Source organism: Staphylococcus cohnii species complex 1663 (assembly GCF_041008415.1).
GTDB classification, from domain to species: domain Bacteria; phylum Bacillota; class Bacilli; order Staphylococcales; family Staphylococcaceae; genus Staphylococcus; species Staphylococcus ureilyticus.
The window spans coordinates 1-57671 of record NZ_JBFDVL010000006.1; the positions used below are offsets into that span (position 1 = coordinate 1).

At 33.7% G+C, this 57671-nt stretch carries 53 protein-coding genes (1 of these 53 running past the window's edge); 34 read left to right on the forward strand and 19 right to left on the reverse strand.

The window, feature by feature from the left end; translation table 11 throughout:
• The coding region (locus tag AB1J10_RS08515; RefSeq protein WP_369003097.1) for an Ig-like domain-containing protein at positions 1–1657 on the forward strand (1657 nt) is incomplete at its 5' end.
• A 361-nt stretch (positions 1658–2018) separates the two neighbouring features.
• Complete coding sequence (locus AB1J10_RS08520) at positions 2019–2357, forward strand: hypothetical protein (protein ID WP_070658093.1); 339 nt, start codon at positions 2019–2021, stop codon at positions 2355–2357.
• A 143-nt stretch (positions 2358–2500) separates the two neighbouring features.
• Here the strand turns inward: AB1J10_RS08520 and AB1J10_RS08525 are convergent, their stop codons facing one another.
• Entirely contained in the window at positions 2501–3442 is a 942-nt protein-coding gene (locus tag AB1J10_RS08525) for a DsbA family protein (protein ID WP_308889627.1), read from the reverse strand.
• Between the two features lie 139 nt (positions 3443–3581).
• Between AB1J10_RS08525 and AB1J10_RS08530 the strand changes: the two genes are divergently transcribed.
• Positions 3582–4142 carry a TetR family transcriptional regulator gene (locus tag AB1J10_RS08530; protein ID WP_046206578.1) on the forward strand — a complete coding sequence of 187 codons (561 nt, stop codon included), beginning with the start codon at positions 3582–3584 and terminating at the stop codon, positions 4140–4142.
• 26 nt (positions 4143–4168) lie between these two features.
• Positions 4169–4510, forward strand: a complete 342-nt coding sequence (locus tag AB1J10_RS08535; RefSeq protein ID WP_046206579.1) for a DoxX family protein — start codon at positions 4169–4171, stop codon at positions 4508–4510.
• Positions 4511–4584: 74 nt separating this feature from the next.
• Here the strand turns inward: AB1J10_RS08535 and AB1J10_RS08540 are convergent, their stop codons facing one another.
• Together AB1J10_RS08540 and AB1J10_RS08545 are read right to left on the reverse strand one after the other, a co-directional pair.
• Positions 4585–5037 carry a hypothetical protein gene (locus AB1J10_RS08540; protein WP_064209134.1) on the reverse strand — a complete coding sequence of 151 codons (453 nt, stop codon included), beginning with the start codon at positions 5035–5037 and terminating at the stop codon, positions 4585–4587.
• 2 nt (positions 5038–5039) lie between these two features.
• Positions 5040–5846 (reverse strand): DUF3100 domain-containing protein, encoded by an 807-nt coding sequence (locus AB1J10_RS08545; RefSeq protein WP_064209135.1) that lies wholly within the window; start codon positions 5844–5846, stop codon positions 5040–5042.
• A 176-nt stretch (positions 5847–6022) separates the two neighbouring features.
• On the opposite strand from AB1J10_RS08545, the gene AB1J10_RS08550 reads away from it, so the two are divergent.
• Positions 6023–7192: a YbfB/YjiJ family MFS transporter gene (locus AB1J10_RS08550; protein ID WP_070037070.1), complete on the forward strand. Its 1170-nt coding sequence runs from the start codon at positions 6023–6025 to the stop codon at positions 7190–7192.
• A 289-nt stretch (positions 7193–7481) separates the two neighbouring features.
• Complete coding sequence (locus AB1J10_RS08555; RefSeq protein WP_308889621.1) at positions 7482–8459, forward strand: tRNA dihydrouridine synthase; 978 nt, start codon at positions 7482–7484, stop codon at positions 8457–8459.
• A gap of 56 nt (positions 8460–8515) precedes the next feature.
• Here AB1J10_RS08555 and AB1J10_RS08560 read toward each other — a convergent pair whose 3' ends face one another.
• Positions 8516–9706, reverse strand: coding sequence for an MFS transporter (locus AB1J10_RS08560; protein WP_308889619.1), 1191 nt, complete (start codon positions 9704–9706; stop codon positions 8516–8518).
• 289 nt (positions 9707–9995) lie between these two features.
• Between AB1J10_RS08560 and AB1J10_RS08565 the strand changes: the two genes are divergently transcribed.
• The 10 genes from AB1J10_RS08565 (at position 9996) to AB1J10_RS08610 (ending at position 20690) form a co-directional block, all read left to right on the forward strand.
• On the forward strand, positions 9996–10961 hold the full coding sequence (locus tag AB1J10_RS08565) for a DUF4352 domain-containing protein (RefSeq protein ID WP_052722077.1): 966 nt from the start codon (positions 9996–9998) through the stop codon (positions 10959–10961).
• A gap of 23 nt (positions 10962–10984) precedes the next feature.
• On the forward strand, positions 10985–11335 hold the full coding sequence (locus tag AB1J10_RS08570; RefSeq protein ID WP_046206585.1) for a DUF4064 domain-containing protein: 351 nt from the start codon (positions 10985–10987) through the stop codon (positions 11333–11335).
• A 368-nt stretch (positions 11336–11703) separates the two neighbouring features.
• Complete coding sequence (locus AB1J10_RS08575; RefSeq protein ID WP_308889616.1) at positions 11704–12792, forward strand: M23 family metallopeptidase; 1089 nt, start codon at positions 11704–11706, stop codon at positions 12790–12792.
• A 170-nt stretch (positions 12793–12962) separates the two neighbouring features.
• A complete protein-coding gene (locus AB1J10_RS08580; RefSeq protein WP_105873963.1) occupies positions 12963–13721 on the forward strand; it encodes a glycerophosphoryl diester phosphodiesterase in 759 nt (252 codons plus the stop codon).
• 273 nt (positions 13722–13994) lie between these two features.
• The gene (gene arr, locus AB1J10_RS08585) at positions 13995–14423 is read left to right on the forward strand and encodes an NAD(+)--rifampin ADP-ribosyltransferase (RefSeq protein WP_064209140.1); all 429 of its coding nucleotides are present in this window, start codon (positions 13995–13997) and stop codon (positions 14421–14423) included.
• A gap of 180 nt (positions 14424–14603) precedes the next feature.
• On the forward strand, positions 14604–15551 hold the full coding sequence (locus AB1J10_RS08590; protein WP_070037086.1) for a permease: 948 nt from the start codon (positions 14604–14606) through the stop codon (positions 15549–15551).
• An 18-nt stretch (positions 15552–15569) separates the two neighbouring features.
• Positions 15570–16739, forward strand: coding sequence for a MalY/PatB family protein (locus AB1J10_RS08595; protein WP_369003098.1), 1170 nt, complete (start codon positions 15570–15572; stop codon positions 16737–16739).
• 47 nt (positions 16740–16786) lie between these two features.
• Complete coding sequence (locus AB1J10_RS08600) at positions 16787–17245, forward strand: MarR family winged helix-turn-helix transcriptional regulator (RefSeq protein ID WP_210128293.1); 459 nt, start codon at positions 16787–16789, stop codon at positions 17243–17245.
• Positions 17246–17441: 196 nt separating this feature from the next.
• Positions 17442–19085, forward strand: coding sequence for an alpha-keto acid decarboxylase family protein (locus AB1J10_RS08605; RefSeq protein WP_064209144.1), 1644 nt, complete (start codon positions 17442–17444; stop codon positions 19083–19085).
• Between the two features lie 117 nt (positions 19086–19202).
• Positions 19203–20690, forward strand: a complete 1488-nt coding sequence (locus tag AB1J10_RS08610) for an aldehyde dehydrogenase family protein (RefSeq protein ID WP_046206593.1) — start codon at positions 19203–19205, stop codon at positions 20688–20690.
• A gap of 130 nt (positions 20691–20820) precedes the next feature.
• Here AB1J10_RS08610 and AB1J10_RS08615 read toward each other — a convergent pair whose 3' ends face one another.
• The gene (locus AB1J10_RS08615; protein WP_046206594.1) at positions 20821–22050 is read right to left on the reverse strand and encodes an NADH-dependent flavin oxidoreductase; all 1230 of its coding nucleotides are present in this window, start codon (positions 22048–22050) and stop codon (positions 20821–20823) included.
• Positions 22051–22358: 308 nt separating this feature from the next.
• On the opposite strand from AB1J10_RS08615, the gene AB1J10_RS08620 reads away from it, so the two are divergent.
• The 7 genes from AB1J10_RS08620 (at position 22359) to AB1J10_RS08650 (ending at position 29176) form a co-directional block, all read left to right on the forward strand.
• Positions 22359–23363, forward strand: coding sequence for an LLM class flavin-dependent oxidoreductase (locus AB1J10_RS08620; protein WP_064209145.1), 1005 nt, complete (start codon positions 22359–22361; stop codon positions 23361–23363).
• A 26-nt stretch (positions 23364–23389) separates the two neighbouring features.
• Positions 23390–23722 (forward strand): glycine cleavage system protein H, encoded by a 333-nt coding sequence (locus AB1J10_RS08625; RefSeq protein WP_046206596.1) that lies wholly within the window; start codon positions 23390–23392, stop codon positions 23720–23722.
• Positions 23723–23725: 3 nt separating this feature from the next.
• The gene (locus AB1J10_RS08630; protein ID WP_105873967.1) at positions 23726–24514 is read left to right on the forward strand and encodes a protein-ADP-ribose hydrolase; all 789 of its coding nucleotides are present in this window, start codon (positions 23726–23728) and stop codon (positions 24512–24514) included.
• On the forward strand, positions 24507–25391 hold the full coding sequence (locus AB1J10_RS08635; RefSeq protein WP_046206598.1) for an SIR2 family NAD-dependent protein deacylase: 885 nt from the start codon (positions 24507–24509) through the stop codon (positions 25389–25391). Before AB1J10_RS08630 ends, AB1J10_RS08635 begins: the two co-directional genes overlap by 8 nt.
• 9 nt (positions 25392–25400) lie before the next feature.
• On the forward strand, positions 25401–26423 hold the full coding sequence (locus AB1J10_RS08640; RefSeq protein ID WP_107520715.1) for a lipoate--protein ligase: 1023 nt from the start codon (positions 25401–25403) through the stop codon (positions 26421–26423).
• Between the two features lie 317 nt (positions 26424–26740).
• Positions 26741–27730 (forward strand): Gfo/Idh/MocA family protein, encoded by a 990-nt coding sequence (locus tag AB1J10_RS08645; protein WP_070037112.1) that lies wholly within the window; start codon positions 26741–26743, stop codon positions 27728–27730.
• A gap of 225 nt (positions 27731–27955) precedes the next feature.
• Positions 27956–29176: a putative glycoside hydrolase gene (locus AB1J10_RS08650; protein ID WP_046206601.1), complete on the forward strand. Its 1221-nt coding sequence runs from the start codon at positions 27956–27958 to the stop codon at positions 29174–29176.
• 103 nt (positions 29177–29279) lie between these two features.
• Here AB1J10_RS08650 and larC read toward each other — a convergent pair whose 3' ends face one another.
• Genes larC through AB1J10_RS08680 form a run of 6 tightly spaced genes read right to left on the reverse strand, consistent with a single transcriptional unit; the run spans position 29280 to position 35690 of the window.
• Entirely contained in the window at positions 29280–30455 is a 1176-nt protein-coding gene (gene larC, locus AB1J10_RS08655) for a nickel pincer cofactor biosynthesis protein LarC (RefSeq protein WP_369003099.1), read from the reverse strand.
• A gap of 17 nt (positions 30456–30472) precedes the next feature.
• Entirely contained in the window at positions 30473–31231 is a 759-nt protein-coding gene (gene larB, locus AB1J10_RS08660; RefSeq protein ID WP_046206603.1) for a nickel pincer cofactor biosynthesis protein LarB, read from the reverse strand.
• 32 nt (positions 31232–31263) lie between these two features.
• Positions 31264–32073 carry an ATP-dependent sacrificial sulfur transferase LarE gene (gene larE, locus AB1J10_RS08665; protein ID WP_192948046.1) on the reverse strand — a complete coding sequence of 270 codons (810 nt, stop codon included), beginning with the start codon at positions 32071–32073 and terminating at the stop codon, positions 31264–31266.
• A gap of 42 nt (positions 32074–32115) precedes the next feature.
• Positions 32116–33378 carry a nickel-dependent lactate racemase gene (gene larA, locus AB1J10_RS08670; protein WP_046206604.1) on the reverse strand — a complete coding sequence of 421 codons (1263 nt, stop codon included), beginning with the start codon at positions 33376–33378 and terminating at the stop codon, positions 32116–32118.
• Positions 33375–34538, reverse strand: a complete 1164-nt coding sequence (locus AB1J10_RS08675; protein ID WP_070658059.1) for a 2-keto-3-deoxygluconate permease — start codon at positions 34536–34538, stop codon at positions 33375–33377. The genes larA and AB1J10_RS08675 overlap by 4 nt, the downstream gene beginning before the upstream one ends.
• A 21-nt stretch (positions 34539–34559) precedes the next feature.
• Positions 34560–35690, reverse strand: coding sequence for a glycerate kinase (locus AB1J10_RS08680; protein ID WP_046206605.1), 1131 nt, complete (start codon positions 35688–35690; stop codon positions 34560–34562).
• A 139-nt stretch (positions 35691–35829) separates the two neighbouring features.
• On the opposite strand from AB1J10_RS08680, the gene AB1J10_RS08685 reads away from it, so the two are divergent.
• From AB1J10_RS08685 to AB1J10_RS08700, 4 genes are all read left to right on the forward strand, one after another.
• Positions 35830–36909 carry a CdaR family transcriptional regulator gene (locus AB1J10_RS08685; protein ID WP_070037117.1) on the forward strand — a complete coding sequence of 360 codons (1080 nt, stop codon included), beginning with the start codon at positions 35830–35832 and terminating at the stop codon, positions 36907–36909.
• A 396-nt stretch (positions 36910–37305) separates the two neighbouring features.
• Positions 37306–39942 carry a pyruvate, phosphate dikinase gene (ppdK, locus tag AB1J10_RS08690; RefSeq protein ID WP_070658053.1) on the forward strand — a complete coding sequence of 879 codons (2637 nt, stop codon included), beginning with the start codon at positions 37306–37308 and terminating at the stop codon, positions 39940–39942.
• A complete protein-coding gene (locus AB1J10_RS08695) occupies positions 39932–40747 on the forward strand; it encodes a pyruvate, water dikinase regulatory protein (RefSeq protein ID WP_064209154.1) in 816 nt (271 codons plus the stop codon). The genes ppdK and AB1J10_RS08695 overlap by 11 nt, the downstream gene beginning before the upstream one ends.
• A 122-nt stretch (positions 40748–40869) precedes the next feature.
• The gene (locus AB1J10_RS08700; protein WP_064209155.1) at positions 40870–41283 is read left to right on the forward strand and encodes a VOC family protein; all 414 of its coding nucleotides are present in this window, start codon (positions 40870–40872) and stop codon (positions 41281–41283) included.
• A gap of 287 nt (positions 41284–41570) precedes the next feature.
• Here AB1J10_RS08700 and AB1J10_RS08705 read toward each other — a convergent pair whose 3' ends face one another.
• From AB1J10_RS08705 to AB1J10_RS08720, 4 genes are all read right to left on the reverse strand, one after another.
• On the reverse strand, positions 41571–42080 hold the full coding sequence (locus tag AB1J10_RS08705) for a DUF3278 domain-containing protein (RefSeq protein ID WP_064209156.1): 510 nt from the start codon (positions 42078–42080) through the stop codon (positions 41571–41573).
• A 13-nt stretch (positions 42081–42093) separates the two neighbouring features.
• Positions 42094–42597, reverse strand: a complete 504-nt coding sequence (locus AB1J10_RS08710; protein WP_070658050.1) for a hypothetical protein — start codon at positions 42595–42597, stop codon at positions 42094–42096.
• Positions 42581–42790, reverse strand: a complete 210-nt coding sequence (locus AB1J10_RS08715) for a helix-turn-helix transcriptional regulator (RefSeq protein ID WP_046206612.1) — start codon at positions 42788–42790, stop codon at positions 42581–42583. Before AB1J10_RS08715 ends, AB1J10_RS08710 begins: the two co-directional genes overlap by 17 nt.
• A gap of 352 nt (positions 42791–43142) precedes the next feature.
• Positions 43143–43694 (reverse strand): helix-turn-helix domain-containing protein, encoded by a 552-nt coding sequence (locus AB1J10_RS08720; protein ID WP_070037126.1) that lies wholly within the window; start codon positions 43692–43694, stop codon positions 43143–43145.
• A gap of 85 nt (positions 43695–43779) precedes the next feature.
• Here AB1J10_RS08720 and AB1J10_RS08725 point away from each other — a divergent pair, with 85 nt between their 5' ends.
• From AB1J10_RS08725 to AB1J10_RS08750, 6 genes are all read left to right on the forward strand, one after another.
• Positions 43780–44964, forward strand: coding sequence for a CynX/NimT family MFS transporter (locus AB1J10_RS08725; RefSeq protein ID WP_070037129.1), 1185 nt, complete (start codon positions 43780–43782; stop codon positions 44962–44964).
• Positions 44965–45122: 158 nt separating this feature from the next.
• Positions 45123–46607, forward strand: coding sequence for a cardiolipin synthase (cls, locus tag AB1J10_RS08730; protein WP_070658045.1), 1485 nt, complete (start codon positions 45123–45125; stop codon positions 46605–46607).
• 240 nt (positions 46608–46847) lie between these two features.
• Positions 46848–48233, forward strand: a complete 1386-nt coding sequence (gabR, locus tag AB1J10_RS08735) for a MocR-like transcriptional regulator GabR (protein WP_105873979.1) — start codon at positions 46848–46850, stop codon at positions 48231–48233.
• A gap of 107 nt (positions 48234–48340) precedes the next feature.
• On the forward strand, positions 48341–49663 hold the full coding sequence (gene gabT, locus AB1J10_RS08740; RefSeq protein ID WP_107520713.1) for a 4-aminobutyrate--2-oxoglutarate transaminase: 1323 nt from the start codon (positions 48341–48343) through the stop codon (positions 49661–49663).
• 74 nt (positions 49664–49737) lie between these two features.
• Positions 49738–51117, forward strand: a complete 1380-nt coding sequence (locus AB1J10_RS08745) for an NAD-dependent succinate-semialdehyde dehydrogenase (protein WP_204985088.1) — start codon at positions 49738–49740, stop codon at positions 51115–51117.
• 143 nt (positions 51118–51260) lie between these two features.
• Positions 51261–52646 (forward strand): APC family permease, encoded by a 1386-nt coding sequence (locus AB1J10_RS08750; protein WP_064209163.1) that lies wholly within the window; start codon positions 51261–51263, stop codon positions 52644–52646.
• A gap of 105 nt (positions 52647–52751) precedes the next feature.
• Here the strand turns inward: AB1J10_RS08750 and AB1J10_RS08755 are convergent, their stop codons facing one another.
• From AB1J10_RS08755 to AB1J10_RS08770, 4 genes are all read right to left on the reverse strand, one after another.
• Positions 52752–53759: a PTS transporter subunit IIC gene (locus AB1J10_RS08755; protein WP_107520711.1), complete on the reverse strand. Its 1008-nt coding sequence runs from the start codon at positions 53757–53759 to the stop codon at positions 52752–52754.
• A gap of 384 nt (positions 53760–54143) precedes the next feature.
• Positions 54144–55034 (reverse strand): fructose bisphosphate aldolase, encoded by an 891-nt coding sequence (locus tag AB1J10_RS08760; RefSeq protein WP_046206621.1) that lies wholly within the window; start codon positions 55032–55034, stop codon positions 54144–54146.
• A gap of 136 nt (positions 55035–55170) precedes the next feature.
• Positions 55171–55887, reverse strand: coding sequence for a class I SAM-dependent methyltransferase (locus tag AB1J10_RS08765; RefSeq protein WP_107520710.1), 717 nt, complete (start codon positions 55885–55887; stop codon positions 55171–55173).
• A gap of 155 nt (positions 55888–56042) precedes the next feature.
• Positions 56043–56498, reverse strand: a complete 456-nt coding sequence (locus AB1J10_RS08770; protein WP_064209166.1) for a DUF805 domain-containing protein — start codon at positions 56496–56498, stop codon at positions 56043–56045.
• 426 nt (positions 56499–56924) lie between these two features.
• Between AB1J10_RS08770 and AB1J10_RS08775 the strand changes: the two genes are divergently transcribed.
• On the forward strand, positions 56925–57671 hold the start of the coding sequence (locus AB1J10_RS08775; RefSeq protein WP_103161376.1) for a BCCT family transporter. 876 nt of this gene lie beyond the right edge of the window; only the first 747 of its 1623 coding nucleotides appear in the window; the start codon lies at positions 56925–56927; its stop codon lies beyond the right edge, outside the window.

Genomic DNA, 57671 nt, shown 5'->3' on the forward strand with positions numbered 1-57671 from the left:
GACGGTGAACGGAGTGACAAGTGAAGATACAACAATTGGTGGTACAGCCGAACCAGGCTCAACGGTTACAGTGACATTCCCAGATGGTAAAACAGCAACAGGTACTGCAGACAGTGAAGGCAACTATACGATTGAAATTCCATCAGATGTAGATTTAGAAGGTGGAGAACCAATCAAAGTTGTAGCAACAGATAAAGATGGCAACAAATCAGAAGAAGCGACGACAACAGTTAAAGACACAACAGCGCCATCAGCACCAACGGTGAACGGAGTAACAAGCGAAGATACAACAATTGGTGGCACAGCCGAACCAGGCTCAACGGTTACAGTGACATTCCCAGACGGAACAACGGCAACAGGCACAGCCGATGATCAAGGTAACTATACAATCGAAATTCCAACAAATATTGACCTAAAAGGCGGAGAAAACATTGTCGTAACAGCGGCAGATAAAGATGGCAACACATCAAAAGAAGCGACAACAACAGTTAAAGACACAACGGCGCCATCAGCACCAACGGTGAAAGAAGTAACAAGTGAAGATACAACGATTGGTGGCACAGCAGAGCCAGGCTCAACGGTTACAGTGACGTTCCCAGATGGTAAAACAGCAACAGGCACAGCCGATGATCAAGGCAACTATACAGTTGAAATTCCATCAAATGTAGATTTAGAGGGTGGAGAGCTAATCAAAGTTTTAGCAACAGATAAAGATGGCAACAAATCAGAAGAAGCGACAACAACAGTTAAAGACACAACGGCACCAGAGACGCCAATAGTGAACGAAGTGACAAGTGGAGATACAACAATTGGTGGCACAGCAGAGCCAGGCTCAACGGTTACAGTGACATTCCCAGATGGCACAACGGCAACAGGCACAGCTGATGACCAAGGCAATTATACGATTGAAATTCCATCAGATGTAGATTTAGAAGGTGGAGAAAAATTACAAGTTACAGCTGAAGATGAAAATGGTAATATATCTAAACCAAATATTGTTATAGTAAGTACTTCGGGCGAAGATCCAGGTAATGGAGAAGATCCAGGTAATGGAGAAGATCCAGGTAATGGAGAAGATCCAGGTAATGGAGAAGACCCAGGCAATGGAGAAGACCCAGGCAATGGAGAAGATCCAGGTAATGGAGAAGATCCAGGTAATGGAGAAGATCCAGGCAATGGAGAAGACCCAGGTAATGGAGAAGACCCAGGCAATGGAGAAGATCCAGGTAATGGAGAAGATCCAGGTAATGGAGAAGATCCAGGTAATGGAGAAGACCCAGGCAATGGAGAAGACCCAGGTAATGGAGAAGACCCAGGCAATGGAGAAGATCCAGGTAATGGAGAAGATCCAGGTAATGGAGAAGATCCAGGCAATGGAGGAAACTCAAATACTCAAAAACCAGACTCAGCAGAAATTTCAAATATAAGTCAACCATCTAATAACGACCGTAGTTCTGAAATAAAACAAAATAATAATTCAGAAATAGTAAATATGCGTTCTGACAACTCTAGAAAAAACAACGATAATAAATCTGAATTACCTGAAACAGGAAAAGACGAAGTTAATAAAGGTACTTTATTTGGTTCATTATTTGCAGGCTTGGGAGCATTATTGTTATTTATCAAGCGTCGTAGAAAAAACGAAGAAGATAAGTAGTTAATAAAATATAAAAATAATTTAAACTAAAGAAGAGCTTGAGATATAAAGTTCTTGGATAAATGAGACGAGTATTTTGGCGAGACTCTTGAAGGAAAAGGACAAGCTGAACACTACAGGCTGAAGCTGTCCCTAAGAAAGCGAGCCAACAATACGAATTATTGAATTAAAAGGAAGCACTCAGATGAATTTGATTATCTGAGTGCTATTTTTCTGAGATTTATGTCCTAAATTCTTTTTTAATTATTGTTCAAATTATATTTTAATGAATAGAGTTTGATTAATTAAAAATTGTTTATTAATTGTACGTAATGTGTATATAGTAATTACAGGTTATTAAATAATAAAATGGGGTTTCTGTATGTATATCATCGTTCAATATAGCAGAGGTAACACACTATTTTACTTACGTAATAGAAATCAAGAACCAATCAATTCAAAAGTAGCAGCAATTTCTAAAACCAAATATAATGAAGGATTGTTACAACACATCTATAGTATACTTTCTCAAACGAATCATAGTGTTAAAGAAATAGACTTTGTAGTAATAGAAATGAATGACATAGAATCAATAAAAATAAATGCAGTTTGTGAAGTAAGTAGGTATTTAGAAGCGCAGCTAAATAAAAATATCATTGTAACTAATAGTATAGAAACTTTTAATTACAATGAATATTTGAAAAAATATAAAACGACATGAGTAAGAATATAAATGCAATAAAGTGACACTTTATATAAACATATTTGATAAATTGATTGAATTTCACCTGCATTGAACAAGTACATATAGTGTTTGATGAACGTAAGCCATTTCGCTCACAATGTCAGTTAGATTGTCATATATTACGATAAAATAAATTCATAATAATTTTCACCAAGGATATTTTTGGCTGTGTAAACTGAAGGACTCAAATTTTGTTCAACGAAATTTGGTACTTCGCCTTGCGCAATATCATACATAATTTCAATTTCTTTAGAAAATAAACGATGTTGTTTTTTTAAATATAATTCTAAATCTGGCAATGGTTTTGAAACGGTTTTTCCATTATTGTTAAGTTTTTTAAGTGTATCTATATAAACATTTAAATCTCTAGCACCTACAATTTTGGTACCTTGGTTATCATGATTTACTATGACAACTGTAGGGAAACCTCTGACACCTAATTCTCGTACTAAGTTAAAATCGTTTGAAAGTAGTTGCTGGCCTTGCGTACTATTTGCTAAATCAAAAATAGTTTCAATATTTATTGTTTTATTGTTTTTATATAAAGTTTGTACAATTGATTTAAGTATTTTGTTATCAGAAATATTTTGGTTAAAGACGAAAACAGCTTCCCTCACTAATCTAATAAATTCAATAGCAGAAGTCGGGGAATCTAATTGCTGAATCGTTTTATACAATCGAGATGCTGGGTATGAAGATTGCACAGGATCTAATTCCATAACTGTACCATCGATAGGCATGCGTGAATATTGACCTACTTCTTGCCAATGTGGTGTCACATCAGCTGGTTTATAAATGCCATTAGCAGGATCAATAGGACCATCCCCCCAAGCTTCTAAAAGACCACCCATAATCATTTGAAAATTAAACAAATGACCGTACTGAACTAACAGTTTATTTAAAATTGGTTCGAAAGCCCAACAATGTGAACACATAGGATCAGTTATATAATATAAAGTTAAATTAGGACTTTGGTTGTTCAAGTTTATGTTTTCTACTTCATTTTCTTCACTCGGTTTGCAAACACCCGAATACATATCACATACCATATTTTTTTCCATAATTGTACCTCCGTAGTTTAATTAAATTGATATACTCTTATGATAAGTAGTAATATGAATAATAAGTACCAACAAATTGTAGAAAATGTTGAATATTCAACATCCAGAATTAAATGTTGGGAGAAAATGAGGGAGTCGAATGGTACAATCAAAATCAGACTTGCGCGTCATTAAAACGAGAAAATCTATCATGCAAGCTTTTATCAAATTGTCTGGTGTTAAAGATTTTAAAAGTATAACTGTAAAAGATATTACACAAGAGGCACTTATCAATAGAGCTACGTTTTATTATCATTTCAGTGATATCTATGATTTGTTAGAAAAAGCGCTTGCTGAGGAACTATTAATTAATTTAAATTATGAATATTTTGAATATAAACCAATGAGTGAAAATACAATTGTCGACATTTTTAAAGTAGTGGCAGAGTTTCAATTGTCTTTAAATAGAAGATGTCATAGGAGTTATCCTGAGACAATAGACCATATTGTTCAAGAACATATTGCAAATGTATTGTATAAATTGTTGAATGATATTGACTTTGAAGAAGATAGTACACGACAATTGGCTGCAAACATGATAAGTGCAAGTATCTATAAAGCAGCTGAAACATGGTACCAAAAGGATAGTGAGATGTTACCTGAAAATTATATTAAACGCATTACGCCTTATATGATTTCTGGTTTGCTAGCGTATGACTAAGATAAAAATGAAAAGGGGTCGTTAAAATGAGTATTATTATCATTATATTGCAAATAATTTTGGGGATATTTTTTATCATGACAGGATCAAAAATTCTATCTGGTGCAATGAAACAAGATTTTGCGCGTCTTGGTTACCCACCTATTTTTAATCAAATTACAGGAATTTTTGAATTTGTAGGTGGTCTGGGGATGTTGATAGGTGTGTTGTATAATGTAATTGCTTTATTATCAAGTATATTACTAGGTGCAACGATGTTTGTTGGTGCAATTTCATTGATTTTCTTAGGCAAGGATCCAGTTAAAAAAGCGATTCCAGCTATTGTACTTTTTTTATTGAACTTTATAGTATTCATTTATTATATTTAAAGTATTTTCTGACTTTAATTGTCCCCGTACAAACGATAGATTGAATTGTTTGTACGGGGATAATTATGTGTAGATTATGCTAAACCTTGAATGCTTAAAACAATTTCTGCTACAAGGGCAGAACCTACGTATGTACTGAGCAATATTACAGTTCCTACGACAATTGTTTTCCAACCTAACTTAGCAAAATCGGCCCACGAATTTCCTATAGAAACACCTGCATATGCAACCACTGGTGTAGCTAATGACAATAGATCTACTTTTTCAGTCCATTCAACAATGTGTGATGATCCAGGGATGCCTGGTATTGTAATGATGAGTCCGATTATACCAATATAAGCAATACTAGGTATATTTAAAGGAACAATATCACGTAAGATTAAACCGATTAATGCAATGCCCATTAATGTAAGAATGCCTGGTAAAGCTTCTATTGGCATAACACTGTAACCAATCCAATTACTAAAAAGTGAAATAATGCCTACCACACATAATGTGAGTATCCAGTTTGTAACTTTTGAATTCATACTCATTGCTCCTTATCTTTTGTGAATTTTGATTTAATATGCATAATAAAGCTGTAATATTTTCGAGTTAATGGCAAAGCAATTAATATACCCACATAAAGCCCTGTGACAGATGTAAGTAAATTACTCACACCAGAGAATGCTGTAATTGTACTAGCTTGGTCAGGATACATTTCAACTAAGGGACCTAGTGCAGCAGCAGTCATCACACCACTTCCTACACCTGTTGCCATTGCAAATGCTAATGGGCTAAAAGGTAAAATAGAGATTAGTATGCCGGAGAAAATGCTAAAAAATATTGCCCCAAATATCGTTCCAAATATATACATGGACATGACTCCTCGCCATTCAGGAGAGGTAATACCATATTTTTCAGTAATAAGTGCTAAATTTGGTTCTCTACCTATTGAATGTGTCATGCCTATAGATTCTCTACGTAAACCTAAAAGTATAGCTAGCGGTAATGAAATAATAATAGTAGCTAAATTTCCGGCTTCTTGAAGTATTAAAGCGGGTCCAGCTGCAATAATTTTAGGAAGGGCAGGTCCAGCCTCTACCCCGAATTTTGCTATGAGTAATGCTACAGAAATAAAGACCATTGGTTCAGAGTGCTTAGCTTGTCTTTTACCTATAATAGGTGTGAAATATACTCCCAAACCAAGTAATACTGCGTAAACTACTGGTAACAATAGGATTGAAGTTATACCTAATGGAATTTTATGTGCCCCAATCACTTCAGAAATGATCATAATGATTAGGACAATGCCATGTAATCTCCAATCTTTCCAAAGTATATTTTGTTGTTGCATAACAATCCCCCTAATAAAAATCTGAAAATTCAAAATAATAATAATGCCTATTCTATACTTACTATTTCAAAATTAAAAGGGGTTGAAGATAATATTATTGATTGCTAATGAAAAAGTATTTGTAAATATCATGAAAAGTGTATAATGTAATTAATTTATTGAAAGGTGTGTAAAGTATGAAAGAAGCGTATAAGCAACTTGTTTTAGGTATGTTGTGTTTGTTTATTGTTATGGCAATTGGACGTTTTGCATATACGCCCATCATGCCTTTTATGCAGCTTAATACCAGTATGGACAATCCGAGTGCTGGTATGTTGGCTACATATAATTATTTAGGGTATCTTATTGGCGCAATAATTCCAATTTGGATTATTGTATTTAATAAGGTAGTCGATCTTAAAATATATTTAATGATTAATATTATTTCAACACTATTCATGGGTATTTTTGATAGTTATATCTTATGGGCTATTTTTAGATTTGTTTCTGGTGTGTCTAGTGGTACTGTTTTTGTATTAGCATCAAATGTTGCGTTAGAAGCATTAAAAATGGTTCGAAAAGAACGTATATCAGGTCTGCTTTATAGTGGTGTAGGTTTAGGTATTTTTTCAAGTAGTATCTTTATTTTTTTATTTACTTCAGTGAATACATGGAAAACGACTTGGGTTTTGCTCGGTATTTTTTCATTAATCATGGCTATTTTTATTATATTTGGTATGCGTGAAAATGATCGTACTGATCACGAAAGCCATAAAACAAACGAAAGTCAATCTAATGTATCAAGTAAGTTGAAGAAAAAATTTATTTGGGGATTTTCCATTGCATATTTTTGCGAAGGTGCTGGATATATTATTACGGGCACATTTTTGGTTGCCATTGTTAAATCGATACCCTCGTTATCAGACTATGCAGCATTAAGTTGGATGTTTGTTGGGTTAGGCGCGATACCATCGACCATTCTTTGGTCTATGTTGGCTGATATGTTAGGCCATGGTAAGGCGACCTATTTAGCTTTTATTTTACAAATAATAAGTGTTACTTTGCCAATACTATCAGAAAGTATGTTGAGTTTGATTCTAAGTTCATTATTATTTGGTTCAACGTTTTTAGGGCTTACTACATTATTTATGTCCAAAGCACAAGCTTTAATGTATCAAAATAATAGTAAGCTGAACTTAGTTGCGATATTGACTGTTATATACAGTTTGGGGCAAATGATTGCACCTGCATTGTCAGGATTATTAATTGGAAGCGCAGGGAACTTCAATGCAGCCTTGATTTTTGCTGCTGCTATTTTATGTGTAGGGTTATTTAGTAGTATGTATAGTTACCGGACTAGGTATTAAATGAATATTTTCTTATAACTTTGATAATTTTGTTAAAAAGTGAAGAAAAATCATGAGATAGATCGCCTTCTGCATGTATAACTTGAACTGCTTTCGAAAATATTTAAGGTGACAATAGATTTATTTCGAATGCGTAACTATTCGATTATTTAGGTAATAAGTTTTTAGATAAGCTGTTTTCGAGTTGCTTTTGGAAGTTTATAATCTTTTTGTATAAGTCCAATTTTTGTGGTAATATCGTCATGGATAAAAATTCGAGATAATAATAGATAAGAAGGTTAAAATATATATGAAAGAAAATTTTTGGCGTGAATTACCGCGTCCATTTTTTGTTTTGGCGCCTATGGAAGATGTAACAGATGTAGTCTTTCGTCATGTAGTCAACGAAGCGGGAAGACCTGATGTCTTTTTCACTGAGTTTACAAATACGGAAAGTTTTTGCCATCCTGAAGGCGTACATAGCGTACGTGGCCGTTTAACTTTTACAGAAGATGAACAACCCATCGTTGCACATATTTGGGGTGATAAACCTGAACATTTTCGTGAAATGAGTATTGGCATGGCAGAGATGGGATTTAAAGGCATTGATTTGAATATGGGTTGTCCAGTTGCGAATGTTGCAACAAAAGGTAAGGGTTCAGGACTAATATTACGTCCTGAAACTGCAGCTGAAATTATTCAAGCATCTAAAGCAGGAGGGTTACCTGTAAGTGTTAAAACACGTTTGGGTTATTCTGAAATTGATGAATGGAGAAAGTGGTTGAAACATGTTTTTCAACAAGATATTGCGAATTTATCAATTCACCTGCGTACACGTAGAGAGATGAGTAAAGTAGACGCCCATTGGGAATTAATCGGTGAAATTAAAAAACTACGTGATGAAATTGCACCAAATACATTATTGACGATAAATGGTGATATTCCAGATAGAAAAACTGGGCTTGAACTGGCAGAAAAGTATGGTATCGATGGTATCATGATTGGACGTGGGATTTTCCATAATCCTTATGCTTTTGAAAAAGAACCAAGAGAACATACGAGTGCAGAACTTTTAGACTTGTTGAGACTTCATCTTGATTTGTTCGACAAATATTCACAAGAAGAAACACGCTTATTTAAACCTTTGCGCAGATTCTTTAAAATATATGTGCGTGGCATCAGAGGTGCAAGTGAGTTAAGACATCAACTGATGAGTACAAATACGACTGATGAAGCACGTGAACTACTAGATGAATTTGAAGCAAATATGGAAACAACAATACAATAGTAAAAATTTGAATATATAAATAGGCTTGGAAATCGTAAACTTTTAGATTTTCAAGCCTATTTTTGCTTAATGGTAAGAGCAATAACGAATGCTATGACCATAAAACTAGTAATCATTAAAACTACACCAGGCCATTGAATATAGTTATAAAACACACCGGCTAAAGTACCACCTACAGAAGAGCCCATATAATAAAATAATAAGTATAGGCTAGAGGCCTGTGCTTTATGGTCTTCTGCACGACTGGTAACGACTGCACTTGCAATTGCATGCCCACTAAAAAAAGCATAAACACTAAAGGCTAAGCCAATAATTTTAAATGTTAGCGGTGGCAATAAAGTGATGTTAATACCGAAAATTAACAATAAAACACTGAATTTCAAGGCATTTAAAGTACCTAATTTCATACGTAATTTTGCGTTTAGTATTGAGGAAATCATACCTATTAAAAACAATAAGTAAATAAAACTAATGATACTATCATGTAAATTATATGGTTTTTCTGATAACACGAAACCAATATAGTTAAATGCTGCGATGTTACACCCAAGTAGCAGAAAGCCAATCATAAATGGTTTGAGCAATCTGATATTTGTTAGATGCTTATAATAACTCATTAATAATGTTTTTACAGAAAAATGCTGTTTTTCAAAATGTTTAGATGACGGTAATAAAAATGTAAATAAAATGGCTGCAATAAGACTGATTATACCTATAGAAATTAGGCCAGTTTGATATCCATATATACTTGAAATAAAACCGGTGAATATTCTTCCAAAGGCACCGCCAAAAGCATTTCCACTAATATAAATGCCCATCGCCTCAGGTAAATTTTGTGATGAAATTTCTTCACCAATATAAGCCATTGCGATTGATGGTAAACCAGCTAGACATATGCCTTGGATTAATCGCACAATTAAAAAAGTATTGAAATCTGTTAAAAATGGTTGTATTAAGGCGAGTAAGGATACAGAAAGAACAGAAAAAATCATTATAGGTTTACGGCCTAACACTTCGGATAGTGCCCCGAAAAATAGCATAGCAATCGCTAAGGTAATGGTTGCTGCTGATAAAGCTAAACTTGAAACAGTTTCACTAATATTAAATGACTTTGTGAAATGTGGAATCAAAGGTTGAACACTATATAAGATAGAAAAGATAGTAAAACCGGAAATGAAAAGTGCAATAATGATTTTTAAATAGTCTTTCGAACCTTTTGTCACATAATGTTTTTTTAAATTATTCAATGTCATGCCCCGCTTATTAGTTGATATTTTTATGGTAGCATGTAATTAATAATATAAAAAATATATTATTTATACTTGAATTTTTTGTTAAAAACATAAAGTACATTTTTGTAACAAAAATAGGTTTTTCTAAGATAGCACATTAATAAAATTTTAAATTAACATAAATTTCAAAAAAATGATTGATTTTAACTAAATATGTTATAAGATTATGTAGTATGGTTTAAAATAATTTTAAAGTTGAACAAAATTCAAATTAACTGTAAATGTAAAATGAGGAAGTGGTAAAATGAAAAAACTATTGTTTTTGGCTGTTTTAATCATATGTATCTTAGCTGGTTGTAATACGGAAGGTAAGGAAACAAAATCTGACAGAAAAGAAGATAATAAGTCAAAAGCTACGAATACTATGAAGAATTTTAAAATTGGACAAGTAGTGGACGCTGATGGTGTAGATGTGAAATTAGCAAAAGTAGAATATGTAAATAATTATGATGAATATAGTGAACCTGAAAATGGCAGAGTTATAAAAGTATATTTGAAATTTAAAAATAATAATGAAGATCAAGTATTAGTTGATTCGACTGATTTTAGCATGAAAGTGAACGGTGAAAATTATCAAGAATGGTACGGGGAGAGTGAAGGAGACTCAGGGTTTTCACATCAATTGAACAAAGGAAATACTGGATCAGGTATGATTACTTATGACGTTCCTGAAAATGATACATATACTTTAGAAATGGATGCTACGCCAAATTTTGAAAATATTAAAGCAAAATGGAACATAAAGAAAGAAGATATTAAAGAAGCGAGTAATCAACAAACTAGTAATTCTGTATCAGCAAGTAATGATAATGAAAGTACAAGTGAAACAGCGGATGCTGAAAAAACTGATACCGAAAAAGAAGATGATGAAAGCGATGAAATAACATATCCAGCAGAAATGTATAACACATTAGTTGATGAATATAATGAACTCACGGATGGTGAAAAAATGGACCATGTTGATCATGAGGTATTAGAGATAGAATATGATCAATTAGAAGCACGTGTTGATGAATTATACAATAAAAAGATGGAAGAAGAAGATCAAGCATTTGAAGAAGAAATGAAAAAGCAAGATGAAGCATACGAAAAGGAAATGGATGAGATAGATAAAGAATATGAAGAAGAAATGGATGAAATAGATAAAGAGTATGAAGAAGATATGAAACAAAGCGAAGAAGATGAAACTGCTGAAGATGAAGCAGCGTAGTAAAAAGAAAAGGAGTAATTTATATGAATGAGTATATTGGAAAAAAACAAACAAATAGAGTAGCAGAAATGATTTTAGGAATATTAGGAAGTATATTTGGTATTATAGGTGGCTTATTCGCTATAATGGTCGACGGTATTGGCAAAGAATTTGGAGCAACAGATAGTGGCAGTATAACTGGATTAGGCGTAGCGGTTATAATAACTTGTATAATAACACTGGTTCTTAGTTGTATTATAAACAAAAAAAGAGTCTTAATAGGAATATTATTAATCATAGGTGGTATTTTAAATATAATTTTTATAAGCTTTTTTGGTATTTTATCAGGTATATTAATATTAGTAGCCGGTATATTAGCATTAATAAGAAAGTAATACAGTAGACAAAAAATAGTATTAAACCATCCGAGACATAGATAATGATGTCTCGGTTTTTTTGTATCAAGCTAATGTTAATTAGATAATTATTAGCCTTGTATATAAATGTACTTAAAAATGTATTTATTCGATTGTTAACTATGTAATAGAATAAGGAAAGCTTTTTAGAAAATGAAATACCATAACACGCTATTTTTTTTGAAATTTTGAAGGTACAATCGTAATACATATTAGGAATTTTCAAAAAATTTACGTTACATCACAAATAAATTACTAACAAATTAAAAAACAGTTTCTGCTATTCTTTTTATACAGTTTCTCTGATACTATTATGTATGTAAAAATTTTGGGAGGACTTATTAATTATGAAAAAAATGGTTACAGCAACAATTGCTACATTATCTTTAGGTGCAATTGGTATCGCACAAGGTGAAGCACACGCTTCAGAAAATAATCAATCTAATACACAGTACACAAGCAATCAGTCTTATAGTGATATTTTTAATTATGGATATATTGATCAAGATGATAATGGGAACTATCATCACACATTAGATGGAAATTGGGATCAATCTATGTTTGATCAACAACAATATTATTTCTATTTAATAGACGATGAGGGGAATTATCATTACTATTATTTCCCAATGAATAATCAAAGTGCTAATAACACTTCAAACAACGCTTCAAACGTAGATAATGTTAATGTCTCAGATGATAATAACTACACTGATGACCAAAGTCATGAAGAAGTACAATCAGAAGGTTATGACATCAACCAAACAACAGAAAACGATGATGTTGATAATAGTGCAACAACGAACCATGGCACTGAATCTGGACAAACAGCACAAAGTAATTCTAATAATGTAAATCATACACAAAATAACGCATCAACAAATAACAATTATGAAACAAGTTACACACAAAATAATGGTACGAATAATGTGCAACAAAACACTACATCAAGTAATGATTCAACACCACAACAACAAGCTGCACCACAACAAAAAGCTACACAATCAGAAGTAGCATCAAACAGTAGTAATAATAGTACACATTCATCAAATTGGTTAACTAAAAATCGTCAATTACAACCTTATGGTAGTTACCATGGCGGTGGTGCACACTATGGCGTTGACTACGCAATGGATGAAAACACACCAGTTTATTCATTAGCAGATGGTACAGTAATTCAAAGTGGTTGGAGTAACTATGGTGGTGGTAACCAAGTTACAATCCAAGAGAAAAACAGTGATAACTATCAATGGTATATGCATATGAATTCTTTAAATGTTAAATCTGGCCAAGAAGTTAAAGAAGGACAACAAATTGGTTTATCAGGAAGTACAGGAAATTCTACTGCACCTCATTTACATTTCCAACGTATGTCAGGTGGCGTGGGGAACGGATATTCTGTTGATCCAACTTCATATGTAAATTCAAAATCATAATATATGACACCTATTGGTCGCCTTTGAACTCCTATTAAGGATACAGAAGGCGACTTTTTTGTTTGATTTTCGACTATAAAATGTTTTTTCTGATAATAGCTTAGATAATTTGAATTATGGTTCATGACATATCATAATTACACTAAAATCACATTGAAGGGGAAGATGATATGTTTACAGTTTATGCTCATAGAGGATTATCAAGTAAAGCACCTGAAAATACAATGGCAGCATTTGAAGCAGCTGCGCATGTGCCTGGATTAAAATGGATTGAGCTTGATGTTGCAATAACAAAAGATGAACAACTCGTCATTATTCATGATGATTTTTTAGATAGAACAACAGATATGATTGGCGAAATTACACAATTGAATTATGATGAAATCAAACAAGCATCTGCTGGCAATTGGTTTAATGCTAAATATGCAGAGGAAAAACTGCCGACTTTTGATGAGGTGGTTGCATTAGCTAATAAATATAAAATGAATTTAAATATTGAATTAAAAGGTGTAACAGGTAAAGATGGTAGTGTGTTATCAGAAAGTATGATTAAACAAGTTGCTGAAAAATTAAACACATTAAATTCAAATTTAGATATTTTATTATCTAGTTTTAATATTGTTTTATTGAAATTAGCACAGCAGCTAATGCCACAATATAAGCGAGCAGTTCTTTTTAAAGCAGCAGCATTTACAGGTGATTGGAGAACACTTTTAGACTATTGTGAATCAACGATTGTCAATATTGAAGATGCAAAACTGTCTCAAGCACGCGTGCGTTCAATTAAAAATGCTGGTTACGAATTAAATGTATGGACGGTGAATAGTAAAGCGAGGGCAAATCAATTGTCCAATTGGGGCGTAGACGGCGTGTTTACAGATAAAGCTGATGAGTTAGTCCATTTAAATAGTGGGTTTATTGCTGATTAAATTAATATAATTATCATATATAAAACGGTGCTGCAAAACTTTTTGAAGTTGATTAGCTCCGTTTTTAATTTAGATGTAACAGAAGTTTCGTTTAAGCAAGCGCTATGTCGTACATTATTTTTATAATCAACAATTGTTAAAAAATAATATAAATATAAAACCTCCTTTGCTTTAATTATACGATGCGAGTGTCAGATATTATAGTCTATATTTTCCAATAGATATTGCATATAATAATTGAACAGCTTACTGATTATGAGGGGGACTTAAGCGATGAACAGTGAAACAGCTCAATTTGGACAAAACTTATATTTACATGGTACAAAAGCTAAATTAGAGATAGGTGATTTACTGCATCCATTATATAAATCGAATTATCAAGATCGAATTATGAACCATATATATTTCACAGGTACATTAGAAGCGGCAAAATGGGGAGCTGAACTTGCAGTTGCTTTATCTAAGGATAGGGCAGAAGAGCATATTTATGTTGTTGAACCATTGGGAGAATTTGAAGACGATCCGAACGTCACAGATAAAAAATTACCTGGCAATCCAACGCTTTCTTATCGCTCTACTGAACCACTAAAAATTGTCGCGGAATTAAGCGTATGGGAAAGACATTCGGATGACGATATTAACCAAATGCTCAAGGGTTTAAAGCAGTTGAGGGACAAAGGATTAGATATTATTGAAGATTAATATATCGATATGAATGTCACATTCAAATATGTGCATATATTGAATTAATACAAAAATAAAGGCACAGAAGATTAGGCAAGATGATAAAAAGGTAACGAAATAATAATCTTATTTTACACATAAATAGTTTAAGCATAGTATAGTAATGATATAACTAAATATTGTAAAAGGATTAAAATTATGTTTTATAAATTGATTAAAGTATTACCAACGGCTATTTGTGGATTAGCATTAGGTATCGCTTCGCTTAGTAATTTACTGTTTAATATGTCTTGGTATGGTTTAGCAGTGTTATTTTTTATATTGAGTTGCATCATTTTAGTGTTATTTATTAAAAAGTGTATATTGTATCCTCATACAGTATATAATGAATTGAGTGATCGTCATATTTGCGCTACCTTCCCAACGTTTCCAATGGCTTTAATGACAATCATTTACATCATAAAGCATCACTTGAATGTCAATCTTGGTTTACTATTATGGTTATGGTGGTTAACGATTATCATCCAATTTATCATTATTGCAGGTTTTATTTACTATCATCTAATATTACATAACAAAGGTACTGTTTTGCCGAATACGAGTTGGTTTGTAACATTTGTAGGGATAGGTGTAATAGCTGAAACTGCAAAAGAATTTAATCCAGTCCTAGGTGAATTCACGGTATATATAGCAACCTTTTGTTTTATAATACTAATAGCGATTATTTTAATCAAAAAAACTTGGCGCTTATATAATGAAAATCAATTTCCAATGTCAATCATTATAGCGGCTCCTGCAGCACTTTGTCTTAATGGGTTTTTAATTAGTGCAAAATCGAATGACATCATTATAATGGTAAGTGGTTTTATAATATCCCAACTACTTTTTATGGTCTCATTAATGTTTATTCCTAAGTTAGTGGCTATAAATTTTAAATTTTCATTTGCCGCTTTAACATTTCCGTGGGTAACAACAGCGACTGCTTATTTTAATTTTATGATTCATGTGCGTTTTCCGAGCGTATTACAAAATTTATTACAATTCATGTTGATATGTGAAATTATATTTGCGTTATTAGCTGTTGTGTATGTCATTTTGGGTTATATTGTTTTTTTGAGAAAAAGAATCAACAATAATGTGTTTTAAGGTAAAGGAGTGGTTGTAATGATTTATCATTTTAATGAAGTTGTTAATAGAAAGCAGACGCGATCAGTTAAATGGGATACGATGGAGGATGTGTATCATATTGATGATGCTTCAGATGTACTGCCAATGTGGATTGCGGATATGGATTTTAAAGCGCCACAACCAGTGATTGAAGCGTTACAGAAATGTGTCGATCACGGTGTGTTTGGCTATTCTTATTTAGATGAAGACTGCAAAAAAGCGATTCAATCTTGGTTTCATAAACGTCATGATTGGCATATTGAGAAAGGTTGGATTCTTGCGCATTCAGGTGTAGTTCCTGCGATAGCATCAATTATTGAAACATTTACGACTCCAAAAGAGAGTGTTTTAATCACGCCTCCGGTTTATCCACCTTTTTCCAATTTGCCTTCAGGTATGAATCGACAATTAATAACGTGTGCTTTGATAGAAGATGAGAGAAATTACTCAATCGACTTTGAAGACTTTGAAGAAAAGTTAAAGCAAGGCGTAAAAATGTTTATCTTATGTAACCCACATAATCCAGGCGGCATTGTTTGGTCTAAAGACACTTTGGAAAAAGTGATTGAATTATGTGTGAAATATGATGTGTTAATACTATCAGATGAAATTCATGCTGATTTGGTATTTACTGATTATCAACATATCCAGCTTGATAAATTAGCATCTGAAAAAGAAGCACAAAAAATCATTACGTGCACTGCACCTACAAAAACATTTAATCTAGCAGGTATTCATGCTGCTTTGATTATTTCACCCAATAAAGATATTAGACAAGCATTAGAGTCAAATTTTGCGGCACATGGTTTAGGCGTTAACCGTATTAGTCCATTTGGTGCAGCTGCACTAGAATCTGCCTATACTCACGGGGAAGATTGGCTTGATGAACTCATAGATATTGTGTCTTCAAATATGGATTATGCTATTTCAGAAATTACTAAAGCCATCCCACAAATAAAAATTAAAAAGCCTCAAGCAACCTATTTGTTATGGATTGACTATAGAGAAACGGGTTTAACTGAAGAAGAAATGATGAGAAAGTTACTAGAACAAGGCAAAGTTGCGCTTGAACCTGGTACAAAGTATGGTGAAGAAGGCAGAGGCTTTTTAAGAATGAATGTAGCTTGCGCCTCAAACTGCCAAAGATGGTGTTCAACGTTTTATTAAAGCTTTGAGTTAAAGGTTCCCCAAAAATTTTAAAAGGACAGTGACTTATGGAAATAAAAAATAATGACTATGAAAATTTGCTATTTTACTTCGCATATAAAACATTTATTACGACAGCGGATGAAATCATTAAAGATTATGGTTTGAATCGTCAACACCATAGATTTTTATTTTTTATTGAAAAAGTCCCTGGCATCTCGATTAAAGATTTATTGAAAAAGTTAGAAATTTCTAAGCAAGGTAGCCATGCAACTTTAAAAAAACTAAGAGATGAAGCATTCATTGTAGAAAAACAGGCACCAGAAGATAAGCGTATTAAAACGTTATATCCAACAGAAAAAGGCCGCAACTTAGTGCGTAAATTAAATAAAACACAAAATGATATGTTTAAAGAAATTCAAGAAAAAGTTGGCAATGATTGGTATGCGATTATGGAAGAATTTGCTTCATATAGAGAAGGATTCCAATCAGTAAAATATTTGAAAGATGAGAAGAATAATTTTTAAAGTATGTGTATGTCAATAGAATAGCAAAATTGTACCTACTTAATACAATCGTTTATATCAGAGGCTTGTTTTCTAGATGTTAGAAAAAGCCTCTTTGTTTGGTTATGTAAATAAGTCAATAAACTTGACCTAATTTATTTAACAAGTTATATTTAATGTGTAATGAAAACGAAACACATTAAAGGAGAAATGATGTATGCAAAAAAGAGTAGGACAATATTTAATGGATGCAATTCGCTCAGTTGGTGTTGATAAAGTATTTGGTGTACCTGGTGACTTTAATCTTACATTCTTAGACGATATTATCAATCGAGAAGATATGGAATGGATTGGTAACACAAATGAACTTAACGCAAGTTACGCAGCAGATGGTTATGCAAGAATTAAAGGCATTAGTGCAATGGTAACAACATTTGGTGTGGGAGAGCTAAGTGCGGTTAACGGTATTGCAGGTGCATATGCAGAACGTGTACCAGTCATAGCAATCACAGGCGCACCAACACGTGAAGTTGAACGTGCTGGTAAATATGTACATCATTCATTAGGTGAAGGCACATTTGATGATTATCGTAAAATGTACAAACATATCACAACAGCACAAGGATATATCACTCCAGAAAATGCACAAACTGAAATTCCTCGATTAATCAATGCAGCAATTAATGAAAAACGTCCCGTTCATATACATTTACCTATAGATGTAGCTGCTGTAGATATTGAAGTAGAAACACCATACCAATATACTGCACCAGCCAAACAAGATGTTGACAGTTATATAGAAATAATAGAAAACAAATTAAAAAATGCAAAGCAACCTTTAATTATAGCTGGACATGAAATCAATAGTTTTGCGTTGCATGATAAACTAGAACAATTTGTTAACCAAACACATATACCAGTTGCTCAATTGTCCTTAGGTAAAGGGGCTTTCAATGAAGAGAATCAATATTATATGGGTATTTATGATGGAAAGATTGCAGATGAACAAATTAAAGCTTATGTAGATCAAAGTGATGTCATTTTAAATATCGGAGCAAAACTTACAGATTCTGCTACTGCTGGATTTTCTTATGGATTTAATTTAGAAAATGTAATCATGATGAATCATCATTATTTTAAAGTTGACGAATTACGTGATGAAGAAGTAAAACTCGTAGATTTACTAGATAGTTTGTTGAATATTGATTATACAGCTGACGTGAATTATCCACGTTATCAAGTAACTAACGAAACGGTTGAATTAAGTGATGAACCATTAAAACAGTCAACATATTTCAAATTAATGCAGCAATTTATTCAGCCTCAAGACGTTATACTTGCTGAACAAGGCACGTCATTCTTTGGTGCTTATGATTTACTTTTCTCTAAAGATAATACATTTATAGGACAACCATTATGGGGATCAATCGGTTATACTTTACCTGCGACTCTAGGAACACAAATTGCGGACAAACAACGTAGAAACGTGCTGTTGATTGGTGATGGTTCGCTTCAACTAACTGTTCAAGCATTATCAACAATCATACGTGAGGCATTAAAACCAGTAATTTTTGTCATCAATAACGATGGATATACAGTGGAACGTAAAATTCACGGTGAAACTGCACTGTACAACGATATTAAAATGTGGAACTACAAGCAGTTACCGTTCGTATTTGGTATGAAGGAAACAGACGTTCAAATACATGATGTTACAACAAGTAATACGTTGGCAACGGCATTAGACGAAATTAATCAAAACCCTAACATAATGCATTTTGTAGAAGTTCACATGGATGTACATGATGCACCAGAAAAATTAGATGCTATAGGTAAGGCTTTTGCCCAACAAAATGGGTGATGATTGGAATTTTTTAAAAAACAGCGATATTCGTTTACAATGAAATTGAGAAGTTAGGTTAACTATTGACTTAAATAAAGTTATTATCAATAACGTCAAAGCAAAGGAGAGATTGTCATGACAGTAAATATAAAAGATTATGTTGATGAGAATTACGGATTGTTAATTGATGGTGAATTTGTAAAAAGTAATAGTGGAGAAACATTAGAAGTTGTTAACCCAGCCACAGGGGAGATACTCTCAAATATTTCCAAAGCTGACGAAACGGATATCGACAAAGCTGTATCATCAGCTCAAAGCGCCTTCGAATCATGGAGTTTAACTTCTAAAACGGAGCGTGCGGATTTATTAAGAAAAATTAGTGAAAAATTGATGGCAAATAAAGATAAGCTTGCAACAGTGGAAACGTTGAATAATGGTAAACCGATTCGTGAAACCTCAACAATTGATATACCGTACGCTGCAAGACATTTTAACTATTTTGCAAGTGTTATTGAAACACATGAAGGTTCAGTGAATGATATTGATAAAGATACTATGAGTATCGTACGGCATGAACCTATTGGCGTTGTAGGTGCTGTAGTAGCTTGGAATTTCCCAATGCTCTTAGCAGCATGGAAAATTGCACCAGCCATTGCGGCAGGGAATACAATTGTTATTCAACCATCATCTTCAACGCCGTTAAGCTTATTAGAAGCAGGTAAGATTTTTCAAGAAGTATTGCCACAAGGTGTGGTTAATATCGTAACTGGTAAAGGTTCAGAATCAGGTAATGCTATTTTTAATCATGAAGGTGTAGATAAATTATCATTTACAGGTTCAACAGATGTCGGCTATCAAGTTGCTGATGCAGGTGCAAAACGTATTGTCCCTGCTACTTTAGAACTTGGTGGTAAAAGTGCAAATATTATTCTAGATGATGCAAATTTAGACTTAGCTGTTGAAGGTATCCAACTCGGTATATTATTTAATCAAGGTGAAGTATGTAGTGCAGGCTCACGTTTATTAGTCCAAGAAGGTATATACGACGCGTTAATTTCTAGATTAAAAGAGGCATTTTCAAATATTAAGGTTGGAGATCCATTAGATGCGCACACGCAAATGGGTAGCCAAACGAGCGATGAGCAGATGAATAAAATATTGTCTTATATTGATTATGCTGAACAATCTAATGCTGAGGTACTAACTGGAGGTAAACGTATTGTCGCAAATGGATTAGATAAAGGTTACTTTATAGAACCAACACTTATTGCGGTTAGCGATAATAATAATAAGTTGGCCCAAGAAGAAATCTTTGGTCCTGTTTTAACAGTAATCAAAGTAAAAGATGATCAAGAAGCGATTAAAATTGCTAATGATTCTGACTATGGCTTAGCGGGTGGCGTATTCTCACAAGATATTACACGCGCACTGAATATTGCTAAAGCAGTCAGAACAGGAAGAATTTGGATAAATACGTATAACCAAGTGCCAGAAGGTGCACCATTTGGTGGTTATAAAAAATCTGGTATTGGTCGTGAAACGTATAAAGAAGCATTGAGTAATTATCAACAAGTTAAAAATATATTTATCGATACAAGTAATGAATTAAAAGGCTTATATTAAGTGTTTTTCTATAAATTTTGTGAAAATGATGATAAAAAGCAGCCGCAAAAATTAGAACTCTAATTTTCGCGGCTGCTTTTTAAAACGGTACATATGCTTTAAGAATCATGGTTCTTATATCGTGGAAGTCTTAAGTCTCATTTTCATGATCTACTTCCTTATAATTTACTGCATCATAATTTGTTTCAAGTTTACGCAATTCATCTCGAGTTTCTTTCTTTAATCCTTCACCGTAATCCATCATTTTTACAATATCTTTAAAAGCAGCATAAGGAATTGCCAATTCATCTATATCTTCCAAGGTTATATGCAAATCAATGTCTTCTGGTCTTTGTTCTTTTAATTTGGTAACAAAGTCTGGTTCAGTTACAAATGGTGATGACATGCCCACCATATCTGCATTTTGTAAGGCGTCTAAAGCGCTATCCGGAGAATTAATCCCACCACTAGCAATGAGCGGAATGCGTCCGTTAAGATATTGATAAACGACTGCATTGACATATTCTCCGTTATATTTTCCTTCAGAACGTACTTTGTTTTGATAGATTTGACGTCCCCAACTTGCAATCGCTAAATATTGAATATTGGCAGTTTCTAGCACCCAGTCTAAGTGACGGTTAAACTCATCAACAGTGTAACCTACATCACTACCTCGTGTTTCTTCGGGCGTGGCACGGTAACCTAAAATAAATTGTGGGGGTGCTTCTTGATCAATAACATTCTGAACAGCTTTTAATATTTCTAATTCAAAGCGTGATCTATTCTCTAAATTTTGACTTCCGTATGCATCAGTCCTTAAATTTGAGAAAGTTGAGAAAAATGTTTGAATTAATAGGCGTTGTGCAGCTGAAATTTCAACACCGTCAAATCCAGCTTTAATTGCGCGTGAGGTTGCATCTGCGTATTGTTGTATTACGGATTTGATTTTGTCTGTAGTCATAGATAAAACTTCATGCTTAATTGGTGAGTTTAAGGTCATTGCACTTGGTCCGTACACCTGACCAAAGTTTAAAATTGCTTGATTTGAAAAACGGCCAGCATGCGTAAGTTGTAGTATTGCTTTGTTTCCGTCTTGTTTCATGGCTTTGGCTAAAGTAGTTAAGCCAGGAATACAACTATCATCAGTAATGCTAAAACCATATTCAAATAATTGTCCATAAGGTTCAATATAAGCGGCGCCAGTAACTTGAAGTGGTGCTGAATGTGCACGACGTCGTGCATAGTTAATATCTGCCTCTGTGATATGTCCGTCCTGTGTAGAAGAATTAGTTGTCATTGGAGATAAAACAAAACGGTTGTTTAAGACAATACCATTTGGCAAAGTGAGTGGCTTTAATAAAGTATTGTAATTCATATTCATAATTATAACCTCTATCTTCGTTGTTATTATTAATTTTAAAGTAACACTTAAATATAAAAGGGTCAAAACTAGGAAAAGTAAAAAATTTTTAAGCAAAATCTAACAAAAATTCTCTATATCCGTTATCCTATAAGGTGTAGACAATTTAAAGTGGACGTATCGTATGTTGAATGATGCAAAGTGTATTGTGGTACTGCGTTGCATTTATCTTAACTGAAAGTTATAAGATACTCAAATATACTCGCTTTAAGTGCAATCGTTAACAAAGCATATTGTATGATGTATGATTGGTGGAGGTGGTAGTTCACGTGGTTCAATTTAATGTGTTAGATTACGCTGTGATTGATGAAGGCAAATCTGCCGAAGAAGCTTTACAAGATACTGTTCATTTAGCACAATTAGCTGACAAACTCGGCTATAAACGATTTTGGCTAACAGAACATCATAATGTACCAGCATTTGCATGTAGTAGTCCTGAATTATTAATGATGCAAATACTGAATAAAACACAGAACATTGCTCTGGGGTCTGGTGGGGTGATGTTACCTCATTACAGCCCGTATAAAGTTGCCGAAAACTTTCGTATGTTAGCAGCACTTCATCCTGAACGTGTCGATTTAGGTATAGGCAATAATGCAGGTACTGCTCAAGTGAAAGCAGCGATGAATGAAACAAAATCACATTTTTTAGACTACGGGCAGTCTATTGAAGATGTGAGACATTATTTAACAGAGCAACAGACGCAGCAACGGCATCATCGCGTTGTAGCACAACCAAGTACGACATTTATTCCAAGTATGTGGTTGCTCAGTACCAGTGTAGCATCAGCTAAAAAGGCAGGTGCTCAAGGTATGGGGTACACATTAGGTACTTTTCTATTACCTAATGCGAAAGCAATAGATAAAGCAAAAGATAGTGTGAAAATGTATAGAGACGCATTTCAACCATCGTCATTAAATATGGTGCCATCTGTGATGATTACTGTCTTTATTGCATTGGCTGATTCAGCAGAAGAAGCGGAAACTTTAGCCCAAAGTTTAGATATATGGTTATTAGGCAAAGAACAATTTGCTGAGTTTGAGCGTATGCCCTCTCCTGAAACAGCACAATCTTATCATTGTACAGAGAAAGATGAGCGACAAATCGCTCAAAGTCGTGCACGTATCATTGTAGGCACAAAAGAAAGTGCGAAGCCACAAATCGATCGTATGATTCAAGATTTTAATGCAGATGAAGTCATGGTGGTACCTTTGATACCGAGTATTGAAGCACGTTGTCGAGCTGTTGAATTGCTTGCAGAAATATATTTATAAAATATTAATGAAGGGAAGTATTTATGATGAAAAAATTAGCGAATTATTTATGGGTAGAAAAAGTAGGAGCACAATATGTTTATAGTATGACACCAGAGTTACAAGACGATATAGGTACCGTTGGTTACGTGGAATTTATAGGGGACGATGAAGTAAAAGTAGATGATGAAATCGTAAGTATTGAAGCTTCTAAAACAGTCTTAGATGTTCAATCTCCATTAGCTGGTACAATTGTAGAACGAAATACAAAAGCAGAAGATGAACCAACAATTTTGAATTCAGAAAAACCTGAAGAGAACTGGTTAGTTAAATTAGAAAATGTTGATGAAGCAGCATTTAACGCTCTACCAGAGGCATAATATATGCAACAACAAGAACGCTTAGCTTATTTAATTGAATATTTATGGCGTGAAGCACACGGTGAAGCAACTTTAAATTTGCCAGAAGATGAACCAACGCGTTGGGAAATGTATAGAGGGCTAACAAATGTAAGAGCACCCCAACCCATTGCTGACACTTATTTAGACGTGCAAGATGCATATTTACGAGCGATGAATCGTCAACATGTTACGCATATTGATACATTGTCGCCAATGATTGGTGACGATGTATTTTTATGGCAAGGAGATATCACTCAACTCAAAGTAGATGGGATTGTGAATGCAGCAAACAGTCAATTACTAGGTTGTTTTGAAGCCAATCATAATTGTATTGATAATATCATTCATACTAAAGCCGGGGTACAGCTACGTTTGGCATGTCATGAAATCATGGAAGCACAAGGGAAAAAAGAAGGTATAGGAAAAGCTAAAATAACATCAGGATATAATTTGCCAGCCCAATATGTAATTCATACAGTAGGGCCGCAAGTTCGCAAATTGCCAGTATCTGAGATGAATAAAGATTTGTTGGCGCGCGCATATCGAAGTTGTTTAGAAATTGCAAAACAACATTCACTAAAAAGTATAGCGTTTTGCTGTATTTCTACAGGTGTGTTTGGCTTCCCACAAGCAGAAGCTGCAAAAATAGCCATTAACACCGTATTAAATTATAAAAAAGAGTATCATTTGGATGATATAAAGATAGTTTTTAATGTGTTCACTGATACCGATGCACAATTATACAAGGAGGAGCTAAAACGTTATGACTGAACCAACATGGCGTGTCATGTCAGCAAATCAAAGTTGCCAATCTGACGTATTAGCACAAGCTATAGATGAAGCGGATGCAATAGTTGTTGGCATAGGGGCAGGTATGTCTGCATCAGATGGGTTTACGTATATAGGAAAAAGATTTACTCAAAATTTTCCGGATTTCATAGAAAAATACGGATTTTTTGATATGTTACAAGCAAGTCTGCATACATTTGAAAGTTGGCAAGAATACTGGGCATTTCAAAGTAGATTTGTTGCATTGAATTATTTAGATCAACCAGTAGGTGCATCTTATGTTGCGCTAAAAGAAATACTAAAAAACAAAGCGCATCATATTATTACTACTAATGCAGATAATGCGTTTGCAGTAGCAGGATATGATTTGAACAAAGTGTTTCATATTCAAGGTGAATATATCCTATGGCAGTGTAGTCAACATTGTCATCCCCAAACCTACCGAGACGATGAGGCAATCCGTCAAATGATTCAAGCGCAATCAAATATGGAAGTACCGCGTGAACTCGTGCCACACTGCCCTAAGTGTGATGCACCTATGGAAATTAATAAGCGAAAAGCACAAGTCGGTATGGTAGAAGATGCAGATTTTGAGGCACAATTATCTCGTTACAATCAGTTTCTTGAAAATCATAAGACAGGCAAAGTCTTATATTTAGAAATTGGTATTGGCTATACTACACCGCAATTTGTGAAGCATCCTTTTCAACGTATGACAAGGCAAAATCCTGATGCATTATTTATGACATTAAATAAAAAAGCATATAGAATTCCTCAAAACATACGCGAAAGAACGATACATTTAACGGACGATATTTCGACATTAATTTTAGAAGCAAATAATAAATTAACAAAGTAGGAGAAAACTATGTATTTAATTGAACCGATTCGTAACGGTGAATATATAACAGATGGTGCAGTTAATACTGCAATGCAAGTCTATGTTAGTCAAAATATATTTTTAGATGATGATATTTTATTACCTTATTATTGTGATCCAAAAGTGGAAATAGGTCGTTTTCAAAACACAGCAGTAGAGATTAACCAAGATTATGTAGATGAACATGGTATACAAGTGATGCGTCGTGAAACAGGAGGTGGCGCAGTTTATGTGGATCGTGGTGCTGTGAATATGTGCTGTCTTTTACAGAATGATCATTCGATATATGGTGATTTTCAAAAGTTTTATGAGCCAGCAATTAAGGCGTTACATAATTTAGGTGCTACCGAAGTCATTCAAAGTGGACGTAATGATTTAGAGATTAATGGAAAGAAAATTTCTGGCGCTGCTATGACTTTAATCAATGGACGTATCTATGGAGGTTACTCACTTTTATTAGATGTTGATTACGAAGCAATGATTAAAGTTTTAAAGCCGAATCGTAAAAAAATTGAATCTAAAGGAATTAAATCTGTTAGATCGAGAGTTGGAGCTATTCGCGAACATTTAGCAAATGAATATCAAAATATTACAATACATGAGTTTAAAGACTTAATGATTAAACAATTATTGGGCTTAGACGATATCAATGACGTTAAACGTTATGAATTAAGTGAAGCGGACTGGCGTGCGATAGATGAAATGGTGACAAATAAATATAAGAATTGGGAATGGAACTATGGACGTTCCCCGCGCTATGAATATAATAGAGATGCGAAATTAGCGGCAGGTACCATTGATATTACACTAGCTGTTGAACATGGTCGCATCAAGGCATGTCGTATTTATGGTGATTTTTTTTGTCAAGGTGATATTAGAGAAGTTGAAAAGCAACTTATCGGTGTTCGAGTTGTTAAAGCAGATTTGTTTGATGCTTTAAGTAAAATGGATATTCCTTACTATTTCGGTAAAACGTCAGCAGAAGAACTTGTTGATTTAATTTTAAGTTAATACTAAAAGGAAACATTAGCTGAAAGCAATGTAGCAGTACATGACTTATATACGAGCAGTTATTTCTTGGGAAATAGCACAAAAAAGGATTAAAGAGTTGTTAGCTAAACATATAAAATTGTCGTGAAATATTCAAATGTAACGATAGAAAAGATGATGAAATGAACAAATAAACTGTGACGTATTATGTTTTATAAGGTTGGACAGGTAAATGCCACAGCCATTAATATCGTTATAGATGATTTAATTTTATGATTCAAAAATTGTAGATATTTCATTATAGACAATAAATTTTTATGATAAAAAAGGGGAAATTTATGAATATAGGTATAGTTGGAGCCGGAAAAATTGTAAAAGAAGCATTGCCAGTGATGTCAGAGATACCAGAAATTCATATACAAAGCATAGTGACTACTGGACGTAATCCTGAGAATGTAGCTCAATTGCAAAAGCAATTTGATATTAAGCAAGTCTTTGAAGATTTTCAAGCGTTTATAGAAGATGAAAAGATAGACACTGTTTATTTGGCTGTTCCCAATCATCTTCATTTTGATTACGCACGTAAAGCTATAGCAAAAAATAAGCATGTGATTTGTGAAAAACCTTTTACATTAACCACAGAGGAGCTTATCATACTTAAAGATTTAGCAGAGCAACAAAAGGTGATTATTATTGAAGCGATTACCAATTTGTATTTAAGTAATTATGATGTACTTAAGCAAAGTATACCAGAAATTGGAAATTGCAAAATTGCTCAGTTCAACTATTCACAGTATTCCTCAAGATTTGATGATTTTAAAAATGACATTATTCAACCCGCATTTGATCCGAGTAAGGGTGGCGGTGCATTAATGGATATTAATGTTTACAATGTTCATTTAGCAGTAGGCTTATTTGGTAAACCTAATAAAGTGACATACTTTGCAAATATTGAAAAAAATATAGATACTTCTGGTATCTTACAATTAGAATATGAAGAGATGAAAGTAGTTTGTATTGGGGCTAAAGATTCTAGTTCTGATAATCAATCTTATATTCAAGGAGATAAAGCAACAATCAATCTTAAAGGTCCTACAAATGAGTTGAATGCATTCGAATTAAAATATCACACTGGTGGTACACAGTATTATCAGGTGAACGCACACAAGCATCGAATGTACGAAGAATTTGTGAAAATTGAAAAAGTAATTCGGGAACAAAACATTATATTTGCAACAAGACAATTAGAGCATAGTATTCATGTACTAGATGTGTTAGAGCAAGCATTAGCGAGTGCCAATTTAAGTATTGGGCCTTCAATTAAGTAAAAGTTGAGCACAGCTGAATTGATAATATTAAAAATAATAGCTTAAAAGACAGAAATAAGTCGTCAATCCTGTAATTGATAACTATTTCTGTCTTTTTTTATAAATAAAAGTTCGGAATTTACATTGTTTAAAATATTAAAATGATATAATATGTGTAGTGTAATACTTATTTGTGATTTAAATGTTTTTGTCTTTGAATTGATTAAGGGAGAGGGAGATAATTCAATGAAGGTATGGAAATTTATAGTGATATTATTTGTGACCGTATTAATGATGTCAGCTTGTAACAGTGGTTCTAACAATGAGAAAGAAACAAATGAAGGTAAAGAAAGTTCAAACAAATCAAAAAAGCATACATATAGTGATGTTGATTATCCAAAAGATGGTGTGAAAGGTATCTATGTAACACCGGATTCAGCAAAAGGGGAAAATTTTGAAGAACTTATACAATTTATAAATGAAACTGAATTAAATGCCATGGTAATTGACGTTAAAGATGATGAAGGAAATATAACGATGGACTTTAAAAGTGACAATAAATTGATTAGCAGCAATACAGTGAATCGTGTTGACGTAAAAAAAGTCATAAAAGCAATGGAAAAAAACAATATTTATCCAATTGCACGTATTGTTACATTTAAAGATTCTAGATTGTCTGAAGAAAAACCTGATTGGTCATTTAAAACGTCTGATGGTAATGTTTGGGAAAGTGAAGGTGGGGATAGTTTTTTAAATCCTTTTAATGATAAAGTATGGAAATATAATATTGCAGTTGCAAAAGAAGCGGCTAAAGCAGGATTTAAAGAAGTTCAATTTGACTATGTTCGATTTCCTGAAGGATTTGAAAACAAAGATAAATCACTACAATATTCAAATGGAAAGTATAAAAATAGTGATTTAAACCATGTTGAGCAACGTGTAGATACGATTACTAATTTTTTGAAAACTGCACGTAAAGATTTAAAATCATATGATGTTCAAACATCTGCGGATGTTTTTGGTTACGCAGCTACGGTTAAAGAAACACCAGGTATTGGGCAAAGCTTCCCTAAAATCGCCAAAAATGTAGATGTCATTTCATCGATGATTTATCCTTCTCATTGGAGCCCAGGAGATTTTGGATTAGAAGCGCCAGATACAGAACCATATAAAACAGTGGATCGTTATCTTGATAAAGAAAAAGAAGCACTGCAAGGTATCGACCCTAAAAAGGTTAAATCTCGTCCATGGCTTCAAGATTTTACAGCCTCTTATTTAGGAGAAGGGCAGTATAAATCCTATGACAAAGCGGAAGTAACTGCACAAGTACAAGCGTTAAAAGATCATAATATTCATGAATTTTTATTATGGGATGCTTCTGCTGACTATACGAAAGGCGCCGATTACAATCCATCAAAATACACCAATCCGGATGCTCAAAAGCCAGAAAACGCTAAAAGTAATTAAACATATTAACTACTAAGATGAAGTAAGCCTATAACTGAAATTCTATAAATTTCAGTTATAGGCTTATTCTATTAGTACTTATGTGGCATAAGGTTTAAGAAATTCAGTCAAATTGTATATGTTTTTGAATCTCTTGATTAATATGATTGTATACATGTAAGAATGGTTTATTTGCTTGAATTGCAGTGTTTCGCACATCTTCAAATTCTGGTTTTGCCTTAATTATTTTTCCATTTAACATGGCTGTTTTTACTAAAATCGCTCCATAATTTGTATGAATTGTTTCGAATTGTCTATGGAGTACTTTACGATTAACCGTGTAACTTCTAATTCCTAATGTAGATGTATTTTTTAAAACATAGTCTTCGAAAAATTGTGCATTTTCTAATTTACAAATGACTGTGATTTGAGTGGCTGGTCTGCTTTTTTTCATGGTGATAGGTGTGAAGTATGCATCTAATGCACCATCTTCTAAAACTTGTTCAAGAAAGTAACTTAACATCTCAGCAGACATGTCATCTATCTGACTTTCTATTACTTGGACTTGTGTTGGTGTATTGTCTTTAGTTTTAAATTGAATTGCTCTTAAAATGTTTGGAAAATCAAAGTCTTTGGTGCCACTTCCATAACCAATTTCTTCTATTGTGACAGAAGGTAAAGGACCAATTTTAGATGCTAATGCTTTAATAAAAGCTGCTCCGGTTGGCGTCGTTAATTCGCTATTAATATCAAAAGAAGCAAGCGGTATACCTTTTAAAATTTCTGCCGTTGCTGGTGCAGGCACAGGATATAATCCATGAGCGATATTTATTTTACCTCCACCTGTTGGAATTGGGGAAGCGTGTAACTCATCAATTTTCAAATTTTCTAAAGCAAGGCAACCGCCGATAATATCGATAATGGAATCCATAGCGCCTACTTCATGAAAATGTACTTCTTCAACGGACATCCCATGAATTTTAGCTTCTGCGTGAGCAATCGTATCAAAGACTTTTTGGCTTCGTACTTTAACTCTTGCGGGTAAATCACTATCCTGTATCATTTTTGTAATATCAGAAGCTGTTCTATGGTGTGTTGTTTCACTAAAATCAATATCTAGTTGTTTGGCTTGAATACCTTGCTTGGTTTGATTAGAAAAGTGCAATTTAAAATCATTAAGTGGCAACTTTTGTAAATGAGATTCAATGTAAGCTATATTTGCACCTAAGTCTACTAGAGAAGATAGCAACATGTCACCTGCAATACCCGCATGGCAATCTAAATATATTGTATTCGTCATATCATTCACTCCATCCCTTAATGTTGTTCCAACATATTGACAATCATAGCAGCGTTATAACCACCGCCAAAGCCATTATCAATATTAAGTACACTAGAACCAGGTGCACATGAATTGATCATTGATAATAATGTAGTGATACCATCTAGATTTGCACCATAACCAATACTTGTTGGTACGGCATAGACAGGATGGTCAACCAAGCCAGCAACTACACTTGCTAACGCGCCTTCCATGCCAGCTATTACTACAGATACATTGCAATTGCGAATATCATCAATATGAGCGAAAAGACGGTGGATACCAGAAACTCCAACATCGTAAAATCTCTTTACTGAGATTCCCATTACTTCTGCTGTTATAGCAGCTTCTTCCGCTACAGGAAGGTCAGACGTACCTGCACAAATAATAGCAGCTTGACGTTGTGTCTTGGTAATATGCTCTAAAGATGTACAAACGATTTGTGCTGTTGCATGATGTACCAATTGAGGATATGTTTCACAAATAAAATGGGCTTTTTCATTATTAACACGAGTAATTAAAATTGTTTCTTCGTGTAATATTAATGAGTGAATGATTTTCACTAGTTGTTGCTCAGTTTTACCTTCTCCAAATATTACTTCTGGGAATCCTTGTCGCTTTCTACGATGTAGGTCGATTTTTGCAAAACCTAATTCATCATATTGACTTAATTCTGATTTAGCCTCAGATATTGATAATTGATCTGATTTTACTGCTTGCAATAATGATTCGATGGAATCATATTTATCTGTCATAGTTAAACCACCTTTATACTATAGCGTTAAAATTAAGATTGTATGACCTCATTCATACTACCAGTACGATAGCCTTCTAAATCAATTGTGACATAGTCAAAGCCAAGCTCTTTAAGTCGTAGTGAAATTTGGTCTTTATGTTGAATCATCGTAACAATATCTGTTTCATCAACTTCGATACGTGCTATGTTGTCGTGATAACGTACTCTCACGTTATTAATATCTAAATCTAAAATGAATTTTTCAGCTTCATTAACTTTATTAACTTTGTTGAAACTAAGTGGTTCACCATAAGGGATACGAGAAGCTAAGCTACAAAGTGCAGGCTTATCCCAAACCGGTAAGCCATTTGATTTGCTTAGTTCTCGTACTTCATCTTTATAAAGTTCAACTTCTTGTAAAACGCTTCTCACCCCGTATTCAGATCTCGCTTTAAGACCTGGTCGGAAATCTGAAATATCGTCCATAATCATGCCGTCTAACACATAATTGAATCCAAATGTTTTTCTTAACGCTTCTAGTTTTGCGTATAATAAACATTTGCTGTAATACCAACTGTCGGGTGTGTTTTTTATGATGTGTGGGTCTTTTAATTCTGCTATTTCCGTCTCTACGATATCTGCATTTAACGTGTTTCCAAGTTCTATAGCCTGATTAAATTCTTCGTTTCTAAATAGTTCTGATTTAACTATCACTGCTTTTACATTATTGGTACCTAATACATCAATTGCTTTTTTCAGAACTAAGCTACTATCGACACCGCCTGAAAAAGCAATAACTACTGTCTCCATTTCTTTTAAAAGCATTTCAAGTTTAAATTCTTTATTCTGTAATTTAGTCATCATTTAAATTTCCTCCTTAAATATTTTTGGACGTATTGAAAATTATGATTCTACATACGGTATGGTAAGTGGGCCGAGTGGCATAACGCCAATAGTCATGTCTTTCCCATATTGTCGTTCTAAAGTTTTTAATGTTGCTTCAATATTTGAAACAGGATGTAACATAGCATCTTTTGCTTGTTGATCAGTTAATTTGGAATATAAATACACATTGGCAAAAGTTTGAATCACAGCTTGTTTTTGAACTTGCCACTGATCTAGCATGGCGAAGTTTGGATCATTAATCATTTTGACAAGTGCTTCTGGGGTGTCTGCCATTTTCAGTATTTCTGCATAATTACCATGATTTGGAAAACCATCGCTGCATTCAGATAACATGATAATACTGCCGCCTTCTTTAACCACTTTATGAGCAGCACTCATTCCTTTAACTGTTTGATATAAATTTTGGTCAAGTGGATAACCAGAATTAGATGCGATAACGACGTCAAAGCGATGGTCACATTTGAACATAGCGTGTTTTTTAGCATAAGCACATCCCAAATCATGTGCTTTATACAGTTCTCCAGCAAAGACTTCTGTAATTTCTTTTTCTTTGTTCAATGTTACATTGAGCATAAAGTCAGGTTTGCACATGGCATTAATTTCTCGAGTCATATCTTGTACTGGATTGTCTGTCATATTCCCCCAAGTAGAACGAATATCACCGATCATTTTGGCATTGTGAAATGTCATAATCGTTTCTATACCTGCAATACCAGGCATGATTCCTTTTGGTCCTCCTGAAAATCCAGCAAAGAAATGTGGTTCTATAAAGCCAGTTACAATTTTGAAATCAGAATCTACATAATCTTTGTTTAAATAAACATCACAGCCATATTTACTATGGCCAACTTTTTTTAAAGTTTGCTTATCATTACAATGATTATGTACAATTCTAATATTGTTTACGATATCTTCACCTAACATTTGTATCAATTCATCTTTAGTTTGATCTCGATGTGTACCAGTACCATTAATGATAACAATATTTTCTAAAGGTACATGTGCAAGGCATTCTATAATAAGAGGTACAAGTATATGATTGGGTGTAGGGCGCGTGATATCACTAATAACGATTGAAACAGTCTGATTGGATTTTACTAAATCTTCCAGCGGATCCGAATTTATAGGATTCTTTAATGCATCACGTATGGCTTGTTTATCATTTTCGAGTGCAGGTATAGGTGTTGGCTCTATTAAGACGCAGTTTTCAGGTAATTCTATATTAAGGTTTGACTTTCCATATAATATTTCTGTATTCAAGGTCGATCTTCCTCCTTATATGAAGCGCTTTCATAAAAATGTGATTTTATTTCCGCATTAGAATGTGTTTGGGTCGATTGAGTAACATATTCCTTTGTTCCATATATTCCTTTACTTTTTTGATACCTATCAATCAATATGACTGCTATTGGACATAATATTGCTGTAGTAATAGCCGAAATTGAAATTTGTGCTGTGGCGATAGGTGCTACTTTCTCAATCATAGCATACTCACTTTGACTCAGATTACCATTTGCGAGCGCCGTAGAAGCAGCAGCAACTACTGCAGCAGGTGTAGATACTGCGTTACCTGCTGTAGATGATTCAGAAATTGGTGCAATTACACTCTTTTCTTTAAATATTTTAAAGGCAATGATACCAGTAAATGCGGTACAAATAAAGGTTAATACTGCTAACGTTAAGCCTCCTGATAATACGGAAAAATTAAAGAATTCAGCTAAATTCATACCAGCACCTAAAGAAAAGGCGAAAAAGGGGATGAGTATGGTTTCACCTGGACGTAAAAACTCTGATATTTTAGGGTCAAGATTGCCTAATATCATGCCTATACTTAAAGGTAAAAGCACAGAAATAAATGAAATGATTGGAAAGCTTGTACCAATAAATCCCAACGAAATCAAAGTTAACAATGGTCCATCATTAATAGCAAGTATGGACAGGCCACCAACATCTGAACGATTCCCATAAGTACTTGTTAAAGCAGCATACATGCCACTATTACTATTTGTCATTGCTGCGATGACAGCAATTGTAGACAAACCGAATAGTCCACTCCAAGGATCAAATAATGAGCCTAATAGGAGTCCTACTGCTAACCCAGAAAAATATTTCGTTGTTGTTAATAGCATACCTTTTTTTAAGGCCTTACCGCCAATTTTTAAATTCATTTGACTTCCTACACAAAATATAAAAAGTGCAATTAAGACAAGAGCACTATCTTTGAATAGTTCTTGTGAAAAACCCCCAATTTGAAGCATTTCGTAATATCCTTGTTCAGTTTTAGGTGCGCCCAGTGACTTAAGTAGGTTCATTATAGGAGTTAAATGTAATTGGTCAACGGTGTTTATTGTAGCGCCTAAAAGCAACGGGACTACCATCAATCCTCCAGGAATTTTTTCTATTGTATCTTTAATTCTCATAACTAACATCCCCTTAATATGTTATTGGTTATGGAAAAATGTTTTTACAATATTCTTGGTTGTTTGTTTTATCAATTTTTCCGACTTTGAAAATGTTTCTTCTAATGACATAGGTCCATTACTTAAACTAAATGCGCTGAGTATACCACTGTCTTTTAAGTCTTTTTCATCTACTTCTACTGATCCTCCTATAAAAATAACTGGTACATTATACTTTTTAGCACATTTTGCAATGCCAATTGGTGCTTTACCATAAAAAGATTGCTGATCGATTTTTCCTTCTCCAGTAAGGATTAAGTCTGCTTGCTTTAAGTATTTCTCAAATTGTATATATTCCATAACTACCTGGATACCTTCTTTAAAGTAACTTGGGAAAAATGCTTTGAAAGCACCTCCTAAACCACCTGCTGCGCCAGCACCAGGTAAATCGTGTAGCCTTATGCCTGTAGTGTGTTCAACTAGATTAGCCCAATGAGTGAGGTTATCATCGAGTTGATGCATATTTTGTGCAGATGCACCTTTTTGTTTCCCAAAAATAAATGATGCGCCATTAGGTCCTACTAATGGATTTTGAACATCAGTCGCTATAATAAAATTACAATAAGCGATTCGAGGATCAAAATTCGATAAGTCAATTTGAGCTAAATTTTGTAGTTCTCCACCTCCAAAATGTATTGAATGATTTTGGTTATTCTTTAAATCTGCTCCTAAAGCTTGCAACATACCTGCGCCAGCGTCATTTGTAGCTGAACCACCAATCGCCAGGATGAAATTTTGATATCCGTGATTCAAAGCATGTAAAATTAATTCGCCTGTACCATACGTTGTCGTATATAAAGGGTTTAATTCGTCTTGATCTAAATGCTTTAATCCTGAAGCTTCTGCCATTTCAATGACACAAGTATGATTATCTAAAATACCGTATTGAGCTGTTACTTTGTCACCAAGTGGTCCGGTTACACTGACTGTAGTAAACGAACCATTTGTTGCATTTATTAATGCTTCCATTGTTCCTTCGCCACCATCACCGATGGGTAAATCATGAATGGTAGATTCAGGGAAAACTTCTAATATAGAATCTTTCATATACTTGGTTACTTCGCTTGCCTTCATACTTCCTTTAAATGAATCAGGTGCTAATATGATTTCCATTGTGAATTTCTCCTTTATAAGAAAGCGTTTTCTAAAATGTATTGTTCTAAGTTTAACGATTTTACTATTTTGGAAAAAGGGTTAAACTATACAAAAATAATATTTTAAATTTGTATATAAATAACAAGTGGTGAGATAAATGGATATATTGACTGAAGAAATGGCAACGTTAATCGTTAATGAAACAGCTAAAAGAACCAAAACTAACATTAATATTATGAATTTTAATGGAGTAATTATTGCGTCTTTCGATAAAAGACGTATCGGTACGCTACACGAAGGTGCTATAGAAGTGTTGAAACAAGAAAAAACCGTGGTAATTAACCAGAAAGACAGTTTACATCTTAAAGGTACGCAGGCAGGTATTAACTTACCTATTATTTTTCAAGATAATATAGTAGGTGTTATCGGTATTACAGGTAATCCTAGTCAAATTACACATGTAGCAGATTTAGTTAAAATGTCTACAGAATTGTTACTTTATCAGAATTATTTTACATATGAATTGGAAGGGCAAATACGGAGTCAAGAATTATTTATAGAGGAGTTGTTAAAAAGTGAATCATCAAAATCCTTTATTCAATATTTAATGAAACAACTCAATATCGATTTATTAACCTATAGAAAATGTATTATTATCGATATTGAAAAGCAGATTTTTTCTAGAAATAGCATTGTACGTTCATTAACGAGTAGGATAGACGCCCGTTCATTTACAATTGCATTTACGAATTATAACCGTATTGTTATTCTTGCTACTGCTCAGTCAGTGCAAGCTTTAGATAATAAAATCAATCATATATATCAAATATTTCAAAACTTAGAGCTTAACGTTCAAATGGCTTCAAGTCTTATGTTTAAAAGATTAAAAGATTTTAAAAATGCATATGAAGAGTGTGAGTTAGTGTTTATGTTGGCTGAAAATGAAAAGGTTGTAACCTCATTTGAAGATATAGAAGAAAAAACACTTTTATATCAAATTGATAAGAACATAAGAGAACGATTTAAAAAAAGAATATTAAGTGATGTGGGTCAACAGAGTATCGATACACTAAAAAGTTTCTTTGAAAATGATTTAAATATAACGCAAACTGCTAAAAAATTGTATATCCATAGAAATACTTTATTGTATAGGTTAGAAAAATGTGAAAAAGAAACAGGATTAAACCCAAAAAAATACTCTGATGCTGTTAAATTACAGATTGCAATATGGTGTTAGCGACGAAAGCAATAAAATCACTTCATTAGAAAGTTTAGTAAGAATAATAAAAAGGTTAGACACATAAAAAAACACTTTGAAGCAATCAAAGATCAATCATACATGTAATAGATGAGCTGCTAGCATGCAACGACATACAAATTTTAAAAATAATAGCAGTCTAAACGGATAATCATTTTAATATTTTAATTATGTCATACGATAAAAAATAAAAAGTCTTAAGCAATACGATGAACTCGTGTTGCTTAAGGCTTTTTATATGCTTTTTTTAGCTCAGTAGGTTACGAAAGTGAATGATAAAGAGCAACCGTTAAAATTTTGGTTGTTTTTTATAAAGTAATATGACATACTCTATAATAATTAGTATGACATATTAAAAATTTGAGGTGAATCAGTATGACAAAATATATTTATGCATTTGATGAAGGCAATAAAGCCATGAAAGATTTATTAGGAGGTAAGGGAGCTAATTTAGCTGAAATGAAACGGTTAGGGTTACCTGTGCCGGACGGTTTTACGCTTACTACAAAGGCGTGTATTGAGTATTTAAAACAAGGCGCTCACCTTTCAGATGAATTAGTTGGACAATTACATGAACAATTAGAAGCATTTTCACAACGCACTCAAAAATCATTTTCTTCTAAAGAATCCTTATTATTAGTTTCTGTAAGAAGTGGCGCAAAAATTTCCATGCCAGGCATGATGGATACCATTTTAAACTTGGGGTTGAATGATTTTAATGTTAAAACATTAGCAGAAAAAACAGATGATGCACGTTTTGCATATGACTGTTACCGTAGATTATTACAAATGTTTGGCGAAGTCGTATACGGCATACCGATGACTTCATTCGATACATATTTTAATCAATATAAAGCACAACACAATTACCAAAATGATGCAGATATTCCAGCTGAAGGTTTAGAAGAAATATGTGATCATTTTAAAAGTGTTTATTTGGAAGAAGTTTATAAACCATTCCCACAGGAGCCAATTGTACAATTAACAGAAGCAATTGAAGCAGTTTTTAAATCATGGGACAATGATCGCGCACGTGTATATCGTCAATTAAATGAAATACCACACGATATTGGCACTGCAGTTAATATTCAGGAGATGGTTTTTGGTAATAGTGGTGCACAAAGTGGGACAGGTGTTGCATTTACGCGTAATCCAGTAACTGGTGAAGCAAAATTGTTTGGTGAATATTTGTTGAATGCTCAAGGAGAAGATGTTGTCGCTGGTATTAGAACGCCAAAAGATATCAGCACATTAAAAGCACAAATGCCTCATGTTCATCAACAGTTTTTAGAAGTTTCTCAACAATTAGAAAAACACTATAAAGATATGCAAGATATTGAATTTACTATTGAAAATGAGCAACTATATGTCTTACAAACGCGCAGTGGTAAACGAACTGCTAATGCAGCCATTCATATTGCAGTAGATTTAGTCGAAGAAGGTATTATTTCAAAAAATGAAGCAGTTATGAATGTAGAAGTAAAATCAATTGAGCAATTATTACATCCTAATTTTGATGATAAAGCACTTGAGAGAGCTACAGCTGTTTCGAAAATGGGACTTCCTGCTAGTCCGGGTGCAGCGAGTGGTGAAATCGTGTTTTCTGCTGAAACTGCAAAATTCAAAGCTGAACAGGGATATAAAGTAATATTGATGAGACCTGAAACCTCACCTGAAGATATTGAAGGTATGGTTGCAAGTGAAGCGATAGTTACCACACATGGTGGTATGACTTCCCATGCTGCAGTTGTAGCTAGAGGAATGGGTAAATGTTGTGTGACAGGATGTTCAGACGTTGAAATTAATGTTAAGGATAAAAAAGTAACATATCCTAACGGAACATTAAACGAAGGGGACATTATCTCAGTTGATGGCGCTAAAGGTGATATTTATTTAGGAGAAGTTGAAACGATTAAAGCTGAGAGAAGTAAGGCTTTTGAACAATTTATGCAATGGTCAGAAGAAATTGCAAGATTAGATGTTCGCATGAATGCAGAAACATCACAAGATATTCAAGCTGGCTACCAATTTGGTGCGAAAGGTATTGGTTTAGTTCGTACTGAGCATATGTTTTTTGGCCCTGAACGTTTGATTGAAATGAGACGTTTCATTTTATCTGATACACAAGATAAAAGAGTGAATGCTTTAAATAAAATTAAACAATATCAAAAAGAAGATTTTGAAACGATATTAAAGTTATCTGGAGAACGTCCGACGATTATCCGTTTATTAGATCCACCTTTACATGAATTTTTACCTAACTCAACAGAGGAAAAAAATAGTGTGGCAAGCCAACTCAACGTGTCTGTTGCAGAGTTAGACCATTATATGGAAAGTTTAAATGAAGTTAATCCAATGTTAGGGCATCGTGGGTGTCGCTTGGCGATTACTTACCCTGAACTTTATATTATGCAAGCAGAAGCTATTATGGAAAGTGCATTGAAACTTAAAAAACAGGGCATTGATTGTCAACCTGAGATTATGATTCCGCTCGTATCAACTGTTTCAGAATTCACAACTTTAAAGACACAAGTTGTTGAATGCATTGAAGCTTTACAAGCTGAAATGGGAGTAAGTGTTCACTATATGATTGGAACGATGATTGAAACACCAAGAGCATGTCTAATCGCTGGAGATTTAGCACGAGAATGTGATTTCTTTAGTTTTGGCACAAATGATTTAACACAATTAACGTTTGGTTTCTCACGTGATGATGCTGGTAAATTTATTAGCGCTTATTCAGAGCAAGGCATATTAACAATAGACCCATTCCAAACACTTGATATAGATGGCGTTGGACAATTAATTAAGCAAGCGACAGAGCAAGCAAAAGCCACAAATCCAACGATAAAAATTGGCGTATGTGGAGAATTAGGCGGTGACCACAAATCAATTCAATACTTTAATCAACTAGATTTGGATTATGTATCATGTTCTCCATTTAGAGTGCCAGGAGCCTTATTATCAACGGCTCAAAGTGAAGTCGAAGGCGGTAGATTACGTGTTAAATGATAATGATAGACCACAGTTAACGCTATTCGTTGTATCTGATTCTATAGGTGAGACAGCACAGCGAATGATTCATGCGACCTTAACACAATTTCCAGATGTCACGCGTATAGAAATTAAAAAATTTCCTTTTATCAAAAATCAAGATGAATTACTCAATGTGCTTTCTTTGGCTAAGGCGCGTGGTGCAGTCGTTATAACGACTTTAGTTAATCCAGAATTTAACATAAAAGGTCAGGCATATGCTCAAGCGCAACAAATTCCATATGTTGATTATATGTCTGATTTAATTAGTATTATTCAAGAACATACGAATTGTTCACCCATCTTAGAAAGTGGTGCTTTGCGCAAGTTAGATGACAACTATTTTAAAAGAATTGAGGCAATGGAATATTCTGTAAAATATGATGACGGTAAACATTTTACGGATATAGGAGAAGCTGATGCTTTGATTTTAGGTGTTTCACGAACGTCAAAGACGCCTTTAAGTATGTATTTAGCAAACAAAGGTTATAAAATCGCTAATATCCCTTTAGTTCCAGAAGTGGATATTCCAGATGAGGTTTTTAGAAATAAAAATTTAAAGGTATTTGGTTTGACTGCGAGTCCTACCTATATCTTAAATATTCGTACTGAACGCGTGAAAGTATTAGGTTTACATGGACCTACAGATTATAATAGTGTCGATAGAATTAAAGAAGAACTAATGTATGCCGAAGAAATATTTGCTAAATTAAATGCTACAGTTATTAATACAGAATTCAAATCAATTGAAGAATCAGCATTTTATATTGAAAAGTTTTTATAAAGATGAAAAATTGTAATTACGTATGTGTGATTCAAATCTAGATATCAAACTTGAATTGTCTAAAATTATGTTAAAAGGGTATGTTTGATAATAGAAAACGATATTTAAAAAGAGGGGATATTATGTTGAAATCGACAGTGCCGTATTTGTTTTTTAACGGTCAATGTAAAGACGCTTTGGCATTTTATAGTAAGGTGTTGAACGGAGAGATTAAAGATACAATGACATACGGTGAAGCGAATGAAAGTGTTGCAGATGATCCTAATCGTATCATTCATGCCCAATTAGAAGTTGATGGTAACTTATTCATGCTGTCAGATATACCCAAAGATGATGATACAATGCTACAAGATAGAAATGTATATATTGTTTTAGAATTTGATAGTGAAGCGGCAGTCGAAGAAGCTTATGAACAATTGAAAGATGAAGGCAATGTTCAAATGGAGCTAGATACTATGTTTTGGGGAGCGAAATATGCCAAGTTGATTGATAAATATGATATCGGTTGGGATTTAAGTTACACATATCCACAATAACTTAAACTGCAATTGGAATAGAAATATTCACGCACATGTATCTTAATCTGTTCAAACATAAAAAGATGTTTATTAAGGTATAACAGTATATAATTAAAATAAATGCATTTTCATTTTTGAAGATAGCACCTCAAGTTGCATTGCTATTTACTGCGATAACTTGAGGGCTGTACTTTCGAATGGATTTGCATTTTTTATTTTAAATGGCACGTCGTACTTTATCTATTAAAATAACTAAAAATTGAAAGCAGCATTTTTCACGCTGCTTTCAACATAAAATTAGGCCTTCATTTTTTATAAGTACGAATGATTTTGGATTTGGCTATCATATATATGATTAATCCTGTAATCATGGCAATGGTTGCAGTCGTTGGGATTTGAGAACTTAAAGCTGTGATTTTAGGAAGTTCTTGGTGTGTCACAAAGGGAATAAGGTAATTATTGATGTTGAAAATTATAAACATAATAAATGCAAATAGGATACTGCCGTTACGTGCTTTTTTGATATATTTTTGGTATTCATCTTTAGAATCGACATCAAATAGGTCTACTTTTTTATTGTGAAGTGCGCATGTGAGTATGATTGAAGCCACCATCAATCCAATCAATGCAATGATACTAACAAATGGTATTTGTTGAAAATACATAGAGATAAAACAATCTAGTGCGGAAATCATCAATGTTCCCCAAAATATCCAGACATATAGTTTGGCATAGAGATTTAATAATACTTGCCGTTCATATTCATCAGTAAATCTATAGTTTGGAATTAAGCGAAGTGTTTTTTCATTATTCAAGATGATTGGCCTCCTATTCTATTAATTTTATGCGCGAATCTTTGTTAACTGTAAAGATGACAATCAATATAAAGGGTATATAGGTACTTATATTTAATAAATAACTAAAATTCATTGGATTTCCTGCAAGTAGTGGTGCGGTGATTGTTGCAGTCCCTAACATATAAATTAGGGCTATAACCAAGAAAATAATCCTTTTATTTCGTGTTTCTTTTAGTAGTTTATAATATGTATGTCGCTGATGTACTTCAATTTCAATAGCATCTGCACCGAGACGATTCATGCTCATTCTACAGAATAGAATAATAATTAACAGGGCACCACCAACGGTAAATGGTGATAAAAATTCTCGCTCTATATCAAGGAAAATAGATAAATAAACAAGGGCAAGTAACGTATATAAAGCAATAATTGAAATTTTTGCTAATGTTTTATCAATTTCATGTCGTTGATATTCATCAGGTGTATCAATTAAACCGGCGAAGTTTTGATATAACCATTTATCTCTTTTCTTCATCGTTATGATCCTCCCAAAATAAATCGTTTAATGTAACATTTAATGATTGTGCAATATTGATACATAAATTTAATGATGGATTGTATTTATCATTTTCAATCATATTAATCGTTTGTCGTGAAACGCCTACGGAACGTGCAAGCGCAAGTTGAGATATTTGTTGTTGACTGCGAAAGTATTTAACTTTATTCAATTTAAATCATCACTTCTTTCTGATGTGTCAAATATATATGACATAACTTTTTTCGTCAAGATAATATAAAAAATAATAAATCTTTATATATTAAATAAAGCGCGATATATAAAATGTTTCTAAAAACAAGCGGGGTAGAAATCATTTGATAAAATTTGATTTCTACCCCGTTTGGGATTGTATGTGATAGTTCAGCGTTGAATGTGTCATACCTTGGCAACAACATCACACCGTATTCATTTGGCGTTATTTTTAAGAAGGTTAATGACCATTTTGATGATGGCTTTTATTTATCTTTTGTTTGTCGCAGTGAGATTATTAAATAATGTTGAGTGCAAATTTACTACGATTGCTATTGTACTTGATAATGTATTGTGGCGGTAAGTATAACAACTTCATTATTTGGGTTATAGTAACCATGAGCTACATCACTATTAAAACGAAAAGCTTGGTTACTGCTAATTGTATAAGACGTTTGTTCGACTTCAATATTTAAAGTGCCTGAATTAACAATGATAAACTCTTCAGATTGTATATGATGAGGATCAGAAATCATTTTACCACCTGGTTGAATTTCCATTTTAAACATTTCAAAATGCTTTCTATCATCGTAAGGAAAATACGGAAAGATCTTAACTTTATCTTCAACAATAGGAATAATGTCAGATTCATCTACGAAGTTTATATGTTCTTGTCTTGTTGATGTCAGTTGTGACAGAGGTAAATGAAGTCCATTGGCAATCTTCCATAATGTTGTAATTGTTGGATTAGATGCGCCTTTTTCAATTTGACTTAGCATGTTTTTACTAACGCCAGTTAGGTTAGCCATTTTATCTAAACTAAGCTGATGTTTACTACGATAAGTTGCTAAATTTTTTGCAATAATATTTTGAATATGATACACGTGAATCGCTCCTATTTACATTATAACGTACATATTGTACCATATGTAATGTTGTTTAGAAAATTTATGATGTAAGGTGAGCAAAATGGAAAATTATAGAAAAGTAAAGCCGTTTAATTGGCTTTTATTTATCGGTGTCTTATTAGTGGGTGCAAATCTAAGGGCGCCAATTACTTCAATCGGAGTTGCGTTGCCTGATATAAAAAATGATTTGGCGATGTCTAACAGTGCAGTTAGTGTAATTACAGTCGTCCCGTTGATTGCATTCGCAATTATTTCGCTATTTGCAGCAAAAACCAGTTATCGCTTTGGATTAGAGCGTACAATTTTTGTGGCTTTATGGCTAATACTGATTGGTGTAATCGTACGTTCTATCACAGGTGTTTCGTGGTTATATATAGGTACCATTCTTATCGGTGTCGGTATAGGTTTTGGTAATGTACTTGCGCCAGCAGTGATCAAAGCGAAATTCCCATTACATATAGGTGTGATGACAGGCTATTATACTGTTGTTATGAACGTGTTTGGAGGATTATCATCATATGGAACGGCGCCAGTCGTCAAAGCATTTAATTATAATATTGCTATTAGTGCGATTGGTGTCATTACATTGATTACCATTATAATATGGGCGTTTCAATTAAAGCATAAGGAAGAAACAACGGCCTCATTACCAAAAGAGAGTGTCAATGTTTGGAAGTCGCCATTATCATGGCAAATAACGATATTGATGGGCGGACAGTCACTTATTTTTTATTCTCTAATCAATTGGCTGCCAGCATATTTATCTCAAAGTGGTATGTCTATCAGTGAAGCCGGGATGTATTTATCAATTATGCAAATCTCCATCATCCCATTAACATTTATTACACCTATATTTGCTACCAAAATGAAATCACAGTTTTTATTAACTTTTATCACTGGTTTATGTTTTGTGGTGGGTGTTTCAATAATGTTATTTTCACCACAACTTGCTTTAATTGCTACGATTTTAATTGGTGTTGCAAGTGGCTTAGCGTTTGGACTTGTTAATACATTCTTTAGTTTAAGAACAGAACATAGTCAAACGTCAGCAAAGTTATCTGGTATGGCTCAATCTGTGGGTTATCTTTTTGCAGCTATAGGTCCTTTATTATTTGGTATATTACACGATGTTACAGGTCAATGGATCGGTTCATTAAGCATTTTATTAATCACTGCACTATTAATCACATTATTCGGCTCACAAGCAGGGCGTAATCGAACAATAGAAAAAACAATAGAACAATAGACAGTATCATTCAAATATTGTACGATATTTTACAACATGCTTTGTTTTTCTATGAGTTTTAAAATTAATTGGATTTGATAAGTTGAGCTACATTAATAGTCACATAGATGACTTATGTAGTCTTCATTAAAATCTAAAAGAAACGATGAGGTGTCATTATGCAACTTATTTTTGATCCAAGTGTAAGCCCGATTTATCGAGGTATACTTGCGTTTTTCTTTGTTATTAATATAGCACTTGCCTTTATTATTGTATTCTTAGATAGAGATCGCAGAGATGCTACAGCAACTTGGGCATGGTTATTTCTACTATTTGTAGTACCTATTTTAGGCTTTATTATTTATATATTCTTTGGTCGAGCAGTACGGAAAAAACGGGAACAAGGCTTTCACCATAATCAGATAGATGACGTGAAAGAACGAATGAAAACACAGTTATCAGATGCTACCAACAAGATTAATCATTCAGATAACCGATTAGTTAAAAAACATGCAGATATTGTAAATACATTGCTAACGAAAGAACCAACATTTTTAAGTTACGATAATAATGTCGACATTTATACTGATGGTCATGCGCTATTTGACCAAATGAAAGAAGATTTACGCAATGCGAAATCGTATATTCATTTAGAGTATTATGTTTTGAAATTAGATAAGTTGGGATCTGAAATTGTCGATATTTTGCAACAAAAGGCTGAAGAAGGATTGGAAGTTAAAATACTTTACGATGCAGTAGGTTCTAAAACGGTACATAAATCAAAATTCAAAAACTTCCAAGAAGCTGGTGGACAAGTAGAGGCTTTCTTCCAAGCTAAAATTCCATTAATAAATTTCAGACTAAACAATAGAAATCACCGTAAAATTTTAGTGATTGATGGTATGACTGGTTATGTGGGTGGATTTAATATTGGTGATGAATATTTAGGTTTAGATGAAAAATTTGGCTATTGGCGTGACACACATTTAAGAGTTAAAGGTGATGGCGTTGACGCGTTACAGCTCAGTTTTATCCACGATTGGAATTCTCAATCACACCGTGAACAATTGGAATATAATGATAAGTATTTCCCAGACAATGCAAATCAAGGTGGAGATGTGCCGATGCAAATTGCACTTGGTGCCCCAAGTGATAACTGGCATCAGATAGAGTTTGGCTATATGAAAATGATCATGAACGCCAAAGAATCAATTTATATGCACAGTCCGTATTTTATACCAGATAAAGGTTATATCAATGCATTGCGTATAGCTGCAAAAGCTGGGGTAGACGTGCGGTTAATTATTCCTAATAAACCAGACCATATTTTTGTGTACTGGGCCACAATTACAAGTGTCGCGCAGTTGATTAGAGATGGTGTCAAAGTTTATACGTATGAAAATGGATTTATTCATTCAAAAATGATGATTATTGATGATGAAGTAGCAAGTGTAGGCTCATCAAATATGGACATACGTAGTTTTGAATTAAATTTTGAAATTAATGCATTTATGTATGATGCAAATATTGTCAAAGAACTTAAAGCAGCATTTATAGAAGATATGAAAGTATCTAAGGAATTAACAGAAGAGCGCTATGAACAGCGATCAAATTGGATTAAGTTCAAACAATCGATCGCTAAATTAGCGTCACCAATTCTATAAAATATAAAGCATATTGAAGTGGCAAGTTCTAAGACTATATGTATTTATCAATGCAACTATCGATCGTGGTGCCACTGGAGTTCCAATAACATATTGTAATTTTCCAACCATAAGATTGGTCTGATGAGGACGGTGACATGGAATCAAATTTACGTTTTGATTTCTATACCGTCCTCATTTTCATTATAATGAGTGATATGAGAAAACTGGAGAACAGATGATGTAAAAAGGGGGGATTGAATGCAACGGGAAAGCGGTCAATTCATTTATCGTCAATTATATAGCCAATTAAAAGAAGATATTCTCGCATTCAAATATGAAAGTCATGAAAAGTTACCTTCAAAAAGAGATATGTCACAACATTTAAATATTAGTGTGAATAGTGTAAAAGCAGCATATGAACAGCTACTGGCTGAGGGATATATTTATACTGAAGAGCGGAAGGGTTATTTTATTGAGCCATTAGAAAAATTGATCATTGATCCAAATGCGCAAATATCTTTGAATGTTCAAGAACAGCAAATTGAAGATGCATACGATTATTCATTTTCTCATATGAGTACCGATATTTCAGCGTTTCCAGTAGAGGTATGGACTAAACTCGTTAAACGTGTATTTGAAAATTATGATCATGAATTATCTTCAATACCTCAAATTAAAGGGCCAATAGAGTTAAGACAATCGATTGCTAAATTAGTGTCTTATCAAAGAGGTATCCAATGTCATCCGGAACAAATTGTCATTGGATCAGGCACTAATATACTGTTAACCAAATTGATTCAATTATTACCAGATGAAATTAAGATTGCAGTGGAAAATCCAGGGTACTCAAGGTTTAGAACACTAATTCGTCAAACAACTGCACAGTTAAAACCGATTGCTTTAGACCATAAGGGGATATCTATTGAAGCAATTAAACAAGCTCAACCTGATGCTACGATAGTGACACCATCGCATCAATTTCCAATGGGTATCATCATGCCTGTATCGCGTCGTATTGATCTTTTGAACTGGGCAAGTCAAACACAAAGTTACATCATAGAAGATGACTATGATAGTGAGTTTAAATATGAAACAGATAATATCCCCTCACTGTTTAGTTTTGATAAAAATGAACGCGTGATATACTTAGGTACATTTTCGAAAACGCTAATGCCAGGATTGCGCATGAGTTATATGATTTTGCCAATTAATTTAGTAAAACAATTTGATCACTATAATTTAAATATGATTCCTGACTTTTCAACGATTCACGCACTTACATTGAATTTAATGATCAAAGAAGGCTACTATGAAAAATATGTAAAAAAGATGCATCAAATATATGGAAAGAAACGAGAAACACTCATCACACATCTATCCGATACCTTTACAAGTAATATTCGAATCAAAGATACGCGAGCAGGTTTACATTTTATTGTAGAAGTTATCACACCCTTTTCCTACCAAGAAATTGAATCAAGAGCTAAAGAAATGAAACTTGAGCTTTATACACTAAATCGATTTTCTGTGAAAGCGCTTGAAAAAAATAGTTCATATAAAACACTGATTATAGGATTTTCAAAAATCAAGCAAGAGCAGATTCCTCAGGCAGTACAGAGATTAAAAGAAGTCATTTGGGAATAATCTGGTTCCATTAAATTGTCATAACTGGTACTTTACACTGTACCAATAATCCCTTAAATTTTAGAAAACTACAGGTCTTATGTAGAAGCAAAGAGGAGGGGTTATTGATGACAAATCAATTTGAAAGCTATAAGAGACAACGTGATAAGTATGTAGCACGTGGTGTTGGGAATGGTAATCTGCATGTTGCAGATCATGCACAAGGTGCTACGATCACAGATATAGAAGGTGAACGTTTCATAGATTTTGCGGGAGCAATTGGTACATTAAACGTTGGACACACACACCCTAAGATAACCAAACATTTAAAAGAACAACTAGACAACTTTATACATCCTGGCTTCAATGTCATTATGTATAAAAGCTATCTCAACTTAGCTCAAAAATTAACAGAGATTACACCTGGTGATTTTGATAAAAAAGTGATTTTACTTAATTCAGGTGCAGAAGCTGTAGAGAATGCAGTGAAAATTGCTAGGAAACACACTGGAAGGCAATCAGTTGTTTCCTTTGTAAGAGGTTTTCATGGACGTACAAATTTAACAATGTCTATGACAAGTAAAGTAAGGCCTTATAAACTTGGATTTGGCCCATTTGCACCAGAGGTTTACCAAGCGCCATACCCTAATATTTCAGAAAAATCCGAATACTTATCTGAAGCAGCCTATATTGATCAAATGATTGATAAGTTACATGATTTTTTCATAGAGACTGTAGATCCTAGTGAAGTAGCTTGTATCGTGATGGAACCAGTCCAAGGAGAAGGCGGATTTATTATTCCGGATAAAAAATTCGTGAAAGCAGTTAAAAAAATATGTGAAGCGCATGACATTATTTTTGTAGCAGATGAAATTCAAACAGGTTTTGCACGAACAGGTAAAACATTTGCGATTGAACATTTTGATATAGAACCCGATTTAATAACTGTGTCTAAATCATTGGCTGCAGGATTTCCATTAAGCGGTGTAGTTGGAAAAGCGGAAATTATAGACAGTGCATCTCCTGGAGAACTAGGTGGCACATATGCTGGAAATCCCTTAGCTTGTGAAGCTGCTTTAAAAGTCATTGAAATCATTGAAGAAGAAGACTTAAACAATAAAGCAGAACAAATTGGAAAACAACTTGAAAGTTTCTTATATCGCAGTGCAGAACAATATTCATTTATCACAAACATTCGTAGACTTGGTGCTATGGTTGCCTGTGAAATCGTCGATGATCAAACCGGTCAGCCCAATAAAGCATTGACTGGAAAAATTATTCAAACAGCGAATGCAAATGGTTTGTTATTATTATCTGCTGGTATTAAAGGTAATGTTTTACGATTCTTAACACCGCTTGTTATTACAGACGATGAATTACAACAAGGATTAGAAATATTGTCTGAAACATTTGAAAAAGTGAGTATAGCGGAAGCACATCTGGACGCTTAAAATTTTATTTTTAAATAACGGGTATAGTTAAGTCATACCTCATAACAAAAATAAATGTAAAGGAGAGAACAATAATGAGTCAATTAGAAGTTTATAATCCTTCTACCAATGAAATTATAGAACGTTTAAACTACACAAGTCATGATGAAATCCATTCACAAATTGAACGTGCACGTACAGCATTTGAAGAATGGAAATTAGTTGATGCACACGAACGTTCAGCAAAGTTATATCAATGGGGGAAACTCATTGATGAACATCAGAATGAACTTGCGAAGCTTATTACACTTGAAGGTGGAAAACCTTTAGCAGAAGCTAAAGGGGAAGTCATATATGCGAATGCTTATGTAAAATGGTATGCGGAAGAGGCTAAGAGAGTATATGGACGTACGATACCTGCAAATACGTCATCTAAGAAAATAGTGATTGATAAATTTCCGGTAGGTGTAGTAGGGGCGATAACACCTTGGAATTTCCCGGCAGCGATGATAACGCGTAAAATGGCGCCTGCATTAGCTGCTGGATGCACAATCATTTGTAAACCTGCTGTCAAAACACCTTTAACAACCATTAAACTAGTTGCACTAGCACATGAAGCCGGCATACCCAAAGATGCGATATCCTATATTATTGCGTCTGGTAAAGATGCAGGTGATATCTTCACCACACATAAACTGATTAATAAAGTGACATTTACTGGATCGACTGCTGTTGGAAAATCACTGATTGAACAGTCAGCGCAAAGTGTGAAAAATGTAACGATGGAGCTAGGTGGTTTAGCCCCTTTAATTGTGCATAAAGATGCTGATATTGAAGCAGCTGTAGAAGGTACGATTGCTTCTAAGTTTAGAAATGCAGGGCAAACATGTATCTGCGCGAATCGTATTTTTGTACATCGAGATATTGCTGATCAATACACAAACCGTTTGATTGAGAAAGTCAACGAACTTTCTGTTGGTGATGGTCTGCAAAAGGATGTAAACATAGGACCACTCATTGATAAAGCTGCAGTTGAAAAAGTGATGACACATATTACAGATGCACAAGCTAAAGGTGGGAAATTATCACGGTCAGTAGATGAAATACAAGCGTTAAAAGGAAATTTCCTAAAACCAGTGGTTATCTCTAATGTGAATTTAGATATGAAAGTAATGCATGAAGAAACTTTCGGTCCAGTTGCACCGGTTATGGTTTATGAAGATTTAGATGAAGCAATAAAAATGGCAAACGATACAGAATTTGGCTTAGCTTCTTACTTCTTCACAAATGATTATCGTACAGGATTAAAGCTTTATAATGAGTTAGAATATGGTGTTGTTGGGTGGAATGATGGTGGTCCTTCAGCTGCTCATGCACCATTTGGTGGTTTGAAAGAAAGTGGTTATGGCAGAGAAGGTGGCACTGAAGGTATAGAGCCATACTTAGAAACAAAATATTTATCCATAGGTATTTAAAGTGCCAGTTAGAAAGCACTGGTTGTAAATAAAGCAAAACGTATGAATCTAAACGAACAAGAAAGTGATGATTAGATTGAAATTAATATAGAAAATTTAAGCTCATTCACTTTTAATTCAATGAATGTTATGGGGTATGTAAAATGAAATCTCAATTTAATAAGACGATGAATATTGTTGATGTCTTATTTCTGGCAATCGGCGCAATGCTTGGATGGGGCTGGGTCGTATTATCAGGAGAATGGGTATCAACAGCTGGTTTTGTAGGAAGTGTTGTGGCATTTTTACTCGGTGGATTTTTAGTCATTGTCATCGGACTTACATATGCAGAATTAGCTGCAGCAATTCCGGAAACTGGCGGCGGTTTTGTATTTGTTAAAAAAGCTTTTTCACCAGGCGTTGCCTTTATATCAGGTTGGTCCGTATTATTTGGCTATGTTTCAGTTATTACATTTGAAGCGGTCGCATTGCCCACAGTGATCGACTATGTTATTCCATTTCAACATCAAGGATTGATGTGGAATATCGCGGGGTGGGATGTATACTTCACATGGGTGATCATTGGCTCAATTGGAAGTGTCATTTTAACTTCACTTAATTATTTTGGTGTAAAGCCTGCAGCAATCATGCAAACAGTTTTCACAATTTTTATTGTAGGCGTTGGCTTATTACTTGTATTTGGTGCAGGATTTAATGGTAATTTCAACAATTTACAGCCATTTGAAAATGGTATTGGTGGAACGATGTCTGTATTAATGATGATTCCATTTCTGTTTGTGGGCTTTGATGTCATCCCACAAATTGCAGAAGAAGTTAAAGCACCTGCGAAAAAAATTGGCGGTATTTTAATATTATCAATTATCGCTTCTGTGATTTTTTATTTGCTCATTGTATTTGGTGTAGCAACAGGTTTATCACCTAAAGCTCTAAGCAACAGTAATTTGGCGACAGCAGATGCAATGGCTAACTTATTTGGTCATAGTGGATTTGGCGTCTTGCTAGTATTAGGTGGCGTAGCTGGTATTATTACAAGTTGGAATGCTTTTATTATTGGTGGTAGTAGAATTCTGTATGCTATGGCGAAAAATCACATGATTCCTAAATGGTTTGCATTTATTCATCCTAAATATAAGACACCTACACATGGTATTTTGTTTCTTGGTATCTTAGCGTTTGTTGCACCACTTTTAGGTAGAGCAGCACTTGTATGGATTGTTAATGCTGGTGGTATTGGTGTGGTATTAGGGTATTTACTTGTAGCGATTTCTTTTATGAAGTTACGCAAAGTGCAACCTGATTTAGCTAGACCCTATCGTATAAAGAATGGAAAACTCGTTGGTACTATCGCTATTGTTTTAAGCGTTTTGTTTATAGTCATTTATTTACCAGGTATGCCATCATCGTTAGCATGGCCTTCCGAATGGCTTATCGTATTGGCTTGGTATGCAATCGCAGCAATTTTATATGTAACACAAACAAGAAAAGCTACTGCAAATGTCCCTGTAAACGCACGTGTGGATAAAGAGTAGAGTGAGATTGAAAATATATTTATCATTACATTGATTTAGATGAACATAAACAAATCCTGAGACATGTAAATTGTCTCAGGATTTGTTTTATATTGTATGTCGTTGCTATTTTGCAATGTGAATCAGTTGGTCACCAGGACGTATCCATTGTTTTTTAAAACAAATTCTATAAAGAAAGAAACTGATAATGGCTGGCAATAAAATGTGGAAAGTAAGAATTAAGAACCAAGTCTGTATAGAGCCACCCATTGTATTGATAGTCATAATTTGACCGATGAAGCCGCTTGTGCCCATACCAGCACCTGCAGCATTATTTGTCATAGGGAAGCACGTTGTCATAATAGGTGCAACAATAGCGCTTGTAAGAGTAGGTGGTAGTAAAATCATTGGATGTTTAATGATATTTGGGACTTGCAACATACTTGTACCAATACCTACAGAAAGCACACCACCCCAACCATTATCTTTATAGCCAGTAACTGCAAAACCAACCATTTGTGATGCACAACCAATTGTTGCTGCGCCTGCAGCGAGGCCATTCAAATCTAACATCAACGCTAAAGCTGCACTTGAGATCGGTGCAGTTAAAGCTAAACCAAAGATAACAGAGACTAAGATGCCCATGATGAACGGTTGTTGATCCGTGGATGCAATGATAATTTTGCCTAAGCCTGTCATAAATTGATTTAATGCTGGTCCAAAAGCCTTTGCAATAAAACCACCAATTAATATCGTTAGTAGTGGAGATAAAATGATGTCGATTTTTGTTTTGCCAGCATATAATCTACTCAGTTCAACAACGATGACTGTAGCGATATAAGCGCCTACTGGACCACCATCAAAAGTTGTATAACCTAATGTACCTACGATAACACTAGAAAATGTAACGAGTGGTTTTGCGCCTAAACCATAAGCTATCGCCACACCAATAGCGGCACCAGTCATGGACATTGCTACTTTACCGATTGCTGATAAAAATGTCAGATTTAATTGTGGTAATAATGTTTGTTCTCCAAGCGTTTCTAAAATCAATCCGATAATCAAAGAGCCAAATAACCCTAAAGCCATATAACTTAGCGCTTCAATAATCCATCTATGTAGATAATTTTTCATACTTCCTCCCCTTAAAACCATTGATAATTAGCAAATTAATATAATTATATAGTTTGTCGTGGTTTATAGCTAGTCTATTTAAGGATTTCTTAAAAACTTACAATAAACATGCTTGCTAAAAAATATTGAAAACATTAAGGAATAGTCTCAGTGAGCACATGTTATTTCAAATGCAGTATTCGAGTTTTTTTGATAAAAAAATGCGTTAGTTAGATTGAGTATAGCAAGATAAGTAATATTGACTGAGGTGTGTAAGACGTTATTACAAATTGCATTTAAACATTGTTATATAAAAACACACCCTGACATTAAAGATCAGGGTGTGTGTTAAGCTTTATTATTGCCAAGTTTCCTGGGAAATATAAAGCTATTGCTGAATGGTTATTAAGCTTTGTTTACTGATGCATCATAGATAGAATCGATTGTATCTGCTAAAATTTTATCAAATTCTTCATCTGATTGATTGACATTTAAGTCATTGATTAATGCACGAGAGAAACTAGCAATTAAGTCTTTGTTTTGTTTTAAAACTTCGTTAGCATGTTCTCTACTATAACCACCGGATAAAGCAACGACACGAACCACATTAGGGTGTGCGATTAATTCTTGATATTGGTTAGCTTTAGTTGGGATTGTTAATTTTAACATTACGAGTTCATCGTCATTTAATTTATTTAGCTCAGCTAATATTGCACTTGATAAGTATGATTCAATCTCTGCTTTGTTATCAGCATTGATATTTACCTCTGGTTCGATAATTGGGACCAATCCAGCAGAGATGATTTGTTTTCCAATTTCGAATTGTTGTTGTACAACTTGGTCAATACCAGTTTTATTAAATTCTAAAATATTAGAACGCATTTTTGTACCGAAAATTTTATGATCATTTGCACGGTTTAATAATTTATCTAAATCTGGAATTGGCTTCATTAATTGCACGCCGTTTTGTTCTTCAGCTAAGCCTTTATCAACTTTTAAGAAAGGAACGACACCTTTATCAGCTAAATAGTCACCAGTATGTTTACCTTCTACCTCACGGTCCATCGTTTGTTCGAAAAGAATTGCACCAATGATTTTATCTGAACTGAATGCAGGTGATGAAACAATTCGTGTACGCATATCATGTACAAGTTTAAACATTTCATCTTCACTGTTATATTGATCTTCAGTTACACCATAGTCACTTAATGCTTTAGGTGTACTGCCACCACTTTGGTCTAATGCAGCAATGAATCCTTTGCCGTTTTTCACTTTATCAAATTGTTCTTTATTCATTCTTACCACTCCTTTTGCTTTTATTCATATATAGTATGATAAAAATTAGGTGTCAACGCAAGTTGTAGGCTCTATGTGAAACGAATTATTCATATTTTAATATGGTTAGCTATGTTGTATGTTTCATAATCATTTATTATTTCGTTAATGCTATTAAAAATATAGGTGTTGGATTATAAAATTCATCATGTGATTGATAAATGCGTTTATGAATGGTCGTATCTACATGGATGGGTTTCGTATTTATTTGCTTAAGGATATTTAAATCGTATTGAGGGCGGTCGTAGTGATTAATTGAAATACTTTGCTTTATATTTTCACTCTCTGCTAACATCGTGTCTCCTAAAGTATGATGCGCGTGGTGATTTGGTATATCACTATAATCTGTAAAAGCATCCTTGCCATAATCTCCATCGATATTAATGAGTGTAGCATTTGGTTTTAAAACGCGTAACCATTCTTGGTAGGCAGCTTTTGTATCTGGTAATAACCATGTAACATTTCTAGAAATGACTAGATCAAAATACGCATCGTCAAAATGTAAATGTTCAGCATCCATGACTTGAAAGTTGACATTTATATTAAAACGTAATGCATTTTGCTTAGCAGATTGAATCATTTCAGGGGAAAGGTCAATACCAGTAACTTGTGCACCTTGTTGTTGACATAGAATTGCTAGAAAACCTGCGCCTGTGCCAATGTCTAAGATTTTCATACCGGGTTCGACTGTTTTAATTTGGTTTATTTCAGATAGCCATCTTTCTGCGTGCACACTTTTAAGTTCTGCTTGCTTGTCTTTGCTAAAAGAAGTCGCACGCTTATTCCAATAATTAATGATTTTATTTTTGTTCATGTTAAATACCTCATTTATTATAAATACATTATATATGAATTATAAGCTATTTTAGTTGAAAAGTATGGGATTAATAGTTTTGCAAAAAGAAAAACGGGACAGGAATCGCTTGTAAAGCATGATTTCTGTCCCGTTCTTTATGTGCGTTTTTCTAATTACTTACGTGGTAATCCGTATTGATTAACTACTTTATCACTATCGGTAATCATGTAAAAGAAAGCGACAATATTTAAAATGAAGAAAATAATGCTACTAATGCCGAAAATAACTGCTAAAATATTGAAAAATAAGCCGTCACCAGATGGGATAAATGAGGCAATTAAAAATAACACGGAAAAGACGCCAAATATAATTGGAAAAGTCATCGTCCGACCAATATCATGCATGCGTCTTGTAGCCACTGAAAAATCAGGAATAAAGATAATAATTGTAAATAAAGCGCTAATTGCGTCACTTATCGACGTTGGTATTTTGAAAATATAGTCTAATAGTATAGCCAATAGAATAGTGATTAATATATTGACTAAAAATGGAAACCACAATTCTTTTCTTCTAGCACGCCCTTTAAAATCAAGCGCATTTTTCCAATACAATTTATAATAATGCCACATGATATAAACTCCCTTTGTTAAATATTGAGAATTACCAATATTATTTTTTAAAAAATAAAGTATATTGAAACTTAATTGTGTGTTGAATTTACTATAGAAAAAGGAAAATAGCAACTGTTCGAAAAAATATAAAAAATAATATTAATACATAAATAACGCATAATAATACAAAAAGAAAGTTTGTTCCGTTCGTTAATTTCGTTAAATTTAAACTTAACACTGTGATTGTAACGATTTTAGAGACTGTGACTAATAGAAATATTATATATTTATTCATCTTTTGTGTTTGTGTTTTTTGAATGCAATTTGCATTATTATTAAAAGTTCGTTAGGCTCATGTTTGTAATTTAATAAATGGTTTTGCTAAAAAATTATAGTGATTAGCAAATTTTTTACATATTTTACTAACAATAAGGGGTGTCTATTGTGAAAAAAGAAAGAGTAAAAGTAATGGATTGGACGACCTTTATAGGGTCTTCATTGATATTACTGATTGCAGTTATTCCGATGATGGTTTTTCCTAAGGCCAGTCAGGACATAATTACGCATTTAAATGAGGTCGTGTCGAGTACACTCGGCTCAATATATTTATTGATTGGACTTGCAACGTTAATATTTGTACTTTATATTGCATTTGGTAAATATGGTAATGTGACGCTTGGTAAAGCGACAGACAAGCCTGAATTTAATAATTTTAGTTGGGCAGCTATGCTATTTTGTGCCGGAATTGCTTCAGATATTTTATATTGGGGCGTTATTGAATGGGCATTCTATTATCAAGATCCTCCACATGGCGGTAAAGGAATGACGGATAGTGCATTGAATTACGCTACTATGTATGGCATGTTCCATTGGGGACCAATTGCTTGGGCCACATTTGTATTGCCAGCACTAGCAATTGGTTATCTTGTTTTTATTAAGAAAAAACCAGTTTATAAAATTAGTCAAACAATGCGTCCGATTTTAAGAAGTCAGACAGATGGTATTATAGGAAAAATAGTTGATATTCTATTTATTTTTGGTCTGCTTGGTGGCGCAGCTACTTCATTAGCACTGGGTGTGCCAATGATTTCTGCAGGCATAGAAAAATTAACAGGTATTGGAGACAGTATGTTGATGCGTAGCATTATTCTCTTCACAATTACAGCTGTCTTCGCATATAGTTCTTATTCT

Coding starts and splice junctions, on each gene's coding strand:
- AB1J10_RS08640 (WP_107520715.1), top strand. CDS start 25,401: ATGTATTTAATTGAACCGATTCGTAACGGTGAATATATAACAGATGGT.
- gabT (WP_107520713.1), top strand. CDS start 48,341: ATGACAAATCAATTTGAAAGCTATAAGAGACAACGTGATAAGTATGTA.
- AB1J10_RS08675 (WP_070658059.1), bottom strand. CDS start 34,538: ATGAGAATTAAAGATACAATAGAAAAAATTCCTGGAGGATTGATGGTA.
- AB1J10_RS08610 (WP_046206593.1), top strand. CDS start 19,203: ATGACAGTAAATATAAAAGATTATGTTGATGAGAATTACGGATTGTTA.
- AB1J10_RS08615 (WP_046206594.1), bottom strand. CDS start 22,050: ATGAATATGAATTACAATACTTTATTAAAGCCACTCACTTTGCCAAAT.
- arr (WP_064209140.1), top strand. CDS start 13,995: ATGAACAGTGAAACAGCTCAATTTGGACAAAACTTATATTTACATGGT.
- AB1J10_RS08550 (WP_070037070.1), top strand. CDS start 6,023: ATGAAAGAAGCGTATAAGCAACTTGTTTTAGGTATGTTGTGTTTGTTT.
- AB1J10_RS08580 (WP_105873963.1), top strand. CDS start 12,963: ATGTTTACAGTTTATGCTCATAGAGGATTATCAAGTAAAGCACCTGAA.
- AB1J10_RS08590 (WP_070037086.1), top strand. CDS start 14,604: ATGTTTTATAAATTGATTAAAGTATTACCAACGGCTATTTGTGGATTA.
- AB1J10_RS08765 (WP_107520710.1), bottom strand. CDS start 55,887: ATGAACAAAAATAAAATCATTAATTATTGGAATAAGCGTGCGACTTCT.
- AB1J10_RS08570 (WP_046206585.1), top strand. CDS start 10,985: ATGAATGAGTATATTGGAAAAAAACAAACAAATAGAGTAGCAGAAATG.
- cls (WP_070658045.1), top strand. CDS start 45,123: ATGCAACTTATTTTTGATCCAAGTGTAAGCCCGATTTATCGAGGTATA.
- AB1J10_RS08540 (WP_064209134.1), bottom strand. CDS start 5,037: ATGAATTCAAAAGTTACAAACTGGATACTCACATTATGTGTGGTAGGC.
- larC (WP_369003099.1), bottom strand. CDS start 30,455: ATGACGAATACAATATATTTAGATTGCCATGCGGGTATTGCAGGTGAC.
- AB1J10_RS08530 (WP_046206578.1), top strand. CDS start 3,582: ATGGTACAATCAAAATCAGACTTGCGCGTCATTAAAACGAGAAAATCT.
- AB1J10_RS08600 (WP_210128293.1), top strand. CDS start 16,787: ATGGAAATAAAAAATAATGACTATGAAAATTTGCTATTTTACTTCGCA.
- AB1J10_RS08645 (WP_070037112.1), top strand. CDS start 26,741: ATGAATATAGGTATAGTTGGAGCCGGAAAAATTGTAAAAGAAGCATTG.
- AB1J10_RS08625 (WP_046206596.1), top strand. CDS start 23,390: ATGAAAAAATTAGCGAATTATTTATGGGTAGAAAAAGTAGGAGCACAA.
- AB1J10_RS08525 (WP_308889627.1), bottom strand. CDS start 3,442: ATGGAAAAAAATATGGTATGTGATATGTATTCGGGTGTTTGCAAACCG.
- AB1J10_RS08750 (WP_064209163.1), top strand. CDS start 51,261: ATGAAATCTCAATTTAATAAGACGATGAATATTGTTGATGTCTTATTT.
- AB1J10_RS08710 (WP_070658050.1), bottom strand. CDS start 42,597: ATGAAGAAAAGAGATAAATGGTTATATCAAAACTTCGCCGGTTTAATT.
- AB1J10_RS08635 (WP_046206598.1), top strand. CDS start 24,507: ATGACTGAACCAACATGGCGTGTCATGTCAGCAAATCAAAGTTGCCAA.
- AB1J10_RS08605 (WP_064209144.1), top strand. CDS start 17,442: ATGCAAAAAAGAGTAGGACAATATTTAATGGATGCAATTCGCTCAGTT.
- AB1J10_RS08555 (WP_308889621.1), top strand. CDS start 7,482: ATGAAAGAAAATTTTTGGCGTGAATTACCGCGTCCATTTTTTGTTTTG.
- AB1J10_RS08535 (WP_046206579.1), top strand. CDS start 4,169: ATGAGTATTATTATCATTATATTGCAAATAATTTTGGGGATATTTTTT.
- gabR (WP_105873979.1), top strand. CDS start 46,848: ATGCAACGGGAAAGCGGTCAATTCATTTATCGTCAATTATATAGCCAA.
- AB1J10_RS08760 (WP_046206621.1), bottom strand. CDS start 55,034: ATGAATAAAGAACAATTTGATAAAGTGAAAAACGGCAAAGGATTCATT.
- AB1J10_RS08595 (WP_369003098.1), top strand. CDS start 15,570: ATGATTTATCATTTTAATGAAGTTGTTAATAGAAAGCAGACGCGATCA.
- larB (WP_046206603.1), bottom strand. CDS start 31,231: ATGACAGATAAATATGATTCCATCGAATCATTATTGCAAGCAGTAAAA.
- AB1J10_RS08565 (WP_052722077.1), top strand. CDS start 9,996: ATGAAAAAACTATTGTTTTTGGCTGTTTTAATCATATGTATCTTAGCT.
- larE (WP_192948046.1), bottom strand. CDS start 32,073: ATGACTAAATTACAGAATAAAGAATTTAAACTTGAAATGCTTTTAAAA.
- AB1J10_RS08650 (WP_046206601.1), top strand. CDS start 27,956: ATGAAGGTATGGAAATTTATAGTGATATTATTTGTGACCGTATTAATG.
- AB1J10_RS08745 (WP_204985088.1), top strand. CDS start 49,738: ATGAGTCAATTAGAAGTTTATAATCCTTCTACCAATGAAATTATAGAA.
- AB1J10_RS08520 (WP_070658093.1), top strand. CDS start 2,019: ATGTATATCATCGTTCAATATAGCAGAGGTAACACACTATTTTACTTA.
- AB1J10_RS08700 (WP_064209155.1), top strand. CDS start 40,870: ATGTTGAAATCGACAGTGCCGTATTTGTTTTTTAACGGTCAATGTAAA.
- AB1J10_RS08770 (WP_064209166.1), bottom strand. CDS start 56,498: ATGTGGCATTATTATAAATTGTATTGGAAAAATGCGCTTGATTTTAAA.
- AB1J10_RS08545 (WP_064209135.1), bottom strand. CDS start 5,846: ATGCAACAACAAAATATACTTTGGAAAGATTGGAGATTACATGGCATT.
- AB1J10_RS08725 (WP_070037129.1), top strand. CDS start 43,780: ATGGAAAATTATAGAAAAGTAAAGCCGTTTAATTGGCTTTTATTTATC.
- AB1J10_RS08575 (WP_308889616.1), top strand. CDS start 11,704: ATGAAAAAAATGGTTACAGCAACAATTGCTACATTATCTTTAGGTGCA.
- AB1J10_RS08680 (WP_046206605.1), bottom strand. CDS start 35,690: ATGGAAATCATATTAGCACCTGATTCATTTAAAGGAAGTATGAAGGCA.
- AB1J10_RS08630 (WP_105873967.1), top strand. CDS start 23,726: ATGCAACAACAAGAACGCTTAGCTTATTTAATTGAATATTTATGGCGT.
- AB1J10_RS08755 (WP_107520711.1), bottom strand. CDS start 53,759: ATGAAAAATTATCTACATAGATGGATTATTGAAGCGCTAAGTTATATG.
- AB1J10_RS08685 (WP_070037117.1), top strand. CDS start 35,830: ATGGATATATTGACTGAAGAAATGGCAACGTTAATCGTTAATGAAACA.
- ppdK (WP_070658053.1), top strand. CDS start 37,306: ATGACAAAATATATTTATGCATTTGATGAAGGCAATAAAGCCATGAAA.